The following is a 45,858-nucleotide window of genomic DNA, read 5'->3' on the forward strand; positions in this document are numbered from 1 at the left end:
GAGCCCCTTGGGGCGATTACGTAAAAACCACCAGCTAAGCTGGTGGATATTTATTTATATGATTCATCCATGCATTCGATAACAAAACATTTTGTAATTTGCATCGGAAAAGAAACGACATTCTTATGAAAGACTTTTGGCTTAAAATTCACACTTTAAAATCCATCTGCTTTCCTGTATAATAATGCCTAAAGAATAAGGGGAGTGAGGATATGGAAGTTGTTGAAAATCATTTTTCACAGGGATTAAAAGATGGCATTCCGATTGGCTTAGGATATTTATCTGTATCCTTTACGTTTGGTATGATGGCGGTTTCCAATGGAGTTCCTGTAGAGGTAGCTGTAATGATATCGCTCACCAATCTTACCAGTGCCGGACAATTCAGTGCCTTATCTTTGATGTTGGAGAGTGCTTCTTTACTAGAATTGGCGCTATCGCAATTTATCATTAATCTACGCTATGCCTTAATGTCCTTATCTTTAACACAGAAGGTAGACAAGCATATGAAAACATATGAGCGAGCTTTGATTGCTTATGGTGTTACCGATGAAATATTTGCTTTAGCAAGCTCTACCTATGAAAGAGTAGGAAAATGGTATATGTCTGGTCTTATCCTATTTCCTGTTTTCTGCTGGACAATGGGAACTTTGTTAGGCGGAGCATTTACCACTTTAATGCCGGAAAGTCTGCGAAGTGCTTTAGGTATTGCGATTTATGGTATGTTTTTAGCCATTATCATTCCTCCCGCCAAAAAGTTAAAGAGTGTTCGCAAAGTTTTGATCTTAGCGATAGCGCTGAGCTGCCTCTTTTCAGCATGTGCTTCCTTTTTACCGATCTCTTCCGGTTTTGTTATTATTATCTGCACCGTTTGTGCTGCCGGCTTTGGCGCTTGGCTGTTCCCGGTGGAGGAGGTGTCTCATGAATAACTATCTTCCTTATATGGTTGTTATGGCACTGGTAACCTATCTGATTCGTATGGTGCCCTTGACTTTTTTTCAGAAGGAAATCAAAAGTCCTTTTATAAAATCATTTCTTTTCTATGTACCTTATGCGGTGTTAGGCGCAATGACCTTTCCAGCCATTTTTACCAGCGGAGGCAGTGTTCTGGCATCTACTGCCGGTTGTTTGATAGCCTTATATCTGGCATACAAAGGTAAGGGATTGTTAAGTGTGGCAGTGGCTGCTTGTATTATGGTATATCTAGTTGATTTGGTTTTCCCATTGCTATCATAAAGAAAGGCTGTGCATAGTTGTCACAGCCTATTTTAAACGTTTGTTTACATGATGGAAATAGCGTAATAATGCTAAAATTAATTCACGCTGATAATCGTCCAGTTTGTGAATTGCTGCGGATAAATAGGCATCAATGGCTTTTGCATCTTCATTATCGGTAGTAAAAATTTTACCTGGATCTAAGTGCAGTATTTCCGCAATCATGAAAAAGTCATCTAAGCGTATGGATGTCCTTCCCTGCAGCAGGCTGTTGATTGTCTGCGGGGATAAATGGAGCTTTTTTGCTAGTTGTTTTTGCGTCATATTATTGATCGCTAAGGCTTCTTTTATAATTTCCCCGTAGTTTCCCACCATAAGATCTCCTCCTCCCTTTATTTACCTATTATAACGGATAGAAAAGGTAAAATTAGAAAGATGAAACAAAAGCAATATTTTTCCATAAAATATTATAATTTTTCTTTAATCTGCCTATACGTAAGCATAAAAAGCGGCATACATAAGCATAGAGGTGGTTTTGATGAAACCAGAACAAAAGGATATAATCATGGCCTATGCTGTTTTAGTATTAGCCTTACTTTCTGGCATTCTGCTAGTTTTATTGTTCGCTTTTTTCATCCGTTAGCTTCCTTATCCATAGCAAATAAAGATTAATCTTTGCCTTTGTTTTCAAACAGCTTATCAAGTAACTGAAAGAACGATGCGTTTGCTAGTTGTCATCGTAAATTTGATAAAGTTTATCATTGTTGTTTTCATGATGCACAATATACATTGCGATCTGATCATTCAATTTGTTAGATGTGTTGTATAAAAAAAGGATTACCGTATGATAATCCTCTATTCTTCATAACTGTTTTTCATCAGTGCGTTATATGGAATAACCGCCATCCACCGGAATGCAAACTCCTGTGATATAATTAGAAGCATCGCTTGCCAACAGGGTAACAAGTCCATCGCTATCTTGATCCATTCCCCATCTGCCAATAGGGATTGCTGTTAATAAAGAAGTATCCCATTCTTCTTTTTCGCCCTGCAACGTACTGCCACAGCTCATGAAACCATATTGAATGGCGTTTACCTGTATCTGATCTTTGCCAAATTCCATTGCCAGATAACGCGTCATGGCCTCAATGGCACCATTACTGATGGCATAAGCACAATACGCTGAGGTATGTCTTGGCAAAATGCCGGTGGCGTTAATAATTTTTCCGCCATGTCCTTGCTTTTGGAATTGTCGTATGACTTCTAAGGAGAGAAAGAAGGCTGCACTTACATTAATATCATAAGCACTGTTCCATTCCAGTTTGGTTAGTTCTAAAGTTTCTTCTTTTTTTAAAATTGCCGCATAGTTTAATAATATATCAATATGCCCATAGGCTGCTAAAGCCTCTTTCATCACCTGATGGATAGCTCCTGGTGTTGTTAAGGATATAGTAAAAGAATGATAGTTACGACCGGTTGCCTCGATTGCTTTTTTCAGAGAACTGTCATCGCCGATACTGACGCCAAAGATATCTGCTCCTTGTTTCGCTAAGGCAAGTGCAGCATGATAGCCTAAGCCTTGGGAACAGCCACTCACCAATGCTACTTTTCCATAAAGATTCATATCCATGATCAAACCTCCTTGCATGTGTTAGTATGGGCAAGGTTTTTTTTCTCATACCTGTTGACAGACGATATACACGGTGTTATATTGTATATAGTCAATATATACAATATTGACACCCGGGAGGTAGTTTATGAATATCATCATCAGCAATTCCAGTGGGAAACCGATTTATGAACAAATCGTCGCACAGATCAAGCAGCTGATCATGACAGATGTCTTGAAAGAAGGGGACGCTCTTCCATCAATGCGAACGCTAGCAAAGGAACTTCGTATTTCGGTAATCACAACAAAGCGTGCTTATGAGGAATTAGAAAAAGAAGGGTTCATTGAAACCATCACTGGCAAAGGCAGCTTTGTGGCAGGAAAAGATAAAGAATTGATTCGTGAAGAACGTTATCGGCAGATCGAAGCACTTTTAGAAAAAGCGTGTGAAACAGCCAGAATGAATGGCATGACACTGGAAGAACTGCTGGATATTATGACACTTCTATACAAGGAGGAATAACGTATGGAACACATACTATCAATGCAGCATGTAACAAAGAATTATGGACGTTTTTGTCTGCAAGATATAACATTAGCTTTACCAAAGGGCTGTATTATGGGACTGATTGGCGAGAATGGTGCAGGAAAAACCACATTGTTAAAGACCATTTTAGGTATGATTCATGTGGATGAAGGGCAAGTGGAAATATTTCATTCATCCTTAAGTGAAGATGAGCGAAACATTAAAGAAAAGATTGGTACGGTGTTCAGTGAAGCCAGCTTTCCCGAAAACATGACGCCCCAACAGATGGATAAAGTGCTGTCATCCATTTATCAACAATGGGATACAACAGCATTTCACAACTATCTAAAGGAATTTCGTTTACCGCTTGATAAAAGCAATAAACAGTTTTCGCGCGGCATGAAGATGAAGCTGCAAATAGCGATTGCCTTGTCTCATCAAGCACAGCTGTTATTACTGGATGAGGCGACAAGTGGTCTTGATCCGGTTGCCAGAGAAGAAATTTTAGATATCTTATTAGATTTTATTCAAGATGAAGAGCATGCCGTTTTAATTTCCAGTCATATTACATCCGATATTGAAAAATGCTGTGACTATGTTACCTTTCTACATGAAGGAAAAATGTTATTGAGTACGGAAAAGGATGCCTTATTAGATACTTATGGCATCTGGCATTGTACGAAGGAAGAGCTGATGAAATTGGATCATCACGATTATCTTGCCTATCGCGTGAATGCGTTTGCTGTTGATGTGTTGGTAAAAGATCGTCAGCGTGTGATGCTTCAGCATCCGAATGCCGTTATGGATCCAGCAAGTTTAGAAGATATTTTGGTGTTTATGGTGAAAGGAGAAAAATAGCATGAAAGGATTAATTTTAAAGGATATTTATAATTTAGCAACGCTTTTCCGTATTTATACGATTTTACCGATCTTAGCGATTGTTATATCCTATAGCCAACATTCTTTAGGAATGCTACAATTTCTGCCGGCTTTTATCGGTATGTTTGCGACAATCAGCGCCTTTGCTTATGATGAACAAAGTAATTTTGACAGCTTTGCGATGACCCTCCCCATCAATCGTAAAGATATGGTGATTTCTAAATATGTGTTAGCACTGGTCTGCATCTTTGCCAGTATGCTGTTGTCGATGGTTTTAGGCGCACTGATCTTAATGTTTTCACAAGAACATTTTCAAACGGTTGAATTGTCTGGATTTCTTGCTGAATGCTGTGGAGTTGCCATAGCAATGCTGTTTTTAAATGCCATCATGCTGCCTATGATCATCAAATACGGCTCTATGAAAGCACGCGTATTGATTATAATCTGTTTCATGCTGTTAGGCTTTTTGGGTAGTTTTGTCATTTCGCATATTGGCGGTATATTGCCCCAAAATTTCTTTATCTTCCTGCATGATTTCAAAGACTGGCTATTGCCTGTAAGCTTTCTTGGCGCTTTGTTTATTCTGTTGATCAGTGCCCTATCTTCCATGCATCTTATGAAACAAAAAGAGTTTTAAAAGGATGGATGTATTGGTGTTATAATGAAAGGGAAAGAAGGCGATCGTATGAAGGTGATCTTCCTTGATATCGATGGTGTATTATATCCCTGTCGTAAACGTATTTCCCCATATACAACATTTCGTTTTGACCGCGAACAGCTAGTGAAGCATTATCAATGTGCAGCGATACGTGATTTATCGGATTATGATTTAGCCTGTGCGCAGAATGGGTTTGCTCATAGTGCAATACAGCTGCTAAAAACGCTTATTCAGAAAAGCAATGCTGTTATTGTTATCAGCTCATCCTGGAAATTCTCGCATACCCTGCCCCAGTTAAAAGCCTTGTTTGCCTTTTATGCATTGCAGGATGCCATTGTTGATAGCACAAGCAATGACTATGGCTTTTTAAAAACTCCGGCCATTCGAGCATACCTAAAAGATCATCCCAATATTACACAGTATATCGTTGTCGATGATTTAAATATGGAAAATGAATTTCATGAGCATGCCATCACCTGTCCGGATCTTTTTGATGAAGCCTGCTATCAGAAAGCACTCAATGTTTTATCACATTAAGTTCATATACATGAGATAAAATGCTTATTATCTATAATACGAGTAGGATATCTTTCTATATATAATAATTGAATAGGAATGCTTAGGATGATACTAGCATTCTCTGCTTACTATTTGTTATCAAGACAGCACAAAATATGTGCTGTTTTTTTGCGTGTTTTGTTTGCTGATCCTTCCTTGGAAGCATAATCAGTAGCTTTTTCGTTTATTTCTTAGGTGGCATGAGCAACTTCTATGAGACAAAATTGATTTAACAAGTTATAGAATTTCCAATAATATTTTCGTTACATAGCCATCTTCTTCACGCTGTGCAATATCAGCAATCAGATATTCTTCATAGGCAAATTCACCTAACACATATCCTTTATTATCTGTGTAGGCCAGCATCTTATCATATGTTTGCTGAATGTATTGATAACTGCCTTTATGCCAACCACATAAATAGTTACCCCTTGCGCGTTTTTTTAATTGTTGATGGTCATATTCGGCAACGATCTGATAGAGATAGGAAAAATTAAAGTTATCCTGTTTGCGGATATTTTCAATTCTGACCATCGTACCGACACTTTCTTGAACAGCGATATGATGCTCTTTCACAAAGTGAATATATTCTTCCATATAATTGGCGAAACTGCGATCTGTGGCGTTTTCCATGTCCTTACTACATAATAAAGTGGCATTTGGCAATGTGACGACACCGATTTCATCATGCTGATGTGCAAGTGCCGAAGTTGTTGCTTGCTGCATCCAGTTCATCATGCGCTTAATGCTTTCCAGCTGTGCGATTTGTGAATCAATATCCGCATATTTTTCATCTAACAAACGTAAAAACATTTGCGGATCACGTTGTTTCAGATAGATTCGAATAGCCGAAAGAGACATCCCCATCTTTTTCAGATTGGTAATAACCAAAAAGGTGTCATATTGATGATACGAATAATAGCGATAGCCATGCTCATCTCTATAAGCCGGTTGAAACAGATGAATTTCATCATAATGAAATAAGACATGTTTGGCTACTCCACAGATTTTCGCAAATTCTCCGGCTGTTAAATAGTTCTTCTTTTTCTTCATAATTCTACTCCATTCGCGCTGAACTTTGCTCTTTTGTATATGATAGTATAAGTGTCAAAGGACGTCAATATCCCGAAAGTGGCTATAAATAGTTACAGATATAGGGATAGTTACGGTATATGTATAATGAAAAATTGATTTTCTGGAAATTTCAATAATCGACGTATATCGACTTTTATTTATACCTTAAAATTCATATAGTAACTTTGGTCTTTGTCTAGCGTATACGAGGGGGAAACATAGAATGATCAAAGAAACAAAAAAAGCAATTATAATGGAAATTACTGATGTCCTTCGCGATATTGGAATGCCTGCACATGTCAAAGGCTTTTATTACGTAAGGGAAGCTATACATATGGTTTATCATGATGCTTCATTGCTAGACCATATGATGGATGGTGTATACGCAACAATTGCAGAGCGCCATCAAACTTCTATGCAAAGCGTAGAACGCGTGATCCGTGCTGCTATTGAAATTACTTGGCTACGCGGCAACACGGAAGAAATCATGCGTATTTTTCATAACACGATTGACGGCCGTAAAGCTCGTCCTACAAACAAGGAGTTTATTGCTCTTTTGGTGGATTATTTAAACATTAAGCATATGTAAGATACTAGACAAAGACCAGCAGTGATGCACTATTTCGCTATTGTAAGTGCATTGCTGCTTTTTGTTTGCCATTATACTAGAAATAGGGGGGGTTCGCAAGAGGGTGTATACGAAAGAAAGAGGCTTTGCTTACTGCTTTTTTTTTCGAAAAATAATTGAACGGCTATTTTCGGAAAGAGATGAAGAAAGAAACGAACCTATAGGGTAACAATGCTAATGAAGGATGAATAAGAGGAAAAAAACGGATGAAAATTGCATGAACAAGAGGAAGGAGGATGATGAAAAAGGAAGAGAAGATGAGCGAATCCATGAAAAAAGACTTGACTATAAGGTAACCTTATAGTTTATGATGATAAAGCTTATAAAGGAAAGAAGGGGTGACATGAAATTAATATTACATTATTTAAAAAACTATAAGCTGCTGTTTTTTATCAATGTATTATCAGTCTTTGGCTTTGCCTTGGTAGAACTGGGAATACCAACAATCGTCGCACAAATGATCGATGTCGGCGTCATGCAGCAGGATCAAGATTATATCTATCAGATGGGACTTGTCATTCTGATAATTTCCATTCTGGGGGTAGCCGGAACAATTCTTTTAGGCTATTGTTGTGCAAGAATATCGACGGCGATCACAAGAGATATCCGTAATGATATCTTTCGCAAAGCGCAGCAGTTTACGGCTCATGAATTTAATCAGTTTGGAATATCCAGTATGATCACCAGAACAAACAATGATGCATTTCAGATTCAGATGTTTGTTAATGTATTATTGCGTACAGCGCTTATGACACCGGTGATGTTTATTATCAGCTTTATCATGACCGCTAGAGCATCGTTACCATTAAGCGGTATTATTGCGGCAACGATTCCACTGATTATTTTCGGAGTGTTTATCGTCGCTAAGATTTCTAAGCCAATCAGTGAAAAGCAACAGCGCTCTTTAGATACACTCAATCGGATTTCACGGGAAAATCTGAGTGGTATTCGCGTGATTCGCAGTTTCGATAACGATGGGTATGAACAAGAACGTTTTAATGCATGTAACCATGACTTTACCGGTTATTCAAAAAAACTATTTAAGCTGATGTCGTTGACCTCACCGATTTTCTTTATGCTGATGAATGTTGCAGGCTTATGCATTTTCTATGTGGCAAGTCTTTTGATTGCGGATGGTAATCTGCAAGTCGGGCAACTGGTAGCGTTCATGGATTATTTATTCCATGCCATGTTCTCAATCATGCTGTTTTGCACGGTTTTCATGATGTATCCAAGAGCAGAGGTAAGTGCGAAACGTATTACGGAAGTCTTTACGACAAAGCCTTTGATACAAAATCCCAAACAGGGGGTTTGCCAAGGCAATGAAGCAGGCAGCATTGTCTTTGATGATGTGACCTTTGTATATCCGGATGGAGAAGAGCCGGTTTTAAAACATGTCAGTTTTGCGGCCCAAAAGGGAGAGACGATTGCCTTTATCGGGAGTACGGGAAGTGGTAAAAGTACGTTGATTAATCTGATTCCACGGTTTTATGATGTGAGTGAGGGACAGATTCGTATCGATGGAGTTGATGTCAAGGATTATGATGTGTTTGCTCTGCGTGCAAAATTAGGGGTCATTCCGCAAAAAGCGATGTTGTTTTCCGGAACCATCAAAGATAATATCTGTTTTGGCAAGCCAGATGCCAGTGAAGAAGAGATTCTTCATGCGATAAAAGTAGCACAGGCATATGATTTTATCATGGAAAAAGAACATGGTTTGAAGGAAAAAATCAGTGAAGGGGCAACCAATGTCTCCGGTGGTCAGAAACAGCGATTATCAATTGCCAGAGCATTAATCAGAAGACCGGATATCTATATTTTTGATGATTCATTTTCCGCTCTTGATTTTAAGACAGATGCAACATTACGGAAAGAGTTAAAGAAGGAAACAAGGGATGCTATTGTCATGGTCGTGGCACAGCGTATTTCTTCCATCATGGATGCAGATCGTATCGTCGTGCTGAATGAAGGAGAAGTCGTTGGTATCGGTACGCATCGCGAATTATTAAAAAGCTGTGCGATTTATCATGAAATTGCTTTATCACAGCTAAGTGAGGAGGAATTGGCATATGAAGACGACTAAACGAAAATTCCTAGATTCCTTACGTGGTATTGGAGCCTTTGTGGCTCCCTATAAAAGGGCCTTCCTCTTTGCTATTCTCATGATTGTCGTATCCACGGCAGGGATGGTCATCGCCCCTTCCATTGAAGGAAATATTACCTCAGTGTTATATGCCGATGTGAAACGAGCAAGTGATCTACAGCATGTGGCGATAAGCTTTGAGCGCATCTTCTCCATCATGGTAACCTTAGTAGGCGTTTATCTTGTTAAAACGATTGGCCAGGCATTAAGTGTTATTTATTTGACCAATGCCATCCAAAATGCTATGCAGGATTTACGTGATGCTTTGCAAAATAAGATACGGAAATTGCCTGTGCGCTATTTTGATTCTCATCATTATGGCGATATCTTGAGCCGTATTACCAATGATGTAGATGCGATATCCAATGCTTTTCAACAAAGCTTTTCACAGATCATTTCCGGTGTGTTAACCATCTTATTAGCCCTTGTTATGATGTTTCGTTTGAATGTAGTCATGGCTTGTACGGCAGTATTGATCATACCGGGGATGCTGCTTATCACCATTACGATTGTTCGCCATTCGCAGAAACGTTTTGCGGCACAACAAAATGCTTTGGGGAATTTGAATGGGGCAATTACCGAGATGTATACCGGTTATAATGAAATCCTCTTATACAATCGACAGGAAGCATCGATTGATGAATTTAAACGTTTAAATGAAGAATTACGTAACAATGCCTGTAAGGCACAATTTGTGTCCAGTGCAATCCAACCATTAAACTCTTTGGTTACGTATATTGTGATTGGTGTGATCGCCATTATGGGAACTTTGCGTTCTTTGGCTGGTCATTTTGATCCCGGTGAATTACAGGCCTTTATCCGTTATATATGGCAGGTAAATGATCCTTTATCTCAAGTATCATCCTTATCTTCTCAATTGCAATCGGCATTTGCGGCCATCGGGCGTGTGTTAGATATTTTAGAAGAAGAGGAAGAAGTACCAGAAGCAGTTGTGACAAAAGATGTGTCAACAATTCGCGGAGATGTTTGTTTCTCACATGTGAACTTTGGTTATCATGAAGAAACACTGATGCAGGATTTGAATATCCAAGTGAAGCATGGGCAAATGGTTGCCATTGTCGGTCCGACCGGCGCCGGTAAGACGACCTTGATCAATCTGCTGCTGCGTTTTTATGATGTAAAAGGCGGCAGAATTCAGATTGATGGTATGGATATTCGTGATATGAAACGTGGTGAATTACGTTCCTTATTTGGGATGGTGTTGCAGGATACTTGGTTATTTCAGGGATCTATTTATGATAATATCCGTTATGGTCGCTTAGATGCCCGTAAGGATGAAATCATCGATGCGGCAAAAATGGCCAATGTCCACCACTTTATTCGCACCTTGCCAGATGGTTACCATAGTATTATCAATGAAGAAGCGAATAATATCTCACAAGGTGAAAAACAGCTTCTTACGATTGCCAGAGCCATCTTAAAAGACCCTAAGATATTAATTCTTGATGAAGCGACTTCTAGTGTCGATACCCGTTTGGAAAAAATGTTGCAGGATGCTATGCGCAAGGTGATGAAGGGAAGAACCAGCTTTGTGATAGCCCATCGCTTAAGTACGATTCGCAATGCGGATTTGATTTTAGTCATTCAACATGGGGATATCGTAGAACAGGGAACACATGAGGAATTGATGAAAAAACAAGGGTTTTATGAGAAATTATACAATGCACAATTTGCTCAACAGGAATAATAGAAAGGTATGCTTACTACCATCTTTTGCATGTTCGCTAGACGCTTTAGATCATCGTAAGCCTAAAAATGAACATGATTTAAAACATTTATTCTTAATCTTATAACAGGAATGGGCTTTTTAGCCCATTCCTGTCTTCCTATTTACAATCGTAAAAATGATTGCAAGTTATTATATTAAGTATTATAATACTATAGGTTATGTATATATAAATGCATTAAGAAGGAGTGTTTATATGCTGGATATTATATTTGAGAATCCTTTTTATATAAAACATCGTGAATTCGTATTATGCATGGTAGATTTGTTTATCGTAGTCGTTTCCTTTTTTTTAGCTTATTGGTCTAAAATTGATTTTGACTTTGATTCTGTCGGTCAAATAGATATAATGAAAGTTCTAATGGCTCTGTTTGTTATTTTAATCGTCTATGCCATTAGTTTTTTTGCATTTAAGATTCATAAGAGTTTATGGAAATACATTAGCTTGATTGAGACGTTTCGTATTAGTCTATCTGTGATTTGTGCAAGTATTGTCTTAATTATTTTCATCCTATTGACTTCCATCAACCGATTTTATATCAGTGTGGTCTTTGTGGCTGGATTATTAACGATCCTAATGATGTTTAATGTGCGTTTAGGATATCGTCTGTTAAGAAGATATACGGCAAAAAGTGAAGAGCCTAAGAAAAATGTCATTATCATCGGTGCAGGCGATGGTGGTTATATATTATTAAAAGAAATTTTACAAAATGATAAAATGCATGCGAATGTTGTAGGCTTCGTGGATGATCAGCGAGTACATAAGATGATTAGCGGATATACCGTATTAGGCAGTACGTATGATTTACCGGAAATCGTCAATAAATATAAAGTGAATGAAGCATATATCGCAATACCAAGTGCATCGAAAGCAGAAATTCGACGCATGAACGATATCTGCCAGTCTTTGAAATTAAAAACAAAGATCATGAAAGAAGCGGAAACATTATTAGAAGATGATGAAAAAGCGTATCCAATTGAAGATATTTCCATTGAGGATTTACTAGGCCGTGGAGAAATCCATTTAGAACAAGAAGAAATTGGTTCTTATATCACCAATCGTACGATTGCCGTGACAGGTGCAGGCGGCTCTATCGGTTCTGAATTATGTCGGCAGATCGTAAAGTTTTCACCTGCTCGTCTATTGATGATTGATATCAATGAAAATGCCCTTTATATGTTGGAACAGGAGTTTAACCGCAATCGCATGCATGGTAAACTAAATGATAAGATTGAAATCATATCGCTGATTGCCTCGATTCGTGATTATACAGCGATGGATGAGCTATTTAAACAATATAAGCCCAATGTTGTTTTTCATGCTGCCGCACATAAACATATGCCCCTTATGGAAACACGTCCTCAAGAAGCTATAAAAAACAATGTGTTTGGCACCCATTCTCTCATTCAGGTGTGTATAAAAAATAAGGTTTCACGCTTTATCATGATTAGTACAGATAAGGCGGTAAATCCAACAAATGTCATGGGTGCGACAAAACGCATGACGGAAATGATCACACAGGCTTATGGTGATAATGGTATCACCAAAATGGCAGCTGTGCGTTTTGGCAATGTATTAGGCTCTAATGGATCTGTCATCCCTATTTTTAAAAAGCAGATAGCGGAAGGCGGTCCCCTTACCATTACCGATAAAAAGATCATTCGCTATTTTATGACGATACCAGAAGCTGCGCAACTGGTGTTACAGGCCGGTTTTTATGCGGATAAAGGGGAAATTTTTGTTTTAGATATGGGAGAACCGGTAAAAATATTGGATTTAGCAGAGAAAATGATTCGCCTGTCCGGGTTGCGTCCTTATGAAGATATTGATATCATTGAGATAGGACTGCGTCCTGGGGAAAAGATGTTTGAAGAATTGCGGTTGGATGGAGAAGTAACCGTAAAAACGAAAAACGATTTAATATTTAAAAACAATGTGATGGGAATCACGAAAGAAGAAGTTGAAGAAAAATTAAAAACGTTAAGCAAAGCGTTACTCGATAATTTAAGCAAGGAGCAATATCGCGAGGTTATGTTAAACGTCATTGCGAATGAAGGAATGGAAAATGTATGAATGAGAACTTGAAAAAAATGAATATTCCATTTTCACCACCCGATATTACGGAAAGTGAAGTAAAGGAAGTAATTGATACGTTGAAATCAGGCTGGATTACGACCGGTCCGAAAACAAAGGAATTGGAAAAGGGAATTGCTGCATATTGTGAAACAAAGCGTGCTGTCTGTTTGAATTCAGCGACATCCGCATTAGAAATGACCTTATATTTATTAGGGATAGGTCCAGGAGATGAAGTTATCGTTCCCGCCTATACGTATACCGCAACCTGTAGTCCAATTTGTCATGTCGGTGCTACTTTAGTTATGATCGATATGGCCAAAGATAGCTTTGAAATGGATTATGCCCGCGTTGCAGCGGCTGTGAATGAAAAGACAAAAGCCATCATTCCTGTGGATTTGGGTGGTGTCTTATGTGACTATGAAAAACTTTATGAAGAAATAGCGAAAGTCCGCCACTTTTATACGCCAAGCACGCCTATCCAAAAAGCATTTACACAACCCATCATCATAGCGGATTGTGCACATGGTTTTGGGGCAGTGAAAAAGGGTAAAAAAGCAGGAAATTGGGCAGATTTTACAATATTCTCCTTTCATGCGGTTAAAAATTTAACGACTGCGGAAGGAGGAGCTGTCACTTGGAAACCGGTGCCTGGTTTTGCGGATGCGTGGATTTATCAGCAATATCAATTATTGTCTTTGCATGGGCAGACGAAGGACGCATTGCATAAAAACCAATCAGGTGCTTGGGAATATGATATTGTTGCGCCGACATTTAAATGTAATATGACGGATTTGCATGCGGCATTAGGGTTAGCGCAATTACGTCGCTATGATGCAATGTTGGCACGCCGACATGAAATCATTCAATATTATAATCAACACTTAAAAAGTGAAAACATTTTCTTATTAAATCATAAGGATGCCAATCATCAATCCTCCGGACATTTATATATAACAAGAATCAAAGGCATCCGTGAACAACAGCGCAATGAGATTATTATGGCAATGGCTGAAAGGGGAATCAGCTGCAATGTGCATTATAAGGCATTGCCAATGTTAAGCGCCTATCAGCATTTAGGTTTTAAAAGGGAAGATTATCCAAATGCATGTGAATTGTATGAAAATGAAATCACCCTGCCTCTATATAGTTCTTTACAGGATGGGCAGGTGGAATATATTATCCGCAATTATAAAGAGGTGTTGGAGGAATATACATGCGGTTAAAGCAATGGGAGGATTTGCCTGAGAAGATGAAGAATGATAAGGTATTGCCTTATTATGATATAATAAAAAAGAAAACAGCAAGTCTGCTATGGAAAAGAGTATTTGATATTTGTCTGTCAGTCGTGCTGCTTGTTGTTTTATCTTGGCTCTTTTTGATCCTGGCGATCTTAATTAAAAGGGATTCTTGTGGTCCTGTTTTATATCGACAAACACGCATAACACAGTTCTATAGACCATTTACCATATATAAATTTCGTACGATGACAGATCATGGTGAGCAAATGGGAGCATTGGTAACTACGCAAAATGATATGCGTATTACCAAAATAGGAAAAAAGATACGAAAATATCGTTTGGATGAATTGCCACAGCTGGTGAATGTTTTAAAAGGTGATATGACATTTGTGGGTACACGTCCCGAAGTTCTTAAGTATGTGGAATGCTATGACGAGGAGATGTATGCGACTTTATTAATGCCGGCAGGTATTACCTCATTAGCAAGTATTCGCTTCAAAGATGAAGAAAAGATATTATCTGCGTATAGTGAGCAGGAAATAGATAAGGCTTATCAAAGCGTTATTTTACCTAAAAAGATGCAATACAATTTAGATTATTTAAGAAAATTCAGTTTTTTTTATGATTTACAATTATGTTTTCAAACGATCATTGCGGTATGTAAGAAGTAAAGGGTGAGTAATATGAAAGATTTGATATCCATTGTAACGCCAACCTACAATGGAGAAAACTTTATAGCAGAAACAATTAAAAGCGTACAGGCGCAAACATATGAACATTGGGAAATGCTCATTGTCGATGATTTATCTACGGATAATACGGTAGAAATCGTAAAGGCATTTGCAGCCCAAGATGCCCGAATCAAATTTTTCATATTACCGGAAAAAGGCGGAGCATCCCTTGCCCGCAATAAGGCAATAAGGGAAGCGAAGGGAGCCTATATCGCTTTTCTGGATGCAGATGATCTATGGAAACCAGAGAAGCTAGAAAAGCAACTGGCTTTTATGAAAGAAGCGCAAGTAGCCTTTTGTTATCACCATTATTCCTTAATAGATGAAGCAGGACAAGCGTTACATATTCGCAGGATCGCACCAGAAAAACTTTCCTTTCATAGAGCCTTATTAGGCTGCTCCATCGGTTGTTTAAGTGTCATGTATCATGCCAAAGCAGTAGGCTTGATTCAAATTGAGCGATTAGATAAACGCAATGATGATGCATTATGGCTGAAAATATTAGAAAAATGCCAATGGGGTCGCTTATTGGATGAGGACTTAGCGTACTATCGCATTGTTGAACGTTCCTTATCTTCAGGATCAAAAGTAAAATTGCTGAAGTATCATTATCGTCTGTATCGTAACATCATGAACTATCATGCAATAAAGAGCCTGTATTATACAATTTGTAATGTTTTTGTTTATTTTTATAATAAAAAAAGGAGGGAGATTAGACTATGAAGATTGCCGTTGCCGGTACGGGATATGTGGGACTTTCCATTGCGGTTCTCTTATCTCAAAAACATGAGGTAGTTGCTTATGATATCCTTCCGGAAAAGGTGGATATGATCAATCATCGCATATTGCCGATTAAAGATGCAGAAATGGAAACTTATTTTCAAGAAAAAGAATTGCATTTAAGAGCAACCAATGATGCGCAAGAGGCCTATCGTGATGCTGATTACATTGTCATTGCAACACCGACCAATTATGATGATCAACAAGATCACTTTGATACAAGTGCCGTTGAAAGTGTAATCGAAGAGGCACTCGCATATAACCGACATGGCAGCATTGTTATCAAATCAACGATACCGGTAGGATATGTCAAAAAAGTCAGAGAAAAATATCAGACACAGCGTATTCTGTTTTCTCCTGAATTTTTACGCGAAGGCAAAGCTTTGTATGATAACTTATATCCATCACGTATCGTTGTGGGAGAGCAAAGCGAAGAAGCAAGGATTTTTGCGGAACTGTTGAAAGAAAGCACTTGTGTCAAGGATGTGCCGGTGCTCTTAACTCAGCCTACCGAAGCCGAAGCAATTAAATTATTTGCCAATACTTATTTGGCAATGCGTGTGGCATTTTTTAATGAAATCGATACCTATTGTGAAATCAATCAGTTGAATACTCAGCAGATCATTCATGGCATCGGTTTAGATCCACGCATCGGGAATCATTATAACAACCCATCTTTTGGCTATGGCGGTTACTGTCTGCCAAAAGATACCAAACAATTAAAAGCAAACTTTGCTGGTGTACCAAACAATATCATTACGGCTGTTGTTGATGCCAATGATACTAGAAAACATCATATTGCCAATAGAATTCTTCAAAAACATCCGAAAACGATTGGCATTTATCGTTTGACGATGAAGAAAGATTCTGATAATTACCGCAAATCTGCCATCTTTGATGTGATTGAATTATTAAGAGAACATGCTGATATTTTGATATACGAGCCAACGATGCAAGAAAGTAAGCTGCATGGATTACCGCTAGAACGTGATTTAGAACGCTTTAAAGCGATGAGCGATGTCATTGTGGTCAACCGTTTAGATGAAAAGCTGCAAGATGTAAAAGAAAAGGTGTATACAAGAGATATTTATGGCCGCGATGAGTGATAAAAAAGTGGAAGTGTTAATCACGACCGTGAATTGTAAAAATCCAGAAGCATTGTTGCAGCAAATGCATATACAAAGTGCAGCGTGTATCGGAAATCAGTGTGAAGTAAATCGCATCGATACCATTCAAGCATCGGGAGGTTCATATATTGTATACAATTTTAATGAACGCGGTGTCGGATTGAATCGAAATAACTTATTGATGAGAACTAAGGCAGAGTATTGTTTATTTGGTGATGATGATCTGGTCTATGTGGATGGATATGAAAACATAGTTAAGGATGCATTTCAAACATATCCGGATGCGGATGTCATCCTCTTTAATTTAGAGGAAGAAACATCAAGCAGATATAAAATTCAAAAGCCATTTAAAGTCAATTACTTTAACTTCATGCGTTTTGGCGCTGCCCGTATGGCTGTTAAAAGAACAAGCATACAGACCAGAGGCATTTTATTCAATCTTTGTTTTGGGGGTGGTTGTGCCCATGCGCATGGCGAAGATACGTTATTTTTAAACAGTTGTTTAAAAGCTGGCTTGCATATTTATGCATTACCCATAACGATTGCGACTTTGACAGAGGTAAGAGCATCCTCTTGGTTTCACGGCTATGATGAAAAATATTTTTTAGATAAAGGATTGCTATATTATGTTATGAGCAGAAGATTTTATCCTTTTTTAATTTTACAGGATGCCTTACGTCATCATAAAACGTATGACAAGACAATTGGCTATCTAGTGAAAACAATGAAACGAGGTGTCGCAGATGAGCGAAAACGAAGAATGCAATAACCTTGTCTTTTCGATCATTATCCCGGTGTATAATACAGCGAAGTATGTGGAAAACTGTGTTGCCAGTGTGCTGCAGCAAGCGTTTCCTGTGGAGGCCTATGAAATCCTTTTGATTGATGATGGTTCTGTGGATGCTTCAGGTGCTTTATGTGATCAGCTTGCACAACAATATGAGCAGGTAAGGGTGTTTCATCAATCCAATCAGGGATTGTCTATGGCACGCAATAAGGGCATATCAAAGGCAAAAGGCAGCTATATTCTCTTTTTAGACTCGGATGATGCCTTAGCAAACGATGCCTTTCTTCCATTGTATGAAATCATCAAACAGCATTCCTATGATATCATTGTCACGGATATGAACATCATCACTTCCACAACACAAAGCTATTGCAGACATAGCCATCAGCGATTGTATGAAGAAATGGATGGCAGGACTTTTTTACTACAAGAATTAAAACATCACAGTATGCATATGGCAGCGGTAATGAATGTGTATCGAAGAGCCTTTCTTTTGGAAAATGCATTGACCTTTAAAAGCGGTATCTTACATGAAGATGAACAGTTCACTCCAAGAGCTTTTCTAAAGGCTGCTTCCATTATTGCCATTGATCATTGTTATTATCGTTATATGATACGAGAAAATTCAATTACGACGAATAAAAAGTTATATAAAAACGTAAAAGATCTTTATGAAACCCTAACGGAATTATCACTTATCTATCAAAAAGAAGAAGCGCCATTGCGCTCTTATCTGATGGAAAGTCTGTTGGAAAAATATTTATATATGTATGCCAAAGCGGGTGTTTATCAATCGGCATATGATGGCATACGCAATAAGCAATTTGTTAAAGGGAAAGCAAAATCATTAAAAAACAAGGCGAAGGTCTGTTTATTTACCATAAGTGATCGCATGTATTGCAAGATACATCCTCATAAGGAGGGGTAAAGCATATGATGAATGCGTTAAGAGCATGGTGGACAAAAACAGATAGGATGAAAGAGCTGAAAAAGATCAATCTTGGCTATCTGTTACTGTCAACTCTCTTTTATTATAGTACCGTATGGGAAGATATCGAATGGCTATGCTACCTGCTGTATTATGGCATTCCTTTTCTTTATCTGTGCTATCATTATGAGTGGGTCATAGATTGTATTCGTATCTGTATGCGAAGCTGTTTAAAGTACTATTTGGGTGCCATCTTGTTCATGGCGCTGCTTAGTTTGGTATTGCCTTGTCTTTATCAGACATATGATTTTTCTTACTTTTTGATTCGCATTTTGCAGATTGGTAAGGAAGGGCTGAAAATCCTGTTTCTCTTTCTTATTTTTATCCGCTACATTTCTCCTGAAGGAGATTATCTTTTATTTATGAAATACTTTGTGTTAGCAACCTGTATGTATATCTTGGGTACGTGTGTGATCATTGCGATTCCTGGTTTGCGTGATCTTTTATTGCAATTGAATAAGGCGGATGAAAATACGATTCGATTAGCTTATTTACCATCGTATATCACAAGATTTGGATGGTGTGGGTTTTCCGGCTTTACCTATACCTTGCGTTGTTCCTTGGCTGCTATGTTTCTGTGCTATATCATTTATTTGCAACAGGAACAAAGTTTTACTTTCCATACGATCTTATTGATGATTGTTATCCTTGGAAACTTTTTCTATGGTCGTATCGGAATCGCTGTAACAGCTATCTATGTGTTTCTGCTTTTTGTTGTTTTATGGATGAAAAAACGAATGCTGTGGAAACGCTTATTGCTTATGATGGTGATAACTTGCGGTATGCTTTCCATAGCCTTTCTCTTATCCGAACAAGTGCGTATATGGCTGCGTTGGGTTTTTCAATCCTTCATCAATTATTCTGAGCAAGGCAGTTTTTCCACAACATCTACTCAATCGCTAAAAGAAATGTATTTTACACCAAATGGTAAGACGCTTTTGCTAGGTGATGGCTATTATACGGATGCGGATGGATTATATTATATGGGAACAGATGTAGGCCTTTTCCGTGCTGTTTTATTTGGCGGCATTGGTTTTCAAATGCTTCGCTATACTTTGCTAGGTAGTTTATTGTTTGAATATAAGCGCTGTTTACCGGTGCATTTGCATAGACTTCTGCTCTTATTACCTATTTTATTTATCATTTATGAAATGAAGGGGGAAAGCATTTGCCCGATCATTTCTATTCTATTTGGTGTGGCTTTGCTTATCACCTATCAGAAGGAAAGAAAGAAAAGCGGTGAAACCTATGGATATTTCCATCATAATTCCGGTCTATAATGTAGAACGATATCTCAAGGATTGTTTGGATTCCATCATCCAACAAAGCAACGAGATCATGCTGCAGGCAATCATTGTAGATGATGGAAGCAGTGATCATTCACAAACAATTGCAAAACACTATACAATGTTGTATCCGGATATATTTGAATATCATCGAAAAACAAATGGGGGCTTAAGTGATGCCCGCAATTATGGGGTACGCTTTGCGAAAGGAACCTATTTAATGTTTTTAGATAGTGATGATTATTTGCGAGAGGATGCCTGCTTCGCACTGTTCACATGTTTAAAAAAGACGCAGGCAGATGTTGTGCTATATGATTATATTTCCTTTGATGAGCATCAACAAAAAGCTGTGACCATGCTTGCCAGTGATTCTGGGTTTATAAGTGATCGACAATATTTGCTTACGCAGCCGACCGCATGGAATAAAATTGTCAAAACAGAAGCGTATAAACAACATCACATCACATTTCCTAAAGGTATTTGGTATGAAGATCGGGCAACGACTGGGGCGTACATCAATTTTGCGAAACGCATTTATTATCTTCAGCAGCCGCTGTATTATTATCGCCAACGAACCAATTCGATAATGAATCAACAGATGTATCATCCAAAGATGCTTGATATGAAAACAGCCATTGCCTATATGCTAGAACAGCTTGATATACAGCGATACCATGATGAAGTTGAATACATATGCATCAGTAATCTTATTTATCAAAGTGGTGAACGGCTGTTACCACATCATAAAAAGGAAGAAATGGCGATGTTTGTTCATTATATGAATGATCTTTTTCCGAATTGGGAAAAGAATCCTTATTATCTGAAACGCAGTAAATTGTATCAAAGCATCTGTAAGGCAATCAAACAAAATCACCTGGGAATTGCCCGACGCCTATTTCATCTTAAAAATAAAATGGTATAATGTTAAAGATAAAGGAGCAGGGTATGGATAAAATTATTGCGGTTATTGTAAGCTATAACCGAAAGAAATTATTAAAAGAGGCATTGGAGCATCTGTTGCATCAGCAAAACGTCAAGTTCGACATCCTGATCATTGATAATGCAAGTACAGATGGCACCAAAGAATATATCGTTGACTATTTACAAAAGGATAACATCCTGTATCACAATACAGGAGCAAATTTGGGAGGCGCCGGCGGCTTTTCATTAGGGGTTAAAATGGGCGTTGAAAAAGGCTATGACTATGTTTGGATCATGGATGATGATACCATGGTCAAAGAGAATGCCTTGGATGAATTGTTGAAGGCGAAAGAAATCCTTAAAGGGAACTTTGGTTTTTTATGCAGCGATGTAAGATGGATTGATGGCAGTGCTTGTGCCATGAATGTTCCTAACATAGATGAGAATTGGATACAGGACAGTGCATACCTTGAAAACGGCATCGTAAAGGTAAAACAATGCTCATTTGTATCCTGCTTTATCCCATCGCGTGTCGTTAAGAAGGTAGGCCTTCCCATCAAAGAGTTTTTTATTTGGGGGGATGATGCGGAGTATACCAAACGCATCTCTTTACAGTATCCATGCTATTTTGTTGCCCGCAGCAAGGTCATCCATAAGATGCTCAGCAATACCCCTACCGATATCGTAGCAGAATCCAGTGATCGTTTGTTTCGCTACAATTATGCGTATCGAAACATGTATTATGTAAAAAAGCTGGAAGGCGGTAAGCTGAATATGTTGCTGTTTTACTATCGGACATTTTTAGAAATTGTCAGAATACTTAAAAGTAAGGGAAAAGGAAAAGGGAAAAAGATAAGGATCCTATGCAAAAGTATGCATCAGCGTAAAAAATTTCATCCGGAAATAGAATATATTGAGTAGAATGAAAAGGAGATAACTTATGAAGAAAAGTGTAAAAATGAATTATATCTTCAATTTAGGTTATCAGCTGTTACTCATAGCCCTTCCGCTTATTACGACACCCTATATATCAAGGGTATTAGGTGCCAAGGCGATTGGTACTTACAGCTTCACACAATCCATCGTTACTTACTTCACTTTATTAGGATGTATCGGTTTAGGATTGTATGGGCAACGAGAGATTGCTTACCATCAAAATGATGCGCTGCAAAGAACAAAGATTTTATATGAATTGATCCTGTTAAAGGTGATTAGTATTGCGCTTAGTTTAGGCATCTATTTCATCGTTTTCCAAACCTTTGATGAATATCGTTCCTTATTCTATATTCAGATGATTGATATATTTGCAAATGTGTTTGATATTAATTATTTTTATCAGGGATTAGAAAACTTTAAGAAAATTATCGCAAGAAATATTACGGTGCGCTTTATCAGCATCATATGTGTGTTTGCTTTCATAAAGTCGCCTCAAGACCTGCCGTTGTATATTTTGATTCAATCCTTATCCCTTCTCTTCGGTAATCTAAGCATGTGGATTGCATTGCCCAACTACATAGTTAAACTTGATCATGTGAAGTTAGAAATAGGGAAACATGTAAAACCAACACTGATTCTGTTTTTTCCCCAAATTGCCGTTTCCATTTATACGGTATTGGATCGCACGATGATTGAGGTGTTAACGGGCAATACCGAAGAAATCGGATATTATGAACAAGCACAAAAAATTGTAAAATTAGCACTGACGATTGTCACTTCCTTAGGAACAGTGATGCTGCCGCGGATATCCAATCTGTTTGCGGATCATGATATGCATAAGATTAAAGAATACATTTATCAATCCTTGCATTTTGTCATGATGATTGCGGTACCGATTATGTTCGGCATCATGGGCATCGCACCTAATCTTGTCCCTTGGTTTCTCAGTGAGAAATTTATGGCAAGTATACCATTGGTGATGATGACGGCACCTATCATTGTCTTTATCGGTATCAGTAATGTGATCGGTATTCAATTCCTATTGCCTACCAGAAGACAAAAAGCCTATACCTTATCAACCATCATGGGCTCTATCGTCAATTTAATATGTAATCTCTTACTAATTCCAGGATTACTTTCCATGGGGGCAACCATCGCTTCTGTGATAGCCGAAGCATCGGTTACTGCTTTTCAATTATATTGTGTGCGTGAGGATATTGATATTAAAAAAGTATGGAAAGAAAACAGACATTATCTGCTTGTAGGAGCCTGTATGTTTGGTGTTGTATACGGGTTAAGTGTATTTTTAACCCCAAGTATCATGCATACCCTTTTCATCATTAGCGTAGGTGTCGTTATTTATTTTGTTATACTTTTCATATTAAAAGATAAATATATTTACACCATCATGCAAACAGTAAAAGATAAGCTGCGTGTAAAAAGCAGCTAAAGGAGGAAGACCATGAACTATTCATATGTGATTGTCGGTGCAGGACTGGCAGGGATCACGATGGCCGAGCGCTTGGCCGCACGTCATCAAAAAAATATTTTATTGATTGAAAAACGCAATCACATCGGAGGTAACGTCTATGACAGTTACAATGAAGATGGCATACTGATCCACAACTATGGGCCACATATTTTCCATACGAATAATAAAGAAGTATTTGACTATTTAAGTAACTTTACCGAGTGGATTCAGTATCAACACCATGTGTTATCCTTTGTTGATGGCCGCTTATTGCCAATGCCGATTGGTGTGGAAACGATTAATAGTTTATATAACTTACATTTATCTGTTTTTGAATTTGCACAATTCATCGAACAGCAGAGAGAAAAACGCACGAAGATTGAGACCAGTGAAGATGTTGCCTTGGATAAAGTTGGACGCGATATTTATGAAAAATTCTTTAAAAATTATACAATCAAACAGTGGGGGACAGATCCCAGTGAGCTGGATACTTCCGTAATCAGCCGAATCCCTTTACGTTTTAACCGTGATACGCGTTACTTTGCCGATCAATATCAAGGGATGCCGCGACTGGGGTATACAAAGATGTGTGAGAACATGCTGAAAAGCAAACACATCCATATTCTGTTGAATACCGATTATCGTGATGTCTTGGATGGGATCACCTACGACACACTGATCTATACCGGACCAGTTGATGCGTTTTATCAATATAAATATGGGAAATTAAAATATCGAAGCATCGATTTTAAAATGGAAACCTTAGATGTAGCTTCTTATCAAGAAGCAGCTGTCATTAATTATCCAAACGATTATGCGTTTACCCGTATTACCGAGTTTAAAAAATTAACCGGTCAAACGCATGCGAAAACGACTATCATGAAAGAGTACCCATGCTTTAAAGATGAGCCTTATTATCCTTATCCAACCAAAGAATGGTTAGCGAAGTATCAGCAGTATGAAGCTTTGATGAAAAAAGAAAAAAATGTAGTATTTGTCGGTCGCTTAGCAGAGTACAAATACTATAATATGGATGCCGTTGTGGAAAAAGCGTTGAAATTAGCAGAAAACTTATAAAAAAAGAGGAGGGATGGCATATGAAGAAAAAGAAAATAACATCATATTTTGCAAACATCACTCCTTTTCAATTGGCTTTCCTTATCAATGCGCTTTTTCTGATCTGTTATCTGATCAGTGGTACTATGAAGTATGAAGTTAGTGATGACTTTATGATGGAAGTCATGGTCTCTGGCGCATATACAGGTACACCGTCTCCTTATATAATGTTTATGAATCCATTGATTGGTTTATTTTTATCAACATTATATAAGTTGCATGCTTCCCTAAACTGGTATTTTTATTTCCAGGTTGCAATGATCTTTCTGTCACTGACGGGGATCACTTATTTGATCTTGAAGAAGAAAAGAACTTCGTTCACACTGTTGCTGGCAGTGTTGTTTATTGGCTTTTTCAGTAATGATCTTTATCAACTCATGCAGTTTACAAAGACAGCAACGGTGACAATTGGATGTGGATGTTTCTTTTTGATTACGGCAATCGTACAAAAAAATATATCGTATAAACGTTTACTTCTAGGAGCTTGTTATGTATTGATAGGCACTATGATACGCAATAAATGCTTTTATATTACAGTAGCCTTTCTGTTTTTGACATGTTGTTTGTTATTTTTACGCCATCTTAAACAAAACCAATGTTCTTATAAAGTAATGATAAAACCTCTTTTTATCTTTGCGTGCACACTTGGCATCTGTTATGCATTTGTTTATGGCAGCAGTAAAGTATTTACCAGTATGCATCCTGACTATGCAGCATATAAAGAATACAATGAGGCCAGAGCAATCATCACCGATTATCCCGTGGATGGCTATCAGAATCTGAAAGATGACTTATCCGCAATTGGGGTATCTGAAAATGATTTTTATAATCTTGCTCATTTTGGTTATGGCGATACCCAAATCTATGATGCAGACTATGTGAAACAAGTGAGTGAAATCATAGCAGCGCATCGCCTGCAGGATACACCAAGCATTTTACGTATCGGATACAATATGTTAAAACAAAGATATGATAAGTACATCAGTGTCTTAGGCTGTCTGGCTATCGGACTTGCCGTATTCATAAAAAAGTCGCGTTCTTTTCTGCTTATCTTTGCTAATGTTTTAGTAACCGGTGTTTTGCTTATTTATATCTTCTATCAAGGGCGTGTGGTGTATCGGGTAGAATACTCCATCTTCTTATCCCTGGCTATCAGCATTTTGTGCTATGATCATTTTTTAACACAGGAACACACCTATCCATTAGAACGTTTCCTTCCGGCAGGCATCGTTATTTTACTATTGATGCATATTCCAAGTTTTCTTCCTAATACTCATCAAAATTTTGCCGTGATGTTTAATTCCTGGGAAAATCATGTCGGAAAATATCGTGCTTCCTTCATTGATAATCGTCAAGAAGGAATACTACAAGAAATGCAGCAGCATCCTAACCGTATATACTATTTAGGATTTCAAACGACAATACAGACAATGTATTTGAATTATGATCCACGCTTCGTGATGGAACCGAACATGTTTAACAATGCGATCTATCTGGCTGGTGTTGATAGTTTTCATCCAAGCCGGATGCAGTGGCTGCAAGAACATAAATTAAAAGGTACGATGGAAGAATTATTGGATAAAGATGTCTATTTAATTGAGAATATTTATCAGGAAGAAATGTTAAACTTCATAAAGGAACATTACGATGCCACTGCTCGATTGACGCAATATGCTGTAATTGATGGCTATCAAATTTTGAAAATCGAAGCAAATTAAAAGTTGTACTGTACTTACCTGAAAAAGGGATTTTCTATACAATTTAGAATCATCTGACGAAGGGATGATTCTTTTTTTAGCATTTTTTTGTATAATTCAATATTGCTTATTTTAGATGGTATGAAATTATAGTACTTTATAAACGGTAAATATTACCAATTGAGGTTGACGGAAAAGAAAATTCGCGTTATAAATGTATATGTAATTTGAAGCATCTGGTTAAGATTACTTATATTTTCTTGTTCAATAAAGTATACGATTTTATATAGCTTTAAAACTATAGAAAAACAACTTAAAAAGTAAGAAAAAACACCAAATCATGGAAATTTGGCGTTTATTTATAATCGTATACATTGTTACATATAGGCTACGATACCAGGTTGCTTTGATTCTTTGTCCATATGAGAAAAGCCACCAGTGAACATGTCATGAAATAGTTGGCGATTATGCAAACGACCATTTTTACTGGTGTGTATCAAGCGATGATGCATGATAGAGCAATTGGCGAAAGCTGTACTATAAAAAATAAAAAAGTAAGTATTATGGGCAGAGGGGATTGAATTTTATTGTATAACAGAGTAGAGTTATATAGCAATAAGCAAATTTAATTATTGGAGAGGATATGAAATGAAAACATACTTAGTAACAGGCGGAGCAGGTTTTATTGGGAGTAATTTTGTTTATTATTTATTAAATAAATATGATGATATTAAAATTATCAATGTTGATAAATTAACATATGCAGGAAATTTGGAAAATTTAAAACAAATTGAAGAGGATGAACGTCATATCTTTGTACAAGCGGATATTTGTGATGAAGCAAAGATCACACAGTTATTTGAAACGTATGATATTGACTATGTCGTCAATTTTGCGGCGGAAAGTCATGTGGATCGCAGTATTCTGCATCCGGAAATTTTTGTGGAAACAAATGTAAACGGAACCGTGAATTTATTAAAGATTGCCAAAAAATATTGGGAGATTGGCGATGATACTTATAAAGACGGGGTGAAGTATTTGCAGGTATCCACAGATGAGGTTTATGGTTCTTTGGGAGATGAAGGATATTTTACGGAAGAAACACCAATTTGTCCGCATAGTCCCTACAGCGCTTCTAAGGCGAGTGCGGACTTATTTGTAAAAGCATTTGCCGATACTTATAAATTTCCTATCAATATCACACGTTGCAGTAACAATTACGGACCATACCAGTTCCCTGAGAAATTAATACCACTTGTTTTCAATAATACATTAGAACATAAGAATTTACCGGTATATGGCGATGGTATGAATATTCGTGACTGGTTATATGTAGAAGATCATTGCAAAGGTATCGATATGGTCATTAACAGTGGCCGTTTAGGTGAAGTTTACAACATTGGCGGTCATAATGAGCGAACCAATATCTTTATTGTTAAGACGATTATTAACTATGTGAAAGAACATATTGATGCTACTGTCGGCGAACATATGATTACCTATGTGACAGATCGAAAAGGGCATGATAAACGCTATGGCATCGACCCTCATAAAATTAGCGAAGAGCTTGGCTGGTATCCAGAGACGAAGCTCGAGGATGGCATTAAACTGACATTGGCATGGTATAACGAGCATAAGGAATGGATTGAACATATTACAAGCGGTCAATATCAGGAATATTATAAAACAATGTATGAAGGGCGGTAATGACATATGAAGGGAATAATTTTAGCAGGCGGTTCAGGTACTAGACTGTATCCATTAACGAAAGCTGTATCAAAACAAATTCTACCGGTGTATGATAAACCGATGATTTACTATCCTTTATCGACACTCATGTTAGCGAATATTCGTGAAATATTAATTATTTCAACACCTAGAGATATTGAAGTTTTCAAGGAACTGTTAGGTGATGGAAGTCAGCTGGGATTACGCCTTGAATATGCCATTCAGGCACAGCCAAGAGGTTTAGCTGAAGCCTTTATTATAGGAGAATCTTTTATCGGTAAGGATCGTGTGGCTTTGGTGCTTGGTGATAATATCTTCTATGGAAGACATTTTTCCAATGTGTTAAAGAAAGCAGTAGAACAAGAAGGGGCAACAATTTTTGGATATTATGTTCGAGATCCTCGAGAATATGGTGTAGTTACGTTTGATAAAGAAGGAAAGGTTTTGACCCTGGAAGAGAAACCGGAACACCCGAAATCCAACTATGCTGTTCCAGGATTATATTTCTATGATAATGATGTAGTTGAAATAGCCAAAAAGGTAAAACCGTCTGCACGCGGTGAAATCGAGATAACCTCAATCAATAATCATTATTTGCGTGAGGGAAGATTGAATGTAAAAATCTTAGGACGTGGTTTTGCTTGGCTTGATACAGGAAGCCATGATTCGCTTATGGAAGCGTCTGAATATGTCGCTTCTATTCAAAAGCGTCAGGGGTTATATGTTTCTTGTATTGAAGAAATCGCATATGTTAAAGGATTTATCGATAAGATGCAATTATTAGCATTAGCTGAAGAATTTTATAAGACAGAATATGGAAAATACTTACAGCGTCTTGCGGAAGAAGATGCAACCGTAGCGAGAGGCTGAAAACTATGAGTAATTTATTTTATGCATTATTCCATTCCTGGCTACAGGTAGAAGGTAATGTTTCTGATAATAATGAGATAGATGCCTGGATAGCAGAATTGAATAACAATACAAAAGTTGACATACATAAAATAGCATTAAAACAAAGTGATTTTTGGTTTTATGATGAAGATGCGGGGGAAATCAGAAACAAGAATCGCAGTTTTTTTGCGATTAAGGGGTTTCAAAGAAAAAGCGGAAACACGGTTGTGTTAGAACAGCCGGTCATTTTGCAAAATGAAATCGGTTATTTAGGTATTATATGTAAAGAAATCGATGGTGTCTTGCATTTTCTGATGCAGGCCAAAATAGAGCCCGGCAATCTTAATAAGATACAGCTTTCTCCAACGATACAGGCGACCAAGAGTAATTTTACGCAGAAGCATGGCGGAAAGAAACCAAAATATCTTGATTATTTTATTAATGCCGCAGACTATGAAATCATTGTAGATCAAATCCAATCCGAGCAGTCGTCAAGATTTTATAAAAAGCGCAATCGCAACATTATCATCAAGGTTGATGAAGACATTCCGTTAGAAAAGAATTTCAAATGGATGACATTAGGGCAAATCAAACGCTTAATGAGACGGGATAACATTGTCAATATGGATACAAGAACCGTTCTATCCTGTATTCCATACTATGCGCATACCTTAGATCGCGAGACACTGAGCAAGATGAAACATGCAGCTAACGATGCCGCACTGGTTGCTTCGGTATTTGATACGCATGGGGAAGCCATGATTCCAAGAATTTATCAATACATAAATAATGTGAAGATGTTTGAAGAAACAACAGATGCGTTGGTGCCATTATCCGCATTAAGCAGCTGGGAAGAAAAAAACAATGAAATCGTCTGTAAAAAGGCACATGATTTCAAGGTGATCTTCTGTGATATCATGATTGAAGGAAGAGAAGTAACGCGCTGGACACAACCCTTATTTGAAGCTACCGGCATTGCCTTATTCGGTATGTTTACCTGTATTGAAAACGGCGTGCGTAAGTTTTTGATCAAGGCGAAAAAAGAAATTGGCTGTTTTGATCTGATTGAATTAGGACCAACGCTGCAATTAGAACCATCACACCTGCATGGGCCTTATGATCAGGTGGGCACAGTGTTCATGCAAAAGATGAAGGAACAAAAACACGTTTTACATGATGTTCTTTTATCAGAAGAAGGCGGGCGTTTCTACCATGAGCAGAATCGAAACGTTATCATCGAAATAAATAAAGAAGATGTTATCGCAAATGAGCAGGATGGCTATTTCTGGGTTGATTATAAGACGCTGAATACATTAGTCCAAGTCAATAATTGCTTGAATATTCAATTACGTAATTTGCTATCACTATTGGAGGTATAAGACACATGAAAAATATTAGAATTGGTATTATCTGTCCATCGGAAATTGCATTTCGTAGATTTCTGCCTTCTTTGCAGAAAGAAGATGGCTTTACTTACATGGGTGTCGCTGTCGCTGATCCTTCTGAATGGGATGGCGAGGTTGCTGATGAGGTGATTGCCAACGAATTTAAAAAAGCGGAAACATTTGTGGAAAGCTATGGCGGAAAAGTTTATAAGAGCTATCATGAAGTCATTTGTGCAGATGATATTGATGCTGTTTATTTGCCATTACCACCGGCATTGCATTATCGTTGGGCGAAATTGGCTTTAGAACATGGAAAGCATGTGTTTGTTGAGAAACCATCTACGATTTGTTATAAGGACAGTATGGAACTCATCACATTGGCGCAAGCGAAAAAACTGGCGTTACATGAAAACTATATGTTTCAATATCATCAGCAAATCGAAGATGTGAAAGAACAGCTAAAGAAAGGCACCATTGGAAAGGTTCATTCTTATCATGCCCGTTTTGGATTCCCAATGCGTCCGGCGAATGATTTTCGTTACAATAAGGCACTGGGTGGAGGCGCCTTGTTAGATGCCGGCGGTTATGTGATTAAACTGGCTACAAAACTATTGGGCGAAAACATAGAGATGCTGTCCTGTGTCATGAAAGATTATGATGAGTTTGGTGTTGACATGTATGGCTCCTATATGTTTAAAAATGAAAAGGATGAAGTGTTTCTTGGGGAATTCGGCATGGATTGTGAATACCAATGTAAATTATCCATCTGGGGCAGTCAGGGCATCTTAAGTACGGATCGCATCTTTACGGCACCGGATGACTTATGTCCGACTTTGCATATTTTGCATAACAACGAAGTAAGTGATATAAAGCTACAAGCAGATTCACATTTTAGGAAATCTATCCGAATGTTTTATGAGGCTGTACATGATGCAGCAACACGAGAACGCATTTATGGGGAAATTAAAGTACAAGCCGATATGGTAGATAAGGCTAGAGAATTAGCTGGGAGGAAGTAAGTATGATAAAATTTAATAAACCATCAATTACGGAAAAAGAAAAAAACAACGTCTTGGAGGCTATGGATGGCACAAACATCTTATCGGGAGATGGTAAGTTTACAACGAAGGTATATCAGCAGTTTGAAGAACGCTTTGGTATTATAAATATGCTGTTGACGACCTCTGGGACAACCGCTTTGGAAATGGCATCTATTTTAATTAATCTCGAGCCGGGTGATGAAGTCATTACACCATCCTTTACCTTTTCATCAACCGTCAACGCTTTTCTGTTAAGAGGAGCGAAACCAGTTTTCTGTGATATTCGTGAAGATACCTTTAATATTGACGAGAATTTAATTGAAGGTCTGATTACACCAAAAACAAAAGCGATTTATGCGGTGGATTATGCTGGTTTCCCTTGTGAAATGGATAAAATTAATGAAATCGCTAATAAATATGGATTATTTGTTATTGAAGATGCTGCTCAGGCAGTTGGTTCTACATACAAAGGAAGATATGCAGGTACGTTAACAGAATTCGGCTGCTACAGTTTCCATGAAACAAAAAACTATGTCATGGGAGAAGGTGGCGCAATTGTTGTTAATGAAGATAAATACATGGAACGCGCCGAAATCATTCGTGAAAAAGGAACAAACCGACGCAATGTCTTAAGAGGATTGGTCGATAAATATACATGGCATGATATTGGCTCATCTTTCTTGCCAAGTGATGTACTGGCGGCGATATTATCTGCCCAAATGGATCGTTATGAAGAGATATTTGAAAAACGTATGAATGTTTGGAATACGTATTATAACGGCTTAAAGGATTTAGAAGATAAGGGATACTTGCGTAGACCATATTTACCAGCAGACATTGAACATAACGCACATATGTTCTGTATCGTATTGCCTAGTGAAGAAAAACGTACTCATCTGATTAATAAATTAAAGGAAAAAGGAATTGCAAGCTACATTTGTTATGTGCCACTTCATTCTGCACCATATGGTTTAAAATTAGGATATACTCCGGAAATGCTTCCAGTAACAGAGGATTTAGCAAAACGTATCTTACGCTTGCCTTTGTATGTGGATATGACAAGCGAAGATGCAATGTATGTTGTTGATTCGATCAAGGAAGTATTAGAAGGATGATATTATATGGATAAGCTTGTCATTATAGGTGCTGGTGAATTTCAGCTTCCCTTAATAAAAAAAGCCAAAGAGATGGGATATGAAACGCATGTCTTTGCATGGGCGGAAGGAGCTGTCGGTAAAGATTTTGCAGATTATTTTTATCCCATCAGCATCACGGAAAAAGAAATTATATTAGAGCAATGTAAACAGATCAATCCGCAAGGAATTGTATCTATCGGCTCTGATTTAGCGGTACTTACGGTAAATTATGTGGCACGTTCTCTTCATCTTCCAACAAATCCAGAAATATCTGATGTGATTTGTACGAATAAATATGAAATGAGAAAAGCCTTTCTGGCGAATGGAATTGATGTTCCGAAGTTTCTTGAAACAAAAGGACATGTTGAAAAAGAACAACTTTCATCTTTTACGTTTCCGTTGATCGTCAAGCCAACAGATCGCTCAGGAAGTCGAGGCATTACCAAGATCGAAACTTATGAAGCTTTAGATAAAGCAATTCAGATTGCAACAGCATATGCATTCGAGAAAAAGGCCATCATAGAGGAATTCATTGAAGGTCCGGAATATAGCTGTGAATGTATTTCTTATCAAGGAGAGCATACCTTCTTGGCATTTACGCAGAAATATACGTCGGGTGCTCCTCATTTCATTGAAACCGGTCATGTGGAACCTTCAAATATTCCAATGGACAAAATCACGGCATACCAAAAAGAAATATTTAAAGCATTGGATGCCCTTCATATTCAAAATGGGGCTTCTCATTGTGAATTTAAGATTGATCATCAAGGGGCCATTAAAATTATTGAAATAGGTTCTCGTATGGGCGGTGATTGTATCGGTTCTGATTTAGTTTATTTGTCAACCGGATATGATTTTGTAGAAATGGTAATCGAGGTTGCCTGCGGTAAAAAACCGACATTAAAGAAGAAAAAAGAGGATGAATATGCCGGTATTAAATTTATCTTTGATCATGATGATATTGATACATTAAGAAAGCTACAACGAAAGCATCCGGAAACACTTCAGTATGTCAGTGAAATCACCGAAGTCGGAAATCATGATGTAGTAGATAGTTCAACAAGATTTGGCTTTTATATCTTTACGACAAAAGATAAAGCATTCGTAGATGAAATATTAGGTTAAAGGAGAGATTGATATGGAAGAAGTAGCAATTATCGGGGCTGGTGCCGTAGGCGCATCCTATGGCAGCGTATTTATGAAAAATGGGGTACATAGGTTTTCCTTTGTGGCAAACGGCAAACGTGCGGAGCGCTTGAAAAAAGAAGGTATACGCGTTAATAATGAGGTATTACATCCACATATTGCGACCAAGGAAGATCATGGAAAAATTAAATTATTGATGGTTTTAGTTAAAAACTATTCTTTGCATGCGGCAATTAAAGATATTAAAACTGTTATTGATGAGGATACCATTATCTTATCCTTGTTAAATGGCGTTACGGCAGTAGATGCTTTACAAGAGGCATTTCCAAACAATAAGGTTTTATATGGTATCGTCATGCGTACGGATGCAAATCGTACCGATGATAATATCACATTTAAAACGTTGGGCGAGATTCAGTTTGGAGAAGAAGAAAATATCCATTTTTCTGAAGATGTAAAAACAGTTATCAATATTTTAGAAGCAAACCATATCAATTATCATGTATATGAAGATATGAAACGGATGTTGTGGAGAAAATGGATGGTTAATATCGGAGCCAACCAGATTTCTTTGTTAACCTCAGCAAAATTCAAATATTTTGGCGAGTTTAAAGAAATTCAAATCGCTTTAGATCGTGCCATGCAAGAAATTGTTGATATTGCAAAGAAAAAAGAAATTCATCTAACAACTAAGGATAAAGAAGATATGATTACGACGCTGATTAACTATCCACCAGAAAAGAAAACATCTATGTTACAAGATTTAGAAGCTGGCAGAAAAACAGAAATTGATTATTTTGGTGGAACCGTTATTAAATTAGGAGAAGAGTGTGGAGTGCCTACACCAGTAAATGAAATCTTGTATTATATCATAAAAGCACGTGAACAAGTTAACTTAGCAGAACATGCAGTAGAAAGAGCCTGATATACAATGAAGAAACAAAAGAAATTATTAGTGCTTGGTGGTACGATGTCAACACTCGATGTGGTGAAGACGGCAAAACACATGGGCATTGAGGTTACTGTTGCCGATTATTTAGAAGATGGCATTGCGAAAAAGGAAGCTGATCACGCGGTTATCATCAGTACGACAGATTATCCGGCTTTGATCAACTACATTCAGGAGCATGATATCGATGGTGTATTTACCGGCGCCAGTGAATTTAATATCAAGAATATGATAGAGCTTTGTGAAAAGGCGGGACTGCCTGTATATGCAAGCAAAGAGCAATGGGATATTTGTTCAAATAAAAAGCGTTTTAAAAAGCTTTGCGAACAGTATGAGGTGCCTACCGTGCCGGCTTATTCTTTTGATTCCCAAACACAAAGCATAGATTATGCGAGCATTCATTATCCGGTTATCGTTAAGCCTGTAGATAGTTATAGCGGACATGGAATCTCAATCTGTCAAAATGCATTGGAGCTAAAAGCAGGTATTGAATATGCACTTGAGAATTCAATCAGTAAGCAACTCATCATTGAAAAATATATGCGTGGTAAAAATGTTGAAGCTTATTATATTGTGCAAAATGGAAAAGTAAAATTAATGTCATTATCTGATCGTATTACACGCAATGATCAGGATGGCTCTCCAGTACCTGTGGCTTTCCATCATCCATCTAAGTATATACAGAAATACATCACCAAAGTGAATGACAAGGTATGTGCTATGTTTGAAAACTTTGGTCTAAAACAGGGTGTATTTTTTATGGAAGCATTCTATGATGAAGATAATTTCTATTTTTATGAAATGGGTTATCGATTAAATGCAACCATGGAATATAAATTTGTAGAACATTTTGAACATTATAATCCGCTAGAATTTATGATTCAATATGCGGTAGAAGGAATATTTGGCAATAAGAGCGTGACAGATACAAGAGCTTCGATCTTTCAAGGTGCAGCTTGTGAACTATCACCGCTATTGAAAAAAGGAACAATCAGCAAAATCGAAGGTCTTGAGGAAATTAAGCAGGATGCATCCATTCTTTATGTGCACCAGCTGCATTTTGAACAAGATCGAATTGATTCCACAGGGACGTTGGATCAAAATTTTGCGCGTATCCATGTAGTGGCAGCAAATAGTGATCTTTTATATGATAAAATTAAATGGATCTTAAAAACACTTCGTGTATATGACGAACATGGCGAACAGATGATTTTGCCTTATCGCAAAGAGGAGGTAACAAGGTGATGAATGATTTAAAAGGGAAACGTTTATTAGTTTTGGCTGGTGTGAATCCAATTGCCGCCGATGTAGTACAATTCGCGAAAAGAATGGGAGTTTATACGATTGTTACAGGAAATCTTGATGTAACTTTAACTCCGGCAAAACGTTTTGCAGATCAGATTGAAACCGTAAGTACTGCTGATTTAGATGCATTGGAAGCATTAGCAAAAGAAGTAAAAGCCGATGGTATTATGACCGGATCTAGTGAGTTTTCTATCGAAATGACCATGGCTTTATGCAAACGGTTAAATAAACCTTTCTATTGTACAAAGGAACAATGGGATATCTGTTCTAATAAGAATAATTTCAAGGAATTATGTAGGACGCATCATGTACCAGTCGTTCATGAATTCCATGTAGAGGAAACAGATGAAGGAATAGATTGCAGTTCACTGATTTATCCGGTTATTGTTAAACCTGTAGATGGAAGTGGCGGTGGAGGCATTTCTGTTTGTAATGATGAAGAAGCCTTTTTAGCTGCTTATGAAAGAGCAAAATCATATTCACCAACAGGCAGTGTTATTATTGAAACCTATGTAATCAGTGATGAAATTGGCATTAGCTATGCTATTCAAAATGGAAAGGTTTACTTAACGGCGATGCATGATCGCTACTTGCGTGAAAGCGATGGTAATTTTATGAAACTGCCATTAGCTTATATTTATCCATCAAAACATTTGCAATTTTATCAGGAAACGCAAAATCAGAAAGTAGTGGAAATGTTTGAATCTATCGGATTACAGAACGGTACATTATTTATTCAAGGGTTTGCGACAGAAAATGAATGTCCTTTTTATGAAATGGGCTATCGTTTCAATGGTGCGAAGCAATACAACTTGTTAAAAGAAGAAAACGGCTTTAGTACCATGGATATGATGATTCATCATGCGTTAACGGGAGAGATGAATGAACCAGATCTTGCGAAAGTAGCAAAGCCTGATTTTGATCATGTATATTGTACATTGTCCTTATTGGGTAGACCTGGGCATGTGGAAAAGGTCATCGGTGTAGAAGAATTACGGAAGCTGCCAGAAATTGTGGATGTGTCTCCATGGTATTACGGTGGTGAAGATATTACGGAAAAACTTATGGGTACACAACGTCAGATATTATGTCGTGTAACTTTGAAAACAGAAGACCGTGTAACTATGGCGAAAGCTATTGACACTGTTTATGAGATATTTGAAGTCTTGGATGATAAAGGCGAAAGCATGCTGTTAGATGGTTTTGACAGTAAGCTGTTATTAGATTAGAAAGGTTGATTAGATGAAAATTACAGTATCAATCCCATGTTATCGCTCTGCCAAAACATTGCCCTATGTGGTAGAACAAATCAAGAAAACAGTAGCACAGCGACCATCCTATTCTTATCAGATTATTTTGGTTAATGACTGTTCTCCGGATAACACTTTTGATGTTATCCGTTCCTTATGTCAAGAAGATGAGAATATAGTTGGGGTAAACTTATCCCGTAATTGGGGGCAAGCAACAGCTCGTATGGCAAGCATTCCATATATTGAAGGAGATTGTACGGTTTTCATGGATGATGATGGCCAGCATCCTATAGATCATTTATTTGATCTTGTTGATAAGATTGAAGAAGGCTATGATCTGGTAAGTGCAGATTTTTCACAGAAACAGACAAAGTTTATGAATCGTTTTACAAGCGCAATCTCTGCCAAAGTATATACCGCAATGGGAAAACGTCCAAAAGGTGCTGTATCTTCAGCTTATTTTGCAATCAATAAGATGTGTACAGATAGTTTGAAAAAATATCAGAGTCCGTTTCCTTCCATTTTCGGCTATATTTATCAAATCGCCGGAAGAATCACCAGCATAAAGTTGGAACACAAAAAAAGATTGGAAGGGACATCCGGGTATAACTTTAAGAAGCGTTTTAAAGTTTGGCTAAACGGTATGGTTAATTTCTCGATTGTACCTTTGCAACTGTCTTCTATGATGGGATTACTGTTTTCGGCTATTGGTTTTATTATAGGAATTATCTTAGTCATAAGGAAATTATTAAATCCTTCGATTCTTGTTGGATACACTTCTTTGATTACAGTAATATTGATTATCGGTGGATTGTTAATGATCATGATCGGATTGATGGGGGAATACATCGGCCGCATGTATCTGACATTAAGTAATCAGCCGCAATATGAAGTACGCGAAACCTTAAATGTGGAAAAGAAATAACAGATACGGAGGAGTTTTATGAAAGAAAAAAAGATAACGATCGGGCAAATCTTGATTTTACAGATAGCGATATTTTTCTATTCACTTTCAGGTGTTTTTAATAAAATGGCAGCACTTGAAAGTTTTATGTCATTTGAATTTATATTATATTTTGGTATATCTTTAGCTATTCTGGGTATTTATGCAATTGTTTGGCAGATGATATTAAAACATGTATCTTTATCTACTGCATATAGCAATCGTCCAGTATCCATGATTTGGGGAATTATCATGGGAAGTCTTATTTTCCATGAACAAATCACACTTCCTATGATCATAGGATCTGCCATCATTATGGTTGGCGTTTATACGGTGGTGACTTCTAATGGCTGAGTTCTGGTATTATGTCATCATGGTGGTTGGCATCTTAATTGCCACTTTCTCCCAATTGATCTTGAAAAAAGCAGCAATGCGTCATTATAAATCTTGGATTTATGAATATTTAAATGTATTGACAATTATTGGCTATGGTATGATGTTCCTTTCTACTGTTTGTTCCTTAATTGCTCATAAAGTAGTTCCGGTATCTATGGCACCGGTCTGGAATTCCTGTAGTTTTATTTTAGTGGCGCTTGTAAGCAGAATTTTCTTGCATGAAATTCCTTCTAGAAAGAAACTAATCGGTTTAGGCATCATGGTCGTAGGGATCATCGTATTCTCATTATAAGGTAGGTCCGTTATGGAGAAAATAAAAGAAATTATAAATTCGCGAAAAGGGAAATGGTTACTCGCCTTTGGCTTAACCTTTCTTTGTTATGCCATCGTCCTTTTAACAGCGGATGTATCTTATGCGACAAATGACGACTCACGCATTATGTATGCTTTGGCAGGATATGCTTCAGGGGAAGCGTATCCACAACAAGCCTTTATCAATTATTTTCTAGGTGTACCGATCGGGGTATTATATAAGCTGTTACCATCTTTGCCGTGGTATACGATTTATCATATTTTCGCGATGTATCTATCGGAAAGTGTGATGTTTTTATGTTTTTATAAACTGGCGAAGGATAAGAAGGTGTCGATTGCATTTCCAATCTGTGCGCAGATCATTAGTTTACTTTTCATTTTTATGGTTCCGCTAGTTTCCATTCAATTTACGGTGACATCGACCATTTTGGGAACATCAGCAGTGGTTGTTATGGCATCAATGAAACATTCTGATAAACGCAGTACCAAGATATGCATATATGCATATTGCTTTATCGCATTATTGCTCAGCTTTATGACGCGTACTCTTTCCTGGTATAGCATCATGTGTTTCTTTGCACTATCTTGTGTTTATCAGATTGCTACATGTTATCTGTATTGTCCGGATTTAACGAAAAAGAAGAAACATTTACATACGTTAAAAATTTGTACATTTGTAATCGCGTTAGTGATTAGTTGCTTTGGTGTTCGTTTTGTAAGCTTGTATATTAAAAATAAAAGCGAGATTACACAGGCATATAATACGTATAATGACTATAGAGTTAAGTATATGGATTACGGGCAACATCCACCTTATAAGGGACATGAAAAGCTATATAATGCTGTCCAATGGGATAATAGCACGTATCGTGCAACGCTTTGTTTATTGTATATGGATGAAAATATAAATGCTTCCTCTTTAAAAACGATAACAGAGGCGTATCAGGCAAATAAGCATTCAGCACTCAGTAAAACGGTAACGAATATACGAGAGCTTTTATATGATTATAGCTTTGTACAATATTCCTTACTCAGTATATTTTTAATTTTCGTGATTTTGAATTTAATGGTTGCAAAAAAAGAGAAACAATGGTTTCATATACTTGTAAGCATATGTTGCTGCGGCGGGTTTGCCGTATTACTGCTTTATCTTGGATTTAAAGGCAGGTTGCCATTAAGAAGTTATCAGTCTTTACTGATTCCTTGTTTCATGTTTATGATGACGATGTTTCTGCGTTGGCTGGATGTATCCTATAAAAAGGTCTTTAAACCAATGCTTGCTATAACTCTTGTAGTAAGTGTAGGCGGTATTTATATGGTCTATATAGATAAAGATTATGCAGCTACACAAACAAATACGGAAGCCACTTCTGAACAGTTTCAGAATTTCGAACAATACGCAATACAGAATCCTGAGCATTTTTATGTTTATGATTTCTCTGCCGGAACGGTAAATCGTAATCCATTCGTTGTTTATCCTAATGAAAAACCAATTAATACGATGGTCGCCGGCGGTTCCTATACATTCTCAGAATTGTATTATCAACAATTGGAAAAGAATGGCTTGACATCCTTGTATTGGGAAGATCTTTTGAAAAAAAATATCTATTTCACATCGGCAAATCCGACTTATGTTGAAGTAGCACAAATGAATATTGAACGGGTTACAAAACATAAGGTGAAAGTGAAAGAGATTAAGCGATTTGGTGAAAACACCAAAGGCATAACAGTTTATAAATTTTCAGCAGCGGAAACTTCAAAAAAGAAGGATTCACATAAATAGTAGATGCAAAGAGAGGTGTAACCTTTCTCATCAATAAAACAGAAAGGAGTGAAGAATTGATATTGAGCATATAGAACATTGAAAGGAGAAATAGTATGAAGAGTAAAATGAAGCAGTTTATGGTATTAGTATGTGCATTCGTTTTATCAGTCTCGACCTTGATTCCAACAACATTCATGACAGTACATGCAGCATCTGCTACACCGGTTTTAACAGCTAAAGCAGATCGTGATAATGGTATCTTATTGAAATGGACAGCAAGCAATCGTGTGAGTGATCCAACGGATGCAGAATACATGATTATGAGAAAACGCGATGATGGCTATTATGACGGTTTGGTAAAAAGAGATCCTAAATATGGGTTGTTTTTCCTTGATGCAACAAATTTGACGATTGGAAAAGAATACACATATAAGATCAGAGAAAGCGTTAATGGCAAAGAAGTCGATTCAAATGAAGTTACAGTGAAAGCAGTAGCTAGTAATCCTGCAGCGAATGAATTTACAAATAAGGCAAAGGCGGCAGACTATCTCAAAGAACAGATGGTCAAGCGAAATAAAAAGATTTCCCTTATTTATAACGCTGGGACATTCCCTTCAGGCTTAGGAAACGAATTATATGAGATGGCTAGGACAGATGATGAAAAAGCAGATCCTGCTACAGCTGCTCAAGGGGATTATTTACGATATACGATTAAACCAAATACGATTCGTATAACGACTGGAATCGATGGTAAAGTAGGCAGCTTGAATTCTTATACATTTACATTTGAACTTGATTATTATACAAGTAAACAGGAAGAGGAAGCGGTAGATGCAAAGGTTTCACAAATACTAGCATCATTTGCCAATAATGGTATTACACAGGCTTCATCAGACTATGATAAAGCAAAAGCTGTTTATGATTATTTAGCAACCAATTTGCATTATAACAATAACCCTCGACCTGACAATGGAAATCTGATGATTACTGCTTATGATTCTTTGGTACGCAAAGAAGCACAATGTTATGGACAGACTTTAGGAGCATATCGTTTATTAAAAGAATTAGGTTTAGTAACTAGACGTGTGAATGGTGATCTCTATTTAGAAGATAAGAAAGACACCATAGCGCACGGATGGAATCTTGTTCTTATGGATGGCAAGTGGTATAACTTTGATGCCACAGGTGCAGCAACCTATTATGAAGAAACCAATGATATGACTTATAAGAAATTATTAAAACCTTATGACACATTTGTTTCACAAGGATATACTTTGAACGCTGAATATGCACTTACTTCTGCTTTTGGTAAAGCACATCCATATGGTACAACGGTTTATCAAGATGAACCAGACGCACCAAACAATTTAACGCTTGTAAATTTAGGTGAGGGAAAAATCCAAGCTAGCTTTACAAGTGTTAAGGGAGCAGATGGTTATGCATTGTATCGTTCAACATCAGCTACTGGCACTTTTAGCAAGGTGGCTGAAGGAAATGCTACGACATTAATCGATGAAACAGCACAACCAGGTGTAGAGTATCATTATAAAGTGAAAGCTTATGCTATGGTTAGCGGTGACAGACTTTATTCAAGCTATTCACCAAGAAGAATCATTACCAGTAAGAGCATTGGAACACCGGTTTTAAGTGCTCTTACAGCTACTTCTAATACAGTGAAAGTAAGTTGGGATGCAGTAGCTGGTGCAGAATACTATCAGGTATATCGTGCGGATTCTGTCAATGGCACTTATAGTTTGGTGAATCGTAAAAATTATACAACAACGACGATTAGTGATGCTGCTGTATCTGCAGGCAAGACATATTACTATAAAGTACGCGCGTTTAAAGATGGCGAATATAGTATGTTTAGCACAATAAGCAGCGTTACGACAAAACCAGCAACACCTACTGGTATTCAAACTAGTTCTGCTGGAGCAACTTCTGTAAACGTTCAATGGGCAAAGAGTGAAGGCGCAAAATACTATCAGGTATATCGTTCTACCAATGCTACAAAAGATTTTAGGTTATTAGGTGTTTATGATGAAAATACCTTCAGTATGAAGAGTAGGGCATTACTCACCAATCAGACATACTATTACAAAGTCAGAGCGTATACAGTTGTAAATAAAAAAGGTATATATTCACCGTTCTCTAATGTTGTAAAGGGAACGCCAAAACTTGCTGCTCCTACCAATGTAAAAGCAAGTCCAAATACTTCTACTACGTTAAAGATCAGTTGGAAATTAACAGATGGCGCAACATATTATCAGGTTTATCGCAGTACAAGTAAAACGGGGAAATATGCGTTGTTAGGTGTATATAACAGTACAACGACATCCTCCATTTCCAGATCTTTATTAACCGGCAATACGTATTATTATAAAGTACGTGCATATCGCTGGGTAAAAGGAGAACGTGTATTCTCACCATTTAGCAGTGTCATTACAGGAAAGCCAGTACTTTCAAAAACAAGTAAAGTAACAGCTAAGGCGACAAGTAGTACAACGGCTAAAATAACTTGGAATAAAATTGAAGGGGCAACCTACTATCAAGTATATCGTGGCACAAGTGCGAATGGGAAATATGCATTGTTGGCAACTTATGACAAAAACACAACTACTTGTACTAGTAAAAAATTAAAGAAGGGAAACACCTATTATTACAAAGTGCGTGCTTATAAATGGGTAAAAGGAACACGTGTGTTCTCACCATTCAGCACACCAGTAAAGGTGAAAATTTAGTTAGACGACGGATTAGGAGAAACATATGAAAAGAGTAAAAAGATTATTAGCAGGGATTGTTAGTCTATTATTAGCAGTTACCATCATTGGCAATGAAAATTTAATTGTTACACATGCGGCAACACTGCCTACATCAAATGTTTTTATCAGTGGCAGTACGGATAAAGGTTACAATGCAAAAGTAACTTATGATTTAAAAGTAAGTCAAGCTTCAAAAATGGTGTTGACATGTATGTCTTATGGCGATGTTAGCATGTCTTACTATTCTGCAGATTTATCTGAGCGATATGACACAGTATATGCTTATACTGATTCTGCTGCTTCACCTGTGACAAAAGTGATTACAGCTTATGTATCACCAGGTACTTATAAAGTTGTAATTGATAATGAGAGATCTGCTGCCAGCAGATATCAAATTAAAGCTTCTATATCTTCTTTAGGGGCAAATGATATAGAACCTAATGACTTTGATCACGCAATGACATTAAATAAAGGTGCTACGATTACTGGGGCATTAACTACTCAAGATAAAGAAGATTGGTATAAAATTACAACAACTTCTAAGTTTGTAAGATTAAGTATCTCAGCTTATGAAGATATGGATATCAATGTCTATAATCAAGATTTATCAGAAACATTGGATTATGATTATTTATATGGTAAACCTGCTTCACCTGATCAGCAAATTTTAGAATTCTGTGGTTCTAATGTATATTATGTAAAAGTAAGCTCTGGTTCATGGGATGACGGCGGCAAATATAAGCTGAGTTGGACCGCAGGAACAGTACCTACAGTAAAAAATGTTAAATTACAGAAATTGAGTTCTACAGAAATCAAGGTAACATGGGATCAAAATAATGCATTTGATTATTATCAGGTATATCGTGCGACTAGTGAAAAAGGGAAATATTCTCTGCTCGGTGTTTACAATAAATATTATGATACTAAGTATAGCACTGGTTTAAAAACAGGTACAAAATACTATTATAAAGTACGTGGCTATCGTGTAATTAATAAAAGACGTGTCATGGGAGCATTTAGTCCAGTGGTAAGTGCAACACCATCGTTAAAGGCACCTAAGAATTTAACAGTTTCACAGTCAGTAAGAAAGGCATTATCAATCACTTGGAATTATGATGGTGAAGCTTCTTATTATCAACTGTATCGTGCAAGCAGTTTAAATGGAAAATATGCTTTATTAGGTACGTATGACAAATATACTACTTATAAGCGCAGTACATCACTTACTTCTGGAAGACGTTATTATTACAAAGTTCGTTCTTACAAATGGGTAAGTGGAAAACGTGTATTCTCTCCATTTAGTGATATTCGCTCTGGAGTGGCAAAATAAGTAAGAAATAGAAAAAGTGAAAAGATCAAGAAGACAGTGAGTTTAAACACTCATTGTCTTTTTTGGGGTCATCTAAATAAACAAGTGGTTTTGAGAAAGAAACCGATAAACGAATAAGAGATTAAAGCTATTAAAAAAGCAGGTAGAACTGGGGTAATCAAATTTTTTAGGGGTTTTCGCCAGAAATTTAGGGGGCAACTTCAGGGGGATGAAGGAAACAAACAAAGAATTTAAGACCCCTAAAGTTAAAAAGAAAAGGAATCAGCAAAAACAGTGCTGATTCCTTTTTAGGTTATGCTCTATTTGTTTTTATCAATCTATTAATTGTTTTTTACTTTATAGTTCCACGTTTTTTTCCTCTGTAACTGTGTATTTCTTCCTGAGGCTTTGGCATATTTCTTATTGCGGGATGATTTCTTGTAGACCAGAGTATGCGGTTTCTAGTATAATCGAAATTAGAGAAGCCTCTAGAGTTTCTCTTATAGTCTTTCGGCTTCCGGTTGAATGATTCCATTGGCCCATTGGATAGACGTGCGTAATAACGGTCGCTGTCTGTGGCATTTCTCCGTGATACCTCTGTAACAGTAAATGAGCGGACAATTTCATTTTTGTATTTATCAAGGTATTCAGAAAATTTCCGTGGGATATAGCTTCTGGAAGCCTTAAATTCAGTTATCAATTTATTAAGTTCAGACATGACAGCATCTTCAGAATCAAAGGATGTTTTATTGAAACTGATATATTTCTCTTTCGCTTCAAGGATCATAGGAAATCTGGGATCAAGTTCAAGGAACATCTTCTCGATCATATATGTATCCGCATAGATACCGAGAGATCTGTGGTAATATCTCCTGTGTGAATGAATAATATCATCCTGATTCTTAAGGAGAACCCATCTATATTTTTTGAGCAATATAACTTCACGAGATTCCTTAATGGTTTTATTATCACGGTTGGTTTCAAAATTAGACTGATCAAGAGCTTCACGGTCTTTCTTTTTATAGCTTTTCATCACCAGATTGATATAGTCGTTAATCATACTGGTCAGGAACTTGATTACATGAAAGGAATCCAGAACAGATACAGCATTAGGAAAGAACTGCTGAGGATAATCCATATAGGACTTATAAGCGTCAGAGATAATAAACCTTACATTCTTTCTTTCATCGTAAGGAATTGAAAGGAAATAATCCTCTGCGGTTGACTGCCAGCGGTTATGAAGGATATCTATGATCTGCCCGGAAGCGAAATCCATAAGTACTAGGGCATATTTCTCATTTTCAGAGATATCAATATGAACTTCGTCAACAGAAAGAAATTCAGGAAGTTTC

General features: G+C 37.2%; 41 protein-coding genes. 37 read left to right on the plus strand and 4 right to left on the minus strand.

What is annotated here, in order from left to right; all coding sequences use genetic code 11:
* Window positions 1–212: 212 nt before the first annotated feature.
* Window positions 213–926 (plus strand): AzlC family ABC transporter permease, encoded by a 714-nt coding sequence (locus LI241_RS10900; protein WP_008686957.1) that lies wholly within the window; start codon window positions 213–215, stop codon window positions 924–926.
* A complete protein-coding gene (locus tag LI241_RS10905; RefSeq protein ID WP_008686958.1) occupies window positions 919–1,233 on the plus strand; it encodes an AzlD domain-containing protein in 315 nt (104 codons plus the stop codon). The genes LI241_RS10900 and LI241_RS10905 overlap by 8 nt, the downstream gene beginning before the upstream one ends.
* Before the next feature lie 27 nt (window positions 1,234–1,260).
* On the opposite strand, the gene LI241_RS10910 is transcribed toward LI241_RS10905, so the two are convergent.
* Window positions 1,261–1,587 (minus strand): helix-turn-helix transcriptional regulator, encoded by a 327-nt coding sequence (locus LI241_RS10910; protein WP_008686960.1) that lies wholly within the window; start codon window positions 1,585–1,587, stop codon window positions 1,261–1,263.
* 511 nt (window positions 1,588–2,098) lie between these two features.
* Window positions 2,099–2,842, minus strand: coding sequence for an SDR family oxidoreductase (locus tag LI241_RS10915; protein ID WP_008686963.1), 744 nt, complete (start codon window positions 2,840–2,842; stop codon window positions 2,099–2,101).
* A 127-nt stretch (window positions 2,843–2,969) separates the two neighbouring features.
* Here LI241_RS10915 and LI241_RS10920 point away from each other — a divergent pair, with 127 nt between their 5' ends.
* Genes LI241_RS10920 through LI241_RS10935 form a run of 4 tightly spaced genes read left to right on the plus strand, consistent with a single transcriptional unit; the run spans window position 2,970 to window position 5,421 of the window.
* Window positions 2,970–3,344, plus strand: a complete 375-nt coding sequence (locus LI241_RS10920) for a GntR family transcriptional regulator (protein WP_008686965.1) — start codon at window positions 2,970–2,972, stop codon at window positions 3,342–3,344.
* Window positions 3,345–3,347: 3 nt separating this feature from the next.
* Window positions 3,348–4,205, plus strand: coding sequence for an ABC transporter ATP-binding protein (locus tag LI241_RS10925; protein ID WP_008686966.1), 858 nt, complete (start codon window positions 3,348–3,350; stop codon window positions 4,203–4,205).
* 1 nt (window position 4,206) lies between these two features.
* Complete coding sequence (locus LI241_RS10930; RefSeq protein ID WP_008686968.1) at window positions 4,207–4,863, plus strand: ABC-2 transporter permease; 657 nt, start codon at window positions 4,207–4,209, stop codon at window positions 4,861–4,863.
* 48 nt (window positions 4,864–4,911) lie between these two features.
* Window positions 4,912–5,421: an HAD domain-containing protein gene (locus LI241_RS10935; protein ID WP_008686969.1), complete on the plus strand. Its 510-nt coding sequence runs from the start codon at window positions 4,912–4,914 to the stop codon at window positions 5,419–5,421.
* Between the two features lie 258 nt (window positions 5,422–5,679).
* Here the strand turns inward: LI241_RS10935 and LI241_RS10940 are convergent, their stop codons facing one another.
* Window positions 5,680–6,495 carry a MerR family transcriptional regulator gene (locus LI241_RS10940; protein WP_008686971.1) on the minus strand — a complete coding sequence of 272 codons (816 nt, stop codon included), beginning with the start codon at window positions 6,493–6,495 and terminating at the stop codon, window positions 5,680–5,682.
* Between the two features lie 244 nt (window positions 6,496–6,739).
* On the opposite strand from LI241_RS10940, the gene LI241_RS10945 reads away from it, so the two are divergent.
* The 31 genes from LI241_RS10945 to LI241_RS11095 all read left to right on the plus strand — a co-directional run bounded on the left by LI241_RS10945 (window position 6,740) and on the right by LI241_RS11095 (window position 44,527).
* The gene (locus LI241_RS10945) at window positions 6,740–7,105 is read left to right on the plus strand and encodes a sporulation initiation factor Spo0A C-terminal domain-containing protein (RefSeq protein WP_008686973.1); all 366 of its coding nucleotides are present in this window, start codon (window positions 6,740–6,742) and stop codon (window positions 7,103–7,105) included.
* Window positions 7,106–7,487: 382 nt separating this feature from the next.
* On the plus strand, window positions 7,488–9,227 hold the full coding sequence (locus tag LI241_RS10950) for an ABC transporter ATP-binding protein (RefSeq protein WP_008686976.1): 1,740 nt from the start codon (window positions 7,488–7,490) through the stop codon (window positions 9,225–9,227).
* Entirely contained in the window at window positions 9,214–10,995 is a 1,782-nt protein-coding gene (locus tag LI241_RS10955) for an ABC transporter ATP-binding protein (RefSeq protein ID WP_017144716.1), read from the plus strand. Before LI241_RS10950 ends, LI241_RS10955 begins: the two co-directional genes overlap by 14 nt.
* A 235-nt stretch (window positions 10,996–11,230) precedes the next feature.
* Window positions 11,231–13,108, plus strand: coding sequence for a nucleoside-diphosphate sugar epimerase/dehydratase (locus LI241_RS10960; protein WP_227151283.1), 1,878 nt, complete (start codon window positions 11,231–11,233; stop codon window positions 13,106–13,108).
* Window positions 13,105–14,334 (plus strand): DegT/DnrJ/EryC1/StrS aminotransferase family protein, encoded by a 1,230-nt coding sequence (locus LI241_RS10965; RefSeq protein ID WP_008686984.1) that lies wholly within the window; start codon window positions 13,105–13,107, stop codon window positions 14,332–14,334. The genes LI241_RS10960 and LI241_RS10965 overlap by 4 nt, the downstream gene beginning before the upstream one ends.
* On the plus strand, window positions 14,325–15,020 hold the full coding sequence (locus LI241_RS10970; RefSeq protein ID WP_008686985.1) for a sugar transferase: 696 nt from the start codon (window positions 14,325–14,327) through the stop codon (window positions 15,018–15,020). Before LI241_RS10965 ends, LI241_RS10970 begins: the two co-directional genes overlap by 10 nt.
* 12 nt (window positions 15,021–15,032) lie before the next feature.
* Window positions 15,033–15,803, plus strand: a complete 771-nt coding sequence (locus LI241_RS10975) for a glycosyltransferase family 2 protein (protein ID WP_008686987.1) — start codon at window positions 15,033–15,035, stop codon at window positions 15,801–15,803.
* Window positions 15,800–16,966 (plus strand): nucleotide sugar dehydrogenase, encoded by a 1,167-nt coding sequence (locus tag LI241_RS10980; RefSeq protein WP_008686989.1) that lies wholly within the window; start codon window positions 15,800–15,802, stop codon window positions 16,964–16,966. Before LI241_RS10975 ends, LI241_RS10980 begins: the two co-directional genes overlap by 4 nt.
* Entirely contained in the window at window positions 16,959–17,756 is a 798-nt protein-coding gene (locus LI241_RS10985) for a hypothetical protein (protein WP_226906257.1), read from the plus strand. The genes LI241_RS10980 and LI241_RS10985 overlap by 8 nt, the downstream gene beginning before the upstream one ends.
* Window positions 17,731–18,702, plus strand: a complete 972-nt coding sequence (locus tag LI241_RS10990; RefSeq protein WP_008686993.1) for a glycosyltransferase — start codon at window positions 17,731–17,733, stop codon at window positions 18,700–18,702. Before LI241_RS10985 ends, LI241_RS10990 begins: the two co-directional genes overlap by 26 nt.
* Window positions 18,703–18,707: 5 nt before the next feature.
* Window positions 18,708–20,042, plus strand: coding sequence for a hypothetical protein (locus LI241_RS10995; RefSeq protein WP_008686994.1), 1,335 nt, complete (start codon window positions 18,708–18,710; stop codon window positions 20,040–20,042).
* Window positions 20,011–20,970 (plus strand): glycosyltransferase family 2 protein, encoded by a 960-nt coding sequence (locus tag LI241_RS11000; RefSeq protein WP_008686996.1) that lies wholly within the window; start codon window positions 20,011–20,013, stop codon window positions 20,968–20,970. The genes LI241_RS10995 and LI241_RS11000 overlap by 32 nt, the downstream gene beginning before the upstream one ends.
* A gap of 23 nt (window positions 20,971–20,993) precedes the next feature.
* On the plus strand, window positions 20,994–21,890 hold the full coding sequence (locus tag LI241_RS11005; protein ID WP_008686997.1) for a glycosyltransferase family 2 protein: 897 nt from the start codon (window positions 20,994–20,996) through the stop codon (window positions 21,888–21,890).
* Between the two features lie 19 nt (window positions 21,891–21,909).
* Window positions 21,910–23,355, plus strand: coding sequence for a flippase (locus tag LI241_RS11010; protein ID WP_008686999.1), 1,446 nt, complete (start codon window positions 21,910–21,912; stop codon window positions 23,353–23,355).
* Window positions 23,356–23,367: 12 nt separating this feature from the next.
* Window positions 23,368–24,453, plus strand: coding sequence for a UDP-galactopyranose mutase (glf, locus tag LI241_RS11015; protein ID WP_008687001.1), 1,086 nt, complete (start codon window positions 23,368–23,370; stop codon window positions 24,451–24,453).
* Between the two features lie 20 nt (window positions 24,454–24,473).
* Window positions 24,474–26,210, plus strand: coding sequence for a hypothetical protein (locus tag LI241_RS11020; protein ID WP_227151284.1), 1,737 nt, complete (start codon window positions 24,474–24,476; stop codon window positions 26,208–26,210).
* 627 nt (window positions 26,211–26,837) lie between these two features.
* Entirely contained in the window at window positions 26,838–27,896 is a 1,059-nt protein-coding gene (rfbB, locus tag LI241_RS11025; RefSeq protein ID WP_117548095.1) for a dTDP-glucose 4,6-dehydratase, read from the plus strand.
* A gap of 6 nt (window positions 27,897–27,902) precedes the next feature.
* Window positions 27,903–28,787: a glucose-1-phosphate thymidylyltransferase RfbA gene (gene rfbA, locus LI241_RS11030; protein ID WP_117548096.1), complete on the plus strand. Its 885-nt coding sequence runs from the start codon at window positions 27,903–27,905 to the stop codon at window positions 28,785–28,787.
* Between the two features lie 5 nt (window positions 28,788–28,792).
* Entirely contained in the window at window positions 28,793–30,187 is a 1,395-nt protein-coding gene (locus tag LI241_RS11035; RefSeq protein ID WP_008979199.1) for an NDP-hexose 2,3-dehydratase family protein, read from the plus strand.
* Window positions 30,188–30,192: 5 nt separating this feature from the next.
* Window positions 30,193–31,212 (plus strand): Gfo/Idh/MocA family protein, encoded by a 1,020-nt coding sequence (locus LI241_RS11040; RefSeq protein WP_117548097.1) that lies wholly within the window; start codon window positions 30,193–30,195, stop codon window positions 31,210–31,212.
* A gap of 2 nt (window positions 31,213–31,214) precedes the next feature.
* Complete coding sequence (rffA, locus tag LI241_RS11045) at window positions 31,215–32,348, plus strand: dTDP-4-amino-4,6-dideoxygalactose transaminase (RefSeq protein ID WP_117548098.1); 1,134 nt, start codon at window positions 31,215–31,217, stop codon at window positions 32,346–32,348.
* 6 nt (window positions 32,349–32,354) lie between these two features.
* Window positions 32,355–33,494: an acetyl-CoA carboxylase biotin carboxylase subunit family protein gene (locus LI241_RS11050; protein ID WP_008687015.1), complete on the plus strand. Its 1,140-nt coding sequence runs from the start codon at window positions 32,355–32,357 to the stop codon at window positions 33,492–33,494.
* Between the two features lie 13 nt (window positions 33,495–33,507).
* The gene (locus LI241_RS11055) at window positions 33,508–34,440 is read left to right on the plus strand and encodes a ketopantoate reductase family protein (protein WP_227151285.1); all 933 of its coding nucleotides are present in this window, start codon (window positions 33,508–33,510) and stop codon (window positions 34,438–34,440) included.
* Window positions 34,441–34,446: 6 nt separating this feature from the next.
* On the plus strand, window positions 34,447–35,709 hold the full coding sequence (locus LI241_RS11060) for an ATP-grasp domain-containing protein (RefSeq protein ID WP_227151286.1): 1,263 nt from the start codon (window positions 34,447–34,449) through the stop codon (window positions 35,707–35,709).
* Window positions 35,709–36,998 (plus strand): ATP-grasp domain-containing protein, encoded by a 1,290-nt coding sequence (locus LI241_RS11065; protein ID WP_008687021.1) that lies wholly within the window; start codon window positions 35,709–35,711, stop codon window positions 36,996–36,998. The genes LI241_RS11060 and LI241_RS11065 overlap by 1 nt, the downstream gene beginning before the upstream one ends.
* Window positions 36,999–37,011: 13 nt before the next feature.
* Window positions 37,012–37,944, plus strand: coding sequence for a glycosyltransferase (locus LI241_RS11070; protein WP_008687023.1), 933 nt, complete (start codon window positions 37,012–37,014; stop codon window positions 37,942–37,944).
* An 18-nt stretch (window positions 37,945–37,962) separates the two neighbouring features.
* Window positions 37,963–38,316: a hypothetical protein gene (locus LI241_RS11075; RefSeq protein WP_008687025.1), complete on the plus strand. Its 354-nt coding sequence runs from the start codon at window positions 37,963–37,965 to the stop codon at window positions 38,314–38,316.
* Window positions 38,309–38,650 (plus strand): EamA family transporter, encoded by a 342-nt coding sequence (locus LI241_RS11080; protein ID WP_008687026.1) that lies wholly within the window; start codon window positions 38,309–38,311, stop codon window positions 38,648–38,650. The genes LI241_RS11075 and LI241_RS11080 overlap by 8 nt, the downstream gene beginning before the upstream one ends.
* A gap of 12 nt (window positions 38,651–38,662) precedes the next feature.
* Window positions 38,663–40,453, plus strand: coding sequence for a hypothetical protein (locus LI241_RS11085; protein WP_008979194.1), 1,791 nt, complete (start codon window positions 38,663–38,665; stop codon window positions 40,451–40,453).
* A gap of 95 nt (window positions 40,454–40,548) precedes the next feature.
* Entirely contained in the window at window positions 40,549–43,176 is a 2,628-nt protein-coding gene (locus tag LI241_RS11090; RefSeq protein ID WP_020990848.1) for a transglutaminase domain-containing protein, read from the plus strand.
* A 25-nt stretch (window positions 43,177–43,201) separates the two neighbouring features.
* Window positions 43,202–44,527 carry a fibronectin type III domain-containing protein gene (locus LI241_RS11095; RefSeq protein ID WP_117548107.1) on the plus strand — a complete coding sequence of 442 codons (1,326 nt, stop codon included), beginning with the start codon at window positions 43,202–43,204 and terminating at the stop codon, window positions 44,525–44,527.
* Between the two features lie 331 nt (window positions 44,528–44,858).
* On the opposite strand, the gene LI241_RS11100 is transcribed toward LI241_RS11095, so the two are convergent.
* On the minus strand, window positions 44,859–45,858 hold a 1,000-nt coding region (locus tag LI241_RS11100), incomplete at its 5' end, for a transposase (protein WP_226897117.1).

Origin of the sequence: Longicatena sp. 210702-DFI.1.196 (genome assembly GCF_020563125.1) — a bacterium.
Taxonomy (GTDB): domain Bacteria; phylum Bacillota_I; class Bacilli_A; order Erysipelotrichales; family Erysipelotrichaceae; genus Longicatena; species Longicatena caecimuris.

Bases quoted from the DNA above. Each gene is read 5' to 3' on its own strand.
- glf (WP_008687001.1), top strand. From the start codon at position 23,368: ATGAACTATTCATATGTGATTGTCGGTGCAGGACTGGCAGGGATCACG.
- LI241_RS11035 (WP_008979199.1), top strand. From the start codon at position 28,793: ATGAGTAATTTATTTTATGCATTATTCCATTCCTGGCTACAGGTAGAA.
- LI241_RS11050 (WP_008687015.1), top strand. From the start codon at position 32,355: ATGGATAAGCTTGTCATTATAGGTGCTGGTGAATTTCAGCTTCCCTTA.
- LI241_RS10900 (WP_008686957.1), top strand. From the start codon at position 213: ATGGAAGTTGTTGAAAATCATTTTTCACAGGGATTAAAAGATGGCATT.
- LI241_RS10950 (WP_008686976.1), top strand. From the start codon at position 7,488: ATGAAATTAATATTACATTATTTAAAAAACTATAAGCTGCTGTTTTTT.
- LI241_RS11055 (WP_227151285.1), top strand. From the start codon at position 33,508: ATGGAAGAAGTAGCAATTATCGGGGCTGGTGCCGTAGGCGCATCCTAT.
- LI241_RS10980 (WP_008686989.1), top strand. From the start codon at position 15,800: ATGAAGATTGCCGTTGCCGGTACGGGATATGTGGGACTTTCCATTGCG.
- LI241_RS10970 (WP_008686985.1), top strand. From the start codon at position 14,325: ATGCGGTTAAAGCAATGGGAGGATTTGCCTGAGAAGATGAAGAATGAT.
- rffA (WP_117548098.1), top strand. From the start codon at position 31,215: ATGATAAAATTTAATAAACCATCAATTACGGAAAAAGAAAAAAACAAC.
- LI241_RS11005 (WP_008686997.1), top strand. From the start codon at position 20,994: ATGGATAAAATTATTGCGGTTATTGTAAGCTATAACCGAAAGAAATTA.
- LI241_RS10960 (WP_227151283.1), top strand. From the start codon at position 11,231: ATGCTGGATATTATATTTGAGAATCCTTTTTATATAAAACATCGTGAA.
- LI241_RS11075 (WP_008687025.1), top strand. From the start codon at position 37,963: ATGAAAGAAAAAAAGATAACGATCGGGCAAATCTTGATTTTACAGATA.
- LI241_RS11040 (WP_117548097.1), top strand. From the start codon at position 30,193: ATGAAAAATATTAGAATTGGTATTATCTGTCCATCGGAAATTGCATTT.
- LI241_RS11000 (WP_008686996.1), top strand. From the start codon at position 20,011: ATGGATATTTCCATCATAATTCCGGTCTATAATGTAGAACGATATCTC.
- LI241_RS10955 (WP_017144716.1), top strand. From the start codon at position 9,214: ATGAAGACGACTAAACGAAAATTCCTAGATTCCTTACGTGGTATTGGA.
- LI241_RS10995 (WP_008686994.1), top strand. From the start codon at position 18,708: ATGATGAATGCGTTAAGAGCATGGTGGACAAAAACAGATAGGATGAAA.
- LI241_RS10940 (WP_008686971.1), bottom strand. From the start codon at position 6,495: ATGAAGAAAAAGAAGAACTATTTAACAGCCGGAGAATTTGCGAAAATC.
- LI241_RS10985 (WP_226906257.1), top strand. From the start codon at position 16,959: ATGAGTGATAAAAAAGTGGAAGTGTTAATCACGACCGTGAATTGTAAA.
- LI241_RS11065 (WP_008687021.1), top strand. From the start codon at position 35,709: ATGAATGATTTAAAAGGGAAACGTTTATTAGTTTTGGCTGGTGTGAAT.
- LI241_RS11070 (WP_008687023.1), top strand. From the start codon at position 37,012: ATGAAAATTACAGTATCAATCCCATGTTATCGCTCTGCCAAAACATTG.
- LI241_RS10965 (WP_008686984.1), top strand. From the start codon at position 13,105: ATGAATGAGAACTTGAAAAAAATGAATATTCCATTTTCACCACCCGAT.
- LI241_RS10945 (WP_008686973.1), top strand. From the start codon at position 6,740: ATGATCAAAGAAACAAAAAAAGCAATTATAATGGAAATTACTGATGTC.
- LI241_RS10935 (WP_008686969.1), top strand. From the start codon at position 4,912: ATGAAGGTGATCTTCCTTGATATCGATGGTGTATTATATCCCTGTCGT.
- LI241_RS10930 (WP_008686968.1), top strand. From the start codon at position 4,207: ATGAAAGGATTAATTTTAAAGGATATTTATAATTTAGCAACGCTTTTC.
- LI241_RS11085 (WP_008979194.1), top strand. From the start codon at position 38,663: ATGGAGAAAATAAAAGAAATTATAAATTCGCGAAAAGGGAAATGGTTA.
- LI241_RS10925 (WP_008686966.1), top strand. From the start codon at position 3,348: ATGGAACACATACTATCAATGCAGCATGTAACAAAGAATTATGGACGT.
- LI241_RS10990 (WP_008686993.1), top strand. From the start codon at position 17,731: ATGAGCGAAAACGAAGAATGCAATAACCTTGTCTTTTCGATCATTATC.
- LI241_RS11020 (WP_227151284.1), top strand. From the start codon at position 24,474: ATGAAGAAAAAGAAAATAACATCATATTTTGCAAACATCACTCCTTTT.
- LI241_RS11080 (WP_008687026.1), top strand. From the start codon at position 38,309: ATGGCTGAGTTCTGGTATTATGTCATCATGGTGGTTGGCATCTTAATT.
- LI241_RS11060 (WP_227151286.1), top strand. From the start codon at position 34,447: ATGAAGAAACAAAAGAAATTATTAGTGCTTGGTGGTACGATGTCAACA.
- LI241_RS10975 (WP_008686987.1), top strand. From the start codon at position 15,033: ATGAAAGATTTGATATCCATTGTAACGCCAACCTACAATGGAGAAAAC.
- LI241_RS10910 (WP_008686960.1), bottom strand. From the start codon at position 1,587: ATGGTGGGAAACTACGGGGAAATTATAAAAGAAGCCTTAGCGATCAAT.
- LI241_RS10920 (WP_008686965.1), top strand. From the start codon at position 2,970: ATGAATATCATCATCAGCAATTCCAGTGGGAAACCGATTTATGAACAA.
- LI241_RS11095 (WP_117548107.1), top strand. From the start codon at position 43,202: ATGAAAAGAGTAAAAAGATTATTAGCAGGGATTGTTAGTCTATTATTA.
- LI241_RS11010 (WP_008686999.1), top strand. From the start codon at position 21,910: ATGAAGAAAAGTGTAAAAATGAATTATATCTTCAATTTAGGTTATCAG.
- LI241_RS10915 (WP_008686963.1), bottom strand. From the start codon at position 2,842: ATGGATATGAATCTTTATGGAAAAGTAGCATTGGTGAGTGGCTGTTCC.
- rfbB (WP_117548095.1), top strand. From the start codon at position 26,838: ATGAAAACATACTTAGTAACAGGCGGAGCAGGTTTTATTGGGAGTAAT.
- rfbA (WP_117548096.1), top strand. From the start codon at position 27,903: ATGAAGGGAATAATTTTAGCAGGCGGTTCAGGTACTAGACTGTATCCA.
- LI241_RS11090 (WP_020990848.1), top strand. From the start codon at position 40,549: ATGAAGAGTAAAATGAAGCAGTTTATGGTATTAGTATGTGCATTCGTT.
- LI241_RS10905 (WP_008686958.1), top strand. From the start codon at position 919: ATGAATAACTATCTTCCTTATATGGTTGTTATGGCACTGGTAACCTAT.